Source organism: Streptomyces sp. NPDC048290 (assembly GCF_040652095.1).
In the GTDB taxonomy this organism is placed as follows: domain Bacteria; phylum Actinomycetota; class Actinomycetes; order Streptomycetales; family Streptomycetaceae; genus Streptomyces.
Genome location: NZ_JBEZLM010000042.1, coordinates 1 through 54,126 on the forward strand (window position 1 = coordinate 1; position 54,126 = coordinate 54,126).

A 54,126-nucleotide genomic window follows, 5' to 3' on the forward strand; every position below is an offset into this window, starting at 1 on the left:
CCGTAATCGGGACACACACACGAGAGCGGAACAGCCAGGCGGAATAAGCCCGACCGTTCACAGCGTCCTCGCTGTGTTATTTCAAAGGAACCTCGCCCCAGCATGATGCTGGAGACGGGGTATCAACATATCTGGCGTTGATTTTTGGCACGCTGTTGAGTTCTCAAGGAACGGACGCTTCCTTCGTACTCACCCTCTCGGGCTTTCCTCCGGGCGCTTCCCTTCGGTGTTCCAAACTCTATCAGTGTTTTTCCGTCCCCCTGACCACCCTCCTGCAGGCATGCAGAAGGCGACCCCGGGATAGGATCTGACAAGTTGGGTGCTGCTAGGCAGAGTCGCCTGGTGCGTTGCTCGACCTCAAGCAGGAGTACGACTGTACAGGTGGCTCCGGAGCGGGGGCAAACCGATTTGTGGTCGCTCCTGGAGTCGCGAACCCGGTCTCCTCATAGAGAACCGGGACTTCATATGACATACCCTGCTCAACAGTGTGCCGTCCGGGACAGGTAGTGACGGCTCAGATGAATCTCCACCCCTGGGAGGCTTCCCATGACCACCGTGTCGTCCCCAATCGCTGGACGCGCCATCGGACTGGCCTCGGTGCCCGATCCGGTTTTCTCCGGGGCCATGGTCGGCCCGGGTACCGCCATCGACCCCGTACGTGAACCCGGCGAGGCGGTTTCGCCTGTCGACGGCGTCATCGTCTCGCTGCATCCGCATGCCTTTGTCGTCGTGGACAGCGAGGGACATGGTGTGCTCACCCACCTCGGCATCGACACCGTGCAGCTGAATGGCGAGGGCTTCGAGCTGCTGGTGAACAAGGGGGACACCGTCACCCGTGGCCAGGTCGTCGTGCGCTGGAACCCTGCCGCGGTCGAGGCGGCCGGCAAGTCGCCGGTCTGCCCCATCGTGGCACTGGAGGCTTCGGCCGAGGCGCTGTCCGAGCTGCGTGAGGACGGCGACGTCAAGGCGGGCGACAGCCTCTTCGTCTGGCAGTGACGTCAGCGCCGTTCTCTTAACGGCCAGCAGGGCAACCACCACGGCGGCGGGACCCGCCGCACTATCGGAGACGGGTGAGATGGAGACAACGCTGCGAGGCGTCGGCGTGAGTCACGGCGTGGCGATCGGCGAGGTTCGGCACATGGGCACGGCGGTGCTGGAGCCGCCTGCCAAGCAGATCCCGGCGGAGGAGGCGGAGCGTGAGCAGGGGCGCGCCCGGCAGGCCGTCGATGCGGTGGCGGCCGATCTGATCGCGCGCGGCAATCTGGCGGGGGGCGAGGCCCAGGCCGTGCTTGAGGCGCAGGCTCTGATGGCTCAGGACCCCGAGCTGATGGCCGATGTGGATCGGCGGGTGGCGGTCGGCAGTACCGCGGAGCGTGCCGTGTACGACGCGTTCGCGGCGTACCGGGAGCTGTTGGCGGGTGCCGGTGAGTACCTGGCCGGGCGGGTGGCCGACCTGGACGATGTGCGGAACCGTATCGTCGCTCGGCTGCTCGGGGTGCCGATGCCTGGTGTACCGGACAGCGATGAGCCGTATGTGCTGGTCGCCCGGGATCTGGCGCCTGCGGACACGGCGCTGCTGGACCCGACGCTCGTGCTCGGTTTCGTCACCGAGGAGGGGGGTCCTACCAGCCACAGCGCGATTCTGGCGCGGGCGATGGGGGTGCCGGCCGTGGTGGCGTTGCCCGGTGCGGGTGAGCTTGCCGAGGGCACGATGATCGCGGTGGACGGTTCCAGCGGTGAGATCTTCGTGAACCCGACGAAGGAGAAGAAGGGGCAGCTGGAGGCTGCCGCGGCTGAGCGCAGGGCGGCGCTGGCGGCGTCGACCGGTCCCGGGGCCACCGCTGACGGGCACAAGGTGCCGTTGCTGGCGAATGTCGGCGGTCCTGGTGATGTGGCGGCGGCCGTCGAGGCGGGTGCCGAGGGTGTCGGGCTCTTCCGTACCGAGTTCCTGTTCCTGGACGACAGCAAGAACGCGCCGTCCGAGGAGAAGCAGGTCGAGGCGTACCGGAAGGTTCTGGAGGCGTTTCCGGAGAGCCGGGTCGTGGTGCGGGTGCTCGATGCCGGTGCCGACAAGCCGCTGGATTTCCTGACGCCTGCGGACGAGCCGAACCCGGCGCTGGGTGTGCGTGGTCTGCGCTCGTTGCTCGATCACCCGGATGTCCTGCGTACGCAGCTGACCGCGCTGGCCAAGGCCGCTGAGGGGCTGCCGGTCTACCTTGAGGTCATGGCGCCGATGGTCGCCGACCGGTCCGACGCCAAGGCGTTCGCCGACGCGTGCCGTGCGGCCGGGCTGCATGCCAAGTTCGGTGCCATGGTGGAGATTCCTTCGGCGGCGCTGCGGGCGCGGTCGGTGCTCCAGGAGGTGGAGTTCCTGTCGCTGGGGACCAATGACCTCGCGCAGTACACCTTCGCCGCGGACCGTCAGGTCGGGGCCGTGTCGCGGTTGCAGGACCCGTGGCAGCCGGCGCTGCTCGATCTGGTGGCGCTGTCCGCCGAGGCGGCGAAGGCCGAGGGCAAGAGCTGTGGCGTGTGCGGTGAGGCCGCCGCCGATCCGCTGCTGGCGTGTGTGCTGACCGGTCTGGGGGTCACCTCGCTCTCCATGGGTGCGGCGTCGATTCCGTATGTGCGGGCCGCGCTGGCGAAGTACACGCTGGCCCAGTGCGAGCGGGCGGCGGCTGCGGCGCGGGCTTCGGACAGTGCCGAGCAGGCGCGGGCGGCGGCGCAGGCGGTGCTGTCCGGCGAGTAGTCGCGTCGGGCGGCTGTGCGCTGTCGCGTGGTCGTCGGGTCTTCGAGGGGCTCCCCATCGTGTGGGGAGCCCCTCGTGGTGTCAGTGGTGGTGGCCGGGGGGCCGGTCGTCTCCGTTCATGCCCAGGTCGGGCGGTGCGCAGTAGTCGACGCCGGATTCGGGTGAGACGAGGTCTCCGGAGTCGACGTCGGTGCAGTAGGCGTCGAAGACCTCGCCTGCGGTGAGGGGTGCGAGGTCTTGGCCGCGCAGACGCCATCCGTAGACGCGGTCGGTGGTGTCGGGGGCGCTGGTGCGCATCACGAGTCCGCCTGGGTTGTGGGTCGCGAGGCCGACGGCGAGGACGGTGGTGAACTCCAGGGCTTCGTTCTCGTCGAGTTGTGTGGCGCCGGTGTCGTTCTGGTCGGCGTGGAGGACGGCCGAGAGCATTTCGGGTGTGCCGGAGACCGTGCACACGAGGTGGTGGTCGCCGGGTGGTGCCGTGTCGAGGACGCGGACGAGGAGGGCCGAGGCGCGGGCGAAGGCGGCTCGGCCGATGTCCTCGCCGCAGGTGGCACAGGTGCCGAGGCGGGCCAGGAGTGAGGAGGCGTAGTCCCAGGTGGCCTGGCGGACGGCTTCGTCGACGAGGGCCGGGACGAGGTCGGCCAGGGGTTGGCCTTCGTAGGGGAGGGTCGGCCCGGTGGTGGCGAGTTCCGCGGTGAAGCGGGCTCGGCTGGCCGGGATGTCCGGGTCGAGTCCGGCGTTCAGGCAGTACTCGGCGTACTCCTGTGGGTCGAAGAGCGCGAGGGTGGTGTGGCTGCCCTGGGAGGCTCGGGTTTTGAGCAGGCTCTCGACCTGCCGCAGGTAGGTGCGGTGGTCGTCGAAGACGAAGGTGGTGTAGCGGCGCATGCTGCGGAAGTCGTGTTCGTCGGTGAGCAGGCCGATGGTGCCGGCCACTTCGCGGCGCAGGACGCGTCGCATGGTCAGCTCGTCGGTGTGCGTCATGGTTTCCCCCTGAGTGCGGTCGATCAATGCTCACTCACAGTAACCGGCGGCACTGACAATCGGGGGTGGGAGTGATCGGGGGTGGGCTTTCAGGGGGTGTTTTGGCAGGTCAGGGGCGGGGGTGGGGTGGTGCGACTCCGGATCGTCCGTGGTCGCACCGTGCTGACCTTCCGTGGTTCAGCCGCGTGTGCGGGCCAGGTCTTCATAGAAGTGGAGGAGGTCGAGGTTGTCGATCGAGCCGGGGTTGACCGCCTTCTCCAGTGGGGTGCCCTGGAGGAGGCGTTTGACCGGGACCTCAATGCGTTTGCCGGTGAGGGTGTGGGGGATGCCGGGGACCTCGATGACTTCGTCGGGGACGTGGCGGGGTGAGAGCTGTTCGCGGATCGTCTGCTTGATGCGGGAGAGGAGGGTTTCGTCGAGCCGGGCTCCGGGGGCCAGGTGGACGAAGAGGGGCATCCAGTAGCCGCCGTCGGGCTGTTCGACGCCGATGACGAGGGATTCCTTGATCTCGGGGAGGCGTTCGACGGCTTCGTAGATGTCGGCCGAGCCCATGCGGACGCCTTGGCGGTTGAGGGTGGAGTCGGAGCGGCCGTGGATGATCACCGAGCCGTGCGAGGTGACGGTGATCCAGTCGCCGTGGCGCCAGACGCCGGGGTAGGTGTCGAAGTAGCTGTCGTGGTAGCGGCTGCCGTCGGGGTCGTTCCAGAAGCGGATCGGCATGGACGGCATGGGGTTGGTGACGACGAGTTCGCCGACCTCGTCGATCAAGGGGTTTCCGTCGGGGTCCCAGGACTGGAGGTCGGTGCCGAGGCAGGGTGCCTGGAGTTCGCCGATGTGGACGGGGAGCGTGGGGACGGCGCCCGCGAAACAGGAACACACGTCGGTGCCGCCGCTGACGGAGGCGATCCAGAGGTCGTCGTGGACCTCGTCGTGGAGCCAGCGGAAGCCGTCGGGCGGCAGCGGGGAGCCGGTGGTGGCCACACAGCGGACCGAGGAGAGGTCGTGGTCGCGGCCGGGCTGCACGCCCGCTTTGCGGCAGGCCATGACATAGGCGGCGGAGGTGCCGTAGAGCGTGGCGCGGGTGCGTTCGGCGACGCGCCACTGGGCGCCGGTGTCCGGGTAGCCGGGGCTGCCGTCGTGCAGGACGATCGTGGTGCCGGTGAGCAGGCCGGAGACGAGGAAGTTCCACATCATCCAGCCGGTCGACGTGTACCAGTAGAAGCGGTCTTCGGGGCCCAGGTCGCAGTGCAGGCCGAGTTGTTTGAGGTGTTCGACGAGGATGCCGCCCTGGGACTGGACGATGGCCTTGGGCAGGCCGGTGGTGCCGGAGGAGTAGAGCACCCACAGGGGGTGGTCGAAGGGGACCGGTTCATAGACGGGGTCCGTGTCCGCGCTGGTCAGGGTCGACCATTCCAGGGTGCCCTCGGGGGCCTCGGTGCCGAGCAGGGGGATGTGGACGACCGCGCGGAGGGTGGGCAGGTCGCGGCGGAGTTCGGCGACGGTGTCGCGGCGGTCGTGTTCCTTGCCGCCGTAGCGGTAGCCGTCGACGGTGAAGAGGATGACGGGCTCGACCTGCTGGAAGCGGTCCAGGACGCTGCGGGCGCCGAAGTCGGGGGCGCAGGAGGTCCAGACGCCGCCTACGGCTGCCGTGGCGAGCAGGGCGACCACGGCCTGCGGGATGTTCGGCAGGTAGGCGCAGACGCGGTCGCCGGGGCGTACGCCGAGGGCACGTAGTTCGGCGGCGAGGGAGCCGACCTGGCGGCGGAGGTGTGCCCAGGTGACCGGTTGTGGTTCATGGGTTTCGTCGACGCAGAGGAGGGCGGTTTCGTCGGGGCGGTCGTCGGCGGCGCGCAGGGCGTGCTCGGCGTAGTTGAGGGTCGCTCCGGGGAACCACCGGGCGCCGGGCATGTCGCGGCTGCCCAGAACCCGCGTATAGGGGCTGGAGAACCGTACGTCGAACCATGCGGTGACGGCCTTCCAGAAGCCCTCCATGTCGGTGACGGACCACTGGTGCAGGGCCGGGTAGCCGCCGTCGGCGGGGGCGCCGTGGTGCTGGGCCGCCCATGCCTGGAACGCGGTGATCCGCGCCTGGGCGATGCGCTGTGTATCGGGCTCCCAGAGGGGCGGAGGGGTGGCGGTCGACATGTGATGGCTCCCGGACTCTGCGCGTCATGGTGTCGTTCGCCGACGGCGGCGCGACACGGCTCATGGGGACGATGCCATGTGATCGACTAGTACACCAGGGTCTGCCCCACATAGTCCGCCTCGTGAAGATGTGCTCCCAGCACGGGTGAACGGCAGTTGAACGGTGCACCCGCGTGGGCGTGTCGATGGCAGGCTGAACAGCATGGATGGTCGTGACCTGGTGCGTTCGGTGAAGTCGGTCGGTGCTGCGGGGGCAGCCCACGGGTTGCGCACCGTACGCGCGGCGTGGCGCAGGAAGCGGGTGGACGCGGCCGGGCTGCCGGAGCGGGGCGCGGAGCGGGCTCGGGTGCCGGGGCCTGTCGTGGAGGTGGAACCGGGTCCTGGTGGGGGGCTGATCCGGTTCACGCGCTCGGAGCTGCGGATCATGGTCGCGGTGAACGGGACGGTGTTCTGGGGCTGGGACGGGGCCGCTCCGGAGCCGTCCTACGCCCTGGCCGGGGCGTGTCCGGAGCCGGACCCACGGGCCGTGCTGGAGCCGGACAAGGACGGTGGCTGGCGGGTGGTGGCCGAGCGGGTGACGCTGGTCGTCTCGCGGCACGGGGCGGTCGAGGTGCTCACGCCGGGTGGGGTCACTCTGCGCCGGGAGCATCCGCCGCGCTGGTGGGAACCGGTGCAGGGGGGTGTGGCGCGCTGGATGCAGCGTTCGGAGGTGGCGGCGGACGCCCGGTTCTTCGGGCTCGGCGGGCGCGCCGCGGGGCCGCGGCTGCGGGACGGGACGTACCGCCTGTGGAACAGCGATCCAGGGCGGGCGTTCGGGCCGGGCGACGATCCGCTGTATCTCACGATGCCGGTGCAGTTGGTGGTGGCCGACGCCTCGACGCATCTGATCTTCTACGACACGTCCTGGGACGGGTCGGTGACGCTGGCGGAGGGCGAGGAGGGGGCCGGGTCGGGACACGACCGGGCCGGGACGAGCGAGCTGCGTATGGACGGCGGTTCGCTGCGCTGTTGGGTGATGGTGGGGACGCCCGCGCGTGTCCTGCTGTGCTGGGCCTCGCTGACGGGAGCGCCCGCGCTGCCGCCGGTGTGGGCGCTGGGACATCATCACGCGCGCTGGGGGTTCGGCAGTGAGCGGGAGGTGCGCCGGATCGTGTCCGGCTACCGGGAGCGCGGGCTGCCGCTGGATGCCGTGCATCTGGACATCGACCATTTCGACGAGCGGCGGACGTTCACGGTCGATCCTGAGCGTTTTCCCAAGCTGCCGGAGCTGGCGGAGGAGCTGCGGCAGGAGGGAATCCGGCTGGTGTCGATCGTGGATCCGGCGGTCGAGGCGGAGCCGGGGAACGCGCTGTATGACAGCGGTACGGCCGGGGACGTCTTCGTGCGGGACGCGTCGGGGCAGGTGGTGCGGGGGGTGGTGTGGCCCGGGGAGTCGGTCTTTCCCGACTTCACGGACGCGCGGGTGCGTGCCTGGTGGGGCAGGCAGTACGAGGAGCGTCTGGCGCAGGGGTTCGCCGGTTTCTGGCACGACATGAACGAGCCGACGTCGTTCACGGCGTTCGGGGAGTCCACCTTGCCGAGGTCGGCGCGACACGCCCTGGAGGGCCGTGGGGGCGACCACAGGGAGGCGCACAACGTGTACGCCCTGGGCATGGCAAGGGCGGCCTACGAGGGGTTGCGCGAGTTGTGTCCGCAGGAGCGGCCGTTCGTGTTCTCGCGGGCGGGCTGGGCCGGGATGCAGCGCTACGGCGGTACATGGTCGGGGGATGTGGCGACCGGCTGGCCGGGGCTGCGGGCGTCGCTGGCGCTGGTCATGGGGCTGGGGCTGTGCGGGGTGCCGTACTCGGGGCCGGACGTGGGCGGCTTCGACGGTTCCCCGTCGCCGGAGCTGTATCTGCGGTGGTTCCAGTTGGGCGCCTATGTGCCGCTGTTCCGTACGCACGCGAGTCTGCGGGCCGGGCGGCGTGAGCCGTGGGAGTTCGGGTCGGATGTGCTGGCGTACGCGCGCGACGCGCTGATCGAGCGCAGGCGGCTGCTGCCCTACTTCGTGACGCTGGCGCATCTGGCGCGGCGGACGGGGGCGCCATATGTGCGGCCTCTGTGGTGGGGGGCGCCCGAGGACCGGGCGTTGCGGGACTGTGAGGACGCGTTCCTGCTGGGGGATGCGCTGCTGGTGGCGCCGGTGCTGGACCCGGGTGCGGACCGCAGGGCGGTGCAGTTGCCGCGCGGCCGGTGGTACGACACGGCGACGGAGCGGGTGTACGAGGGGCCTGGGCAGGTGGTCGTGGAGGCGCCCTTGGCGCGGATTCCGGTGCTGGCCCGCGCGGGCGCCGTCCTTCCGGTGCGGGGGAAGGACGGCGGACTGGAGCTGGAGGTGTGGGCTCCCGCGCGGGGGCGGACCGGCAGTGGGCTGGTGGTGGCGGACGGCGGCGACGGGTGGGACGAGCCGGAGATCGAGCGGTACTTCACCCGCTGGGAGGGCTCACGCGTGGTCGTGGAGCGGGAGCGGGAGGTCGGGCCGGTCGAGCCGCCCCATCCGGTACACATCCGGGGGCTGCCCCCGAAGCCCGCTCAGTAGCGGCCCTCGAACCAGGCCCTCGCGGCGAGTGTGTGCAGCGGGAAGGCCAGTTCCTCGGGCCTGCGCAGCAGGTGCCAGCCCTCGGTCTCGTCGGTGGCCGCCGACGGGGGCAGTCCGTCCGCCGGGCGTTCCGGGAGGAGGCCGAACAGCAGCAGGTGGCCGTCGGGCGCGCTCATGGCGTCGACGAGCCGGACGTCGCGGCTCGCCGCGTCGATGCCGGTCTCCTCCTTCAGCTCCCGGACGACGGCGTGGCGCCAGTCCTCACGGTCGTCGATGAAGCCGCCGGGGAGCGCGATGCCGCCCAGGGCGGGGGCGATGGTGCGCGTGATGACGACCAGGGCGGTGCCCTGGGTGTCGTACACGGGCTGGAGTGCCACCGCGACCGGCAGGGGGTTGCGGTAGGCCACGGTGCCGCACGAGGGGCAGGTGCGGGGCCAGCCGGTGATGCCCTTTCCATAGGGCGCCCCGCAGCTCGAACAGTGGCTGTCGACCGCGGAGTTGGAGGTGGGTTGTGGGTTCTCGGACACGTCGCGGACTGTATCCGATGGTGTGGTGTGCGTCTCTCCGCGCGGGGGCGTTCGTCCTTGTCATGCCCTTTTGGTGAGGGATTTCCATGCCACGGGGAAGTCGAAGTAGGTGTCGGGGTAGGGCTCGGGGCGGTAGGTGAAGTGCCACCACTCCTCGGGGAGGTTCACGAAACCGACGTCTTCGAGAGTGTTCTTCAGCAGGAGCCGGTTGGCGCGTGGGGCGCCCTGGACGCGCGGGTCGAGGGTGTGTGAGCGGGTGTCGAAGCAGTCGTAGCCGGTTCCCATGTCCACCGAGTTGTCGGGGAAACGCCGGTCCTTGGGGGCATGGCAGGGGACGAGGGGTTCGCCGGGGACGTAGGGCCTGGTGGGGCGTGCCGGGAGCGCGACGAGGGTGAGGTCGACGGTGGAGCCGCGGCTGTGGCCGGACTTCTCGGCGATGTAGCCGTCCGCGAAGAGGCGGGACTTGTCGACGTCCGGGTAGAACTCGCGCTTCATGGCGTCGTCGTCCAGGTCCTCGGCCCAGCGGACGAAGTGGTCGACGGCGCGCTGGGGGCGGTAGCAGTCGTACACCTTGAGCGCGTAGCCCTGGCGGAGCAGGGCCCTTTGGGCGGTGCGGAGGGCTTCCGCGGCGGGGCGGGTGAGGACGCACAAGGGCTGGCGGTAGCCGTCGATGGGCTCGCCCACGAAGTTGTGCGGGGTGGTGTAGCGGATCTCCTCGATGATCGTCCGGTCGACGGTGCGCAGGGCGACGAAGTCGGCGGGGGCGGTCAGGGCGCCTGCCGGGCGGGCGGAGGCCGGGGTGGCGGTGAGGGCCAGCAGCAGGGCTGTGAGGGCGCCGGTGAGGGCTCGCGGCACGGTGGGGAGTCGTGTCATGGGCTCTGCGTCTATCAGGCGGCTGGGGTGAGACGGAAGCGGTCGCGCGGAGCGGGGTGCCGGTGTGTCCGGATTCAGTCTGTGGGGCGGGGTGCGGGCGGTGGGTCGAGGACTGCTGCGGAGGGGGTGCGGCGGGCTTCTGTGGTGGTTCGGCCTGGGGTGAGGTGCGGTCGGTGGTGGCGTGGCGTGGGGGTGCTGCCCTCTGCCCCTTCGACGTGGCCCGTGGCAGACTTCTAGTTTCTGATGGATCGTCAGTTACTGGAGTTCGGGAGGGGTTATGGCACGGGTGCGCACTCCTGTGGTGGCCGGTTGGTTCACGGGGGACGGCGAAGACTTCCGTCTGCTCGGTACGCGGTGCTCCGCCTGCACCGCGCTCTTCTTCCCGCGCGAGGACGCGTGGTGCCGTAATCCGGCCTGTGGTGGTGGGGATCTGGTCGAGGTACCGCTGTCGCGGCGCGGGCGGATCTGGTCGTACACCGACAGTCGATATCGGCCACCGTCACCCTATGTGACGAATCCGGAACTTCCGTGGGAGCCGTGCGCGTTGATCGCTTCAGAACTGGCGGAGGACCGGATCGTGATTCTGGGGCAGGCACCGCCGGGGGTCACCGTCGCGGATCTGAAGGTGGGCATGGAGGTAGAGGCGGTGTCGGGCGTGCTCCACGAGGACGCGGAGACGACCTGGTTGACCTGGTACTGGCGGCCTACGGGGGTGGCGGCATGACAAGGGATGTGGCGGTGCTCGGCGCGGGGATGCATCCCTGGGGCAAATGGGGGCGCGGCTTCGTGGAGTACGGGGTGGTGGCCGCGCGGGCGGCGCTCGCGGATGCCGGAGTGGAATGGCGGGACGTCGATGCGATCGTGGGCGCGGACACGGTGCGTGGCGGGTATCCGGGCTATGTGGCCGGCGCCTCGTTCGCCAAGGCGCTCGGCTGGCAGGGGGCCCGGGTCACGAGCGTCTACGCGGCCTGCGCGTCGGGCGCCCAGGCCGTGGGAGCCGCGCGGGCCCAGATTCTGGCGGGGCTGGCCGATGTCGTGCTTGTGGTGGGGGCGGATGCCGCTCCCAAGGGCTTCTTCCGGCCGGCCGGCGGGGATCGCCCCGAGGACGCCGACTGGCTGAGGTTCCGGCTGATGGGGGCGACCAACCCGACGTACTTCGGGCTCTACGCCCGCAGACGGATGGCGGTGCATGGGGACACCGTGGCGGATTTCGCGCAGGTCAAGGTGAAGAACGCCGCCATGGGGGCGCTGAACCCGTACGCGCGCTACCGCTCGCGGGTCACGGCCGAGGAGGTGGCGGCCTCGCCGGTGGTCGCCGATCCGCTGCGGCTGCTGGACATCTGCGCCACGTCGGACGGCGGTGCGGCCCTGGTGCTGTCCAGTGTGGAGTTCGCGCGGCGGCACGGGGTGGCCGACCCGGTGCGCATCAGAGCGGTGTCGACGGTCACGCCCCGCTATCCGAGCACGGTGCTGGATCTGCCGGACATCGCGACGGACTCGGCGGTCGCGGTCGAGCCCGATCCGGTGACCTTCCGGGCGTCGATCGCTCGCGCGGCCTACGAGGAGGCGGGGATCGGGCCCGAGGACCTGTCGCTGGCGGAGGTGTACGACCTGTCCACCGCGCTGGAGTTGCAGTGGTACGAGGATCTCGGGCTGTGCGGTGCGGGCGAGGCGGCGAAGCTGCTGCGGGACGGGGCGACGACACGGGGCGGACGCATACCGGTGAACGTGAGCGGCGGGCTGGCCTCGTTCGGTGAGGCGGTGCCCGCGCAGGCCATCGCGCAGGTGTGTGAAGTGACGTGGCAACTGCGAGGGGAGGCGGGTGAGCGGCAGATCGAGGGGGCCCGGGTGGGGATCACGGCGAATCAGGGACTGTTCGGACATGGTTCGGCGGTGGTCGCGGTGCGGTGAGGGACCGTCGGGTGAGCGAGTGGGTGACTCGTGGCCCGCGCTTGTGGTCAGCGCCTAGGCGCTCGTCGTCGTTTCGCATGGCGGTGAGGGTCGTGGCGTGGAACGGGGCTCGTCCTCGTATCGCCTGGACGTGAGGGTCGTGAACCGGGGCTCGTCCTCGTGTCGCCGGGACGTGAGGTTCGTGGACCTGGGCGCGAGGGGCGTGCCACCGGGGCGGGAAGGGGGATCGCACGCTATGTGATCAGCTCGGAATCCTGCGTGAACGTCTTATGAACTGCGCCTGGGCGTGCGCCTTGGGAGTCATCATGCTCCCGTGCGCTCCTGGTCGGACTCTCTCCGCTTCGCGTTCCAGCCCGTGGTCAATCTGACCACCGGGGGGATCGCCGCACTGGAGATCCTGGCCCGCCCGGAGGCCGGTGACATCCTGGCCGAGGCCCGGCGGGATCCCGAACGGGACAGCGCGCTGGCCGTGTTGGCGCTGCGGGCGGCGGTGCGCAAGGAGGCGATGCTGCCGCTGCACGTCAATGTGTTCGCGGGCACGCTCGCCGATCTCGGTGGACTCACCCCGCTGCACGACGCGGTGCGGCAGGCCGGTCGTCTGCCGTGGGAGGTCACGGTGGACGTCGTGCCGCCCTACACGCATGTGCCGCAGCAGGCGCTGCTGGAGGCGGTGGGCGCGTTGCGGGAGCAGGGGCTCCGGATCAGCGCGGACGGGGTCGGGGACGGGGATGTGCCGCTGCGGCTGCTCACGGATCTGGCGCCGGACCTGGTGAAGCTCGACGCGTCGCTGCTGGCGCGCCGCGCGGCGGTGAAGTCGATGCGGACCCTGTGCGAGGAGATGGGCGCGCTGCTCGCCGTCGAGGGCGTGGAGACGGAAGGGCAGTGCGCGGCGGCGCAGTCGGCGGGGGCGCAGTTGGCGCAGGGGCAGCTGTTCGCGCCGCCGGCCCGGCTGCCGGTGGCGGACGTGTATGTGCCGCCCGTCTCCCCCGCTCCGGAGGCGGTACGGCGGTCGGGGCCGTCGGTGCGGGAGTTCGTGCGGCCCGCCGCGCTGCTGCCGGACACGGCGTCGGCCGGTCATGTGCGGGCGTTGCTGACCGGGTCGCCCGACGTCTCGGGGGTGCTGCTGGTGGACCGGGACGGGACGCCGGTGCGGTCGGTGCACCGGTCGCGGTTCCTGCTGTCGATGTCCGGGCGCTATGGACACGCCCTGTACGCGGACCGGCCCGCGGCCAAGCTGGGCGATCCGCCGCGCACGGTGGGGGTGCACGCCACGGCGTGGGAGGTGCTGGACGTGGTGGCCGACGGGGACCGCTCCCGTACGTCCGACGATGTCGCCGTGGTCGACGGGCACGGGCGGTGCGTGGGGGTCGTACGGCTGGCCGATCTCGTGCGGGCGCTGTCCGAGACACGGGTGGAGGAGGCGGCCGGGCTCAATCCGCTCACGCGGCTGCCGGGGTCCGACTCCATCACGGACGAGGTGGACCGGCGGATAGCGGACGGCTGGACGTTCACGCTGAGCTGGCTGGATGTCGATCACTTCAAGCAGGTGAACGACGGGGCGGGGTTCGCGGCCGGGGACGAGTTGATCCGGTCGGTGGCAGGGATGCTGCAAGGTGCGGCCACCGGGAGTATGCGGGTGGGGCATATCGGCGGGGACGACTTCCTGGTCCTGGCTGATCCGGAGGCGCTCGATCCGATGGTCACGTCGGTGCTGGACGTGCCGTTGTCCGCGGGTGGGCTGCCGGTGACGCTGTCGCTGGCGACGGTGGTGTGCGTTCCGGGGAGCGTGGCCGATCACCGGGAGGCGGCGGCGTGTCTGGCGCCGCTGAAGAAGGCGGCCAAGGCCCTCGACGGGGCGAGCTGGGTGCTGGGGCGGGCCGGGTCGCCGGGGCATGAGGTCCGTCGGGGCGCAGGGCCTTCGCCGGGGCGATGGGGGTACGCGGCGGCGGAGCCGGGGCGAGGTTGAGCGGGCGCGGGGTCGGTGGGGAGGGGGCGGTCAGCACCGGCTTGGGCCGAGTTCGGTTTGCAGGCACGGGGTAGCGGGGTGTGCGTGGGCGTCGTCCGTGGAGGCGCTCAGGCGGGCTCTGCGGGCTCGGGGCGTGCTTCCCGGCCCATCGGTCGGCGCGAGCCGCCCGGCGTGGCTCACGGATGCCGTGGGGGCGTCCTCGGACTCGTGTCACGGATGGTGTCGGCGACCTTGACGGTCCGTGGGGCTCGGTTGACACTTCCGGTGTCAGTTGACATCGCCGTACATCTCGGCTTATACCGGCGCGCGTCGCGGGTCCACTGACCGTCAGGGGGCCGTTCTCCATGGGTGATGTGGCCGTCGCCGCGCGCTCGACACCGGCGACAGGCGGGACGCGGGACGCGTTCTGGCGGCGGACGTCGCCGCACGGCTCAGGGGCGTCGCTGAAGGTCTGGGCCGGCTGGATCGCCCGATCCGGTCACAGCGAGTGGCAGGATCGTTTCCTCGGACGGGCCGGGACTGCGGTGGCGCACTGCTGCTTCGGGAGCACGGTGGCCTGGTGCCGGGGCGATGGCGGCGAAGGGGTTCCCTAGGAGCCCGGTTCGGTGGCCGCGACATGTGCGGCGCCTTGGAGCAGCGGCCCGTACCCCGGTCGGCGGGGGTACGGGCCGCGTCTCGTCGCGTGGGAGCGCCGCTCAGGTGGTCACCTTCTGGCGGCGGGTCGCCGCGGCGGCCATCGCGTGCTGGACGACGCCGATGAGGACCTCCTTCACGGACTCGCGGTCCCGCGCGTCGCAGAGTACGACCGGGACACCGTGGTCCAGGTCGAGTGCCTGGCGGACCGCCGTGGCCGGGTAACGGGCGGCTCCTTCGAAGCAGTTGACACCGACCACGAACGGGATGGAACGCCGTTCGAAGTAGTCCACGGCGGCGAAGCAGTCCTCCAGGCGCCGCGTGTCGGCGAGCACGACGGCGCCCAGGGCCCCTTCCGACAGTTCGTCCCACATGAACCAGAAGCGCTCCTGGCCGGGCGTACCGAAGAGGTACAGCACCAGGTCCTCGCGCAGGGTGATCCGGCCGAAGTCCATGGCGACGGTCGTGGTGTGCTTGCCCTCCACACCGCTGGTGTCGTCGACCGGGCGGCCCGCCTCGGTGAGCAGTTCCTCGGTGCGCAGTGGCCTGATCTCGCTGACCGCGCCGACCAGCGTGGTCTTGCCCACGCCGAAGCCGCCGGCCACCAGGATCTTGAGCGTGACGGGCTCGACCGGGGTTTTGACGCGCTCAGTTCGCCCGAGCTTCATCGGTCTCTTCTCCTGCTCGATGGGGTTCGGTCGGCGGGGGCCCGTAGCCTCCGCCGCCGGGGGTCTCGACGACGAGCACGTCGCCGGGTCCGACGTCCGTGGCGTCGCTGCCGCCCAGTGGGGTGACCGTACCGTCCGCACGCTCGATCCGGTTCGTGCCGAGCGCACCGGGTTCGCCGCCGTTCATGCCGTACGGGGGCATTCTGCGGTGCTGGGACAGCGTGGAGACCGTCATGGGCTCGCGGAAGCGGATCCGGCGTACGGCGCCGTCCCCGCCCCTCCAGCGGCCCGCTCCGCCGCTTCCCCGTCGTACGGCGAACTCGTCCAGGAGCACGGGCAGCCGCCACTCCAAGACTTCGGGGTCGGTGAGGCGTGAGTTGGTCATGTGGGTCTGTACGACATCGGCGCCGGGGAATCCGTCGCCCGCGCCGGAACCGGAGCCGACAGTCTCGTAGTACTGGTGGCGCGCGTTGCCGAAGGTGACGTTGTTCATGGTGCCCGATCCCTCCGCCTGGACGCCGAGAGCGGCGTACAGGGCGCCGGTGATCGCCTGGGAGGTCTCCACATTGCCCGCGACCACGGCGGCGGGCGGCTCGGGCGAGAGCATCGAACCCGGTGGTACGACGATCCGCAGGGGGCGCAGACAGCCGTCGTTCAGGGGGATGTCGTCGGCGACCAGGGTGCGGAAGACGTACAGGACGGCGGCGTTGACGACGGCGTAGGGGGCGTTGAAGTTGGTGGGCAGTTGTGCCGTGGTGCCGGTGAAGTCGATGGTCGCGGAGCGGTCCGCGCGGTCGACGCCGATCCGGACGCGGATGATCGCGCCGGAGTCGGTCTCGTAGGCGTAGGTGCCCTCTTCGAGGGCGTCGATCACTCGGCGCACCGCGTCCTCGGCGTTGTCCTGGACGTGCCGCATGTATGCCTGGACGACGTCGAGCCCGAAGTCGTCGATCATGCGGGTGACTTCGTCGACGCCCTTGCGGTTGGCGGCGATCTGGGCCCTGAGGTCGGCGAGGTTGGTCTGGGGGTTGCGGGACGGGTGGGGTCCCTCGGTGAGGAGTCGGAGGGTCTCCGCCTCGCGGAAGCGGCCGTTCTCGGCGAGCGGCCAGTTGTCGAAGAGGACGCCCTCCTCGTCGATGGTGCGGCTGTCGGCCGGCATGGAGCCCGGTGCGATGCCGCCGATCTCGGCGTGGTGGCCCCGGGAGGCGACATAGAACAGGATCTGGTCACGCTGCGTGGCATCTGTGGGGTCGGTGCCGAAGACCGGGGTGATCACGGTGACGTCGGGCAGGTGGGTGCCGCCGTGGTAGGGGTCGTTCACGGCGTAGGTGTCGCCGGGCCGCATGGCGGAGCCGCGGCGACGGATGACCTCCTTCACGCTGGTGCCCATCGAACCCAGGTGGACGGGGATGTGCGGGGCGTTGGCCACCAGGTTTCCATCGGGATCGAAGAGGGCGCAGGAGAAGTCCAGCCGCTCCTTGATGTTGACGGACTGGGCGGTCGACTCCAGCCGGGCGCCCATCTGTTCGGCGATCGACATGAAGAGGTTGTTGAAGACCTCCAGCAGAACCGGATCGACTTCCGTGTCGAGATCGGAACTCTGCGTGACGGCCGTGCGTTCCATGACCAGATGCCCGTGGTGGTTCGCGGCGGCCCGCCAGCCGTCGTCGACGACGGTCGTCGCACCGGCCTCGGTGATGATCGCCGGGCCGGTGACGCTCTCACCGGGCGGCAGTGTCTCGCGGCGGTACAGACGTACGTCGCGCCAGGCACCGCCGGTGTGCAGGCGCACGGTGTCGGGTGGGGCGGGGCGGCCTTCGTACGGGGCGAGGGCCGAGAGATCGGGGGGTTGGGTGATTCCGGTGGCTTCGACCGAGAGGGCTTCCACGACGATCGGGCGGTCTAGCGTGAAGGAGTACGTGGCGCGATGACGTTCCTCGAAGGCGGCCCGCATGGTGTCCGGTCCGGTGAGCCGGACGGTGAGGGTGGTGTCGGTTCCGTCGTAGCGGAGCTGTGCGGTGCGGACGGTCTGGATGCGGTCCTCGGGGACGTCCTCCGCGCGGAGTTCGGCGCGGGCCGCCTCTTCCAGGCGGTCGGCGGTGGCGCGGATGCCGGTCATGGCGGCGGGTTCCAGAAGGGCCTCGACGGACTGTTCGCGCATGGCGGTGGTGTCGGCGAGGCCGATACCCAGCGCGGACAGGACTCCTGCCATGGGCGGGACCAGCACGGTGCGGATGCCCAGCGACTCGGCGACCATGCAGGCGTGCTGGCCGCCCGCGCCGCCGAAGGTGGTGAGCGCGTAGCGGGTGACGTCGTGGCCCTGCTGGACGGAGATCCGCTTCACGGCGTTGGCGATGTTGGCCACCGCGATCCGGAGGTAGCCCTCGGCGACCTGTTCCGGGGTGCGGTCGTCGCCGGTGCTCCCGCGGATCTCCGCGGCGAGGGCGGTGAAGCGCTCACGGACGGTGGCGGCGTCGAGGGGCTGATCTCCGTCGGGGCCGAACACCGCGGGGAAGTGGGCGGGTTGAATCCGGCCGAGCATGACGTTGGCGTCGGTGACGGTGAGCGGGCCGCCGCCCCGGTAGGAGGCGGGGCCCGGGTCCGCGCCCGCCGAGTCCGGCCCTACCCGGTAGCGGGAGCCGTCGAAGTGCAGGATCGAGCCGCCCCCCGCGGCCACGGTGTGGATGTCGAGCATGGGCGAGCGCAGCCGGACACCGGCGATGCGGGTGGTGAAGACGCGCTCGTACGCGCCCGCGAAGTGGGAGACGTCGGTGGAGGTGCCGCCCATGTCGAAGCCGATCACCCGGTCGTGTCCGGCGAGCCGCGACATGCGCGCCATGCCGACGATCCCTCCGGCGGGCCCGGACAGCACGGCGTCCTTGCCGCGGAACTGACCGGCCTCGGCGAGCCCGCCGTTGGACTGCATGAACATCAGCCGTACGCCGTGCAGTTGGTCGGCGACGCGGTGGACGTAGCGGCGCAGGACGGGCGAGAGGTAGGCGTCGACAACGGCGGTGTCCCCGCGCGGGACGAGTTTCATCAGAGGGCTGACCTCGCTGGACAGCGAGATCTGCGGGAAGCCGATACGGGCCGCCAGCGCGCCGACGGCCTGTTCGTGGGCGGGATGCAGGTGGCTGTGCAGACAGACCACGGCGACCGCGCGGAAGCCGTCCTCGTACGCCTGGCGGAGGGGCCCGTCCAGGGCGTGCAGATCGGGCGGGCGCAGGACCGTGCCGTCGGCCGTCATCCGCTCGTCGACCTCGACGACCCGTTCGTACAGTGGTTCGGGCAGGTCGATGCGGCGGGCGAAGATGCGGGGGCGGTTCTGGTAGGCGATGCGCAGGGCGTCGCGGAAGCCGCGGGTGATGATCAGCAGGGTCCGTTCGCCCTTGCGTTCGAGCAGGGCGTTGGTGGCGACGGTGGTGCCCATCCGGACTGCGTCCACGGGGTCGTGGGAGCCGTCCAGCAGGGCCTGTACGCCGGCCACGGCGGCGTCGGGGTAGCGCGCGGGGTTCTCGGAGAGCAGCTTGTGGGTGAGGAGCGTTCCGTCGGGGCGGCGGGCGACGATGTCCGTGAAGGTCCCGCCCCGGTCGACCCAGAACTGCCAGCCCGTCGTCACCTTGGCCTCCTGGATCGCGCTGCTCGCCACCGTCCCGGTGGGCCGTCGTTCGCGGGGCCGCGCGGGGGTGTCGACGATCGGTCGGATCATATCGGCAGGGGTGGGGCGGCGCCTGTCGTGCCGGGGGCGGCGGGAGCCGGGATCGCGCCCGGTGAGGGAGGCGCTGAGCAGGTCGGCGGAGGCGCGGCCGGTGGCCGGTCCGCGCCTCCGGGTGCCCGGTCAGAGCGCCCGGAGGCCGTTGATCACATCGCGCAGCACACTCTCGTCCGGCAGTTCGGCGGGCGGCACCGGGCGGTTCACATGGACGAGGCCGCTGTCCACAAGGTCGCCGACGAGGACCCGTACCACGCCGATCGGCAGATTGAGTTCGGCGGCGAGTTCCGCGACCGACTGGGGGGCCCGGCGGCACAGGTCGACGATGTCCACGTGCTCCGGGGACAGCGAAGCGTCGGTGTCGGGGTCGTCCGTGTGCGGTTCCGCGACGACCACCGCGATCAGGTCGAGCCGATGCTGGGCCGCGTGCCGGGTACGGCCACGGGTCATCGCGTACGGGCGGACCACCGGTCCGGCGTCGTCGTCGAACCAGTGGCTTCTTGCCTCACCGTCTGCGCTCATGTCATCCCACTACCCGCCCGCGGACAGATCGGTGCGCGGAGCGGCGCCCAGATGTACACCGACCCGCTTGACGAGCAGCGTCATCTCGTAGGCGACCTGGCCCACATCGGAGTCGGCGTCGGAGAGCACGGCGAGACAGCTGCCGTCGCCGGCCGCGGTGACGAACAGGAAGGCGTCGTCCAGCTCGACCACCGTCTGCCGGACGCTCCCGGCGTCGAAGTGGCGGCCCACGCCTTTGGCGAGGCTGTGGAAGCCGGAGGCGACGGCGGCGAGGTGCTCGCCGTCCTCCCGGGTGAGGTCCTTGGACACTCCGGTGGCCAGGCCGTCGCCGGAGAGCACGACGGCCTTGTGGATGCTGGCGACGCGGTCCACCAGGTCGTCGAGGAGCCAGTTCAGCTCCCCCGACCGGTTGCTGGTGGAGTGGCCGGTCGGCTTCGGTGCGGTCATCGACCGTCCCCCTTTGTCGTTCCTTGTGGTGCTGTGCCGCTCTGGGGCTCGTCGCCCGCGGCGTTCTCCTCACGGCCGCGCTGCCAGCCTCGCTGGAGCGAGGCCATGCGGCTGCGGACCTCGTCGGCGTCCCGCTCGTCAGGTGCGGCGGGGGTCTCGGTACGCCGTTCGGGGATGTTGCGCAGTTGGGGGGCCAGGTTGGCCTGTCGGACCCGGCGGGGAAGGGCGCCCAGGTCGGTGGGGGTGCCTTCGGTGGCGTCACCCGGTGCGCCGGTGGGGGCGGGCTGTGCGGAACCCGGCGCCGCCAGGCTCGGCGGGGTGGGCCCCGTACGCCGCGGGCCGCTCGGGGCGGCGGGGTGGCGGTGGGTGCCGGTGAAGGGGAGCGGGTTCGCCGGGCGGGCGTCGCCGATGCCCCGGAGGCCGTCCGCGCGAGGGCTGCTGCCGGTGGTGCGGAAGGTGTCGTCGCCGCGCGGGTTCCGGCTCTCGGGTCGGCCCGCGCCGCCGTCGGGGCTGTCTCCGGCGTGCGGGGCTGTGCCGTCGCGGGCGTCGCCGGTGCCTCGGAAGCGGTGCGCGCCGAGCAGTTCGGCGGGGTCGCCGTCGCCGCCGTCCGGGGTTCCGGTGCCGATGGGGCCGGTGGTCGTCCGGTCCGGGTCGGTGGTGTCTCGGGCCCGGCGGGGCAGGGCGGGGGGTCCCGCGGGCGGATCGGCGGACGGGCCGCCCGCGAGGTCGGGGCGCTCGGGGCCGTGTCCGGCGCCGATGGCTCCCGTCGGCCCGGCCGTCGTGCGGCGTACGGGTCCGGTGTCGCGGCGGCGGGCCGGGAGCGGTGTCGCGGGGTCGTCGGGGCCGGGGCGTGCGGGGGCCGACGCGGTGCTCTCCGGGGTGCTCGGGCGGCGGGTGCGCTGGTCGTTGACGGGGCGGCCGTGGGAGCTGACCAGCTTCGGGGTGTGGCGGCGGGGCAGCGGAAGCGGGGCGCCGGTGTCGTCGGCGTCGTCCGGGTCCGTGGCGCCGCGGGGTCCCGGGACCCCGCCCGGTGTGCGGGTGAGGTCGTCGTCGCGGAGGAAGGAGCGGGGGCGGAAGATGCCGCCGCGTTCGGTGTCGTCGTCACCGAGCGCGCCGGGGAAGTCCTGGATCGCGTCGAGGCCGACGGGGGCCTCCAGTTCGACGGGGCCGTCGAGGAGGGAGGCGGGCAGGCCCGGGAGCTGGACCGGCCGCTGGGACGGATCGGCGTGGAGAGCGTCCTTGGCCGGGCGGGGCCGGTCGAGCCGGAAGCCCGTGCCGTTGGTGTCGGGCACCTCGTCGGTGAGCAGCGCGTCGGGGATGAAGACGACGGCGGTGGTGCCGCCGTACGGGGAGGTCTGGAGGGAGACCCGGACGTTCTGGCGCTGGGCCAGGCGGCTGACGACGAAGAGGCCGAGGCGGTCGGTGTCGGAGAGTTCGAACTCGGGGGTCTCGGCGAGCCGCAGATTGGCGTCCAGCAGCGCTTCGGCCGCCATGCCCAGTCCACGGTCGTGGATCTCCAGGGTGAAGCCGTTGGCCACCCGGTCGCCGACCACCTGGACGGCGGTGTGGGGCGGGGAGAACACGGTGGCGTTCTCCAGGAGTTCGGCGACGAGATGGGTGAGGTCGGCGACGGCCGGTCCGGTGACGGCGGTCCGGGGCAGTCGGCGGACCTCGATGCGCTCGTAGTCCTCGACCTCGGCGACGGCGGCGCGGACCACGTCCATGAGCTGGATCGGCTTGCGCCACTGCCGGGAGGGGGCGGCGCCGGAGAGGATCACGAGGCCCTCGGCGTGGCGGCGCATACGGGTGGTGAGGTGGTCGAGGCGGAAGAGGTCGGCGAGTTCCTCGGTGTCCTCGGTGCGGCGTTCCATCGTGTCGAGGAGCGTGAGCTGCTTGTGCAGCAGGACCTGGCTGCGGCGGGCGAGATTGACGAAGACCTCGGAGACCCCGGAGCGGAGTTCGGCCTGCTTGACGGCGGCTTCCACGGCGGCGCGCTGGAGCGTGTTGAGGGCCTGGCCGACCTCGCCGATCTCGTTCCTGTCGTACTCCAGGCGCGGGACCTCGGTCTCCACGTCGACCTGTTCGCCCGCGGAGAGGCGGCGCATCACGCTGGGGAGCCGCACGCCGGACGCTTCGTGCGCGTCCAGACGCAGCTGGCGCAGATCGCGGATGAGGGCGCGGCCGATCCGTACGGACACGACGAGGGAGAGGAGCAGTGCGGCCACTCCGAGGGCGGCGGAGAAGGCGACGCGGACGATGACACCGGTGGCGATGGGGCGGACGCGGTCCTGATAGCGGTCGGACGCCTCGTCGTTGAGGGTGCCGAGCTGGTCGAGGACCTTGCCGGCGGCCTCGTCCCAGTCACCGGCGTCGACACTGCGCGGGGTGCCGGTGCCGGAGGCGAGGGCGGACTCCTCGGCGACGCGGAGCGGGGCGGTGTCGGCGTTCTTCCAGAAGCGGTCGTAGCGGTCGCGTTCGGCGGAGGGCAGCAAGGGGAGGTTGACGTCGTAGGTCAGGCTGCGCTGGGCGACGAGGTCGGTGATGTCGCGGAGCTCGGCGGCGGAGAGGCTGCCGACGACGAGTGCGGAGCCGAGCAGGGCGTCCTCGCGGGCGAGGAGTTCCCGGGCGCGGGAGAGTCCGACGAGTGCGCGGTACTGCTTGTCGAGTTCGACGTCCTCGACCGCGTGGAGGTTGGTGAGCAGGGTGTAGCACGGGTCGATCAGCCGGTTGTAGAGGTCGAGGGCCTGGCTGCGATTGACCGTGCCGTCCTCGACGCTGCGGCGCAGCGACCAGATCCCGTCGAAGGCTTCGAGGACCGTGGTCAGCCGGTCGCCGGTGGCGGTGCCCATGGCGTCGCGGATACCGGGGTCGTCCGCGTTCTTGCGCAGTTCGCCCACGGCCGCGTCGGTGGCGGCGCGGGTGCGGCGGAGCGCGGCGAGACCGTCGGAGTCACGGGGATCGGCCAGGTGCACAAGCGTCTGGCGGCGCTCCTGCTGGAGTACCCGCACGGTGTCCTCGGTCGGATAGCCGACGTCCTCGACTACGGCCGAGGCGGTGAACAGTCCGCTGGCCTCCCGGCCCGTGAGCACCATGCCGAAGGCCCACAGCGCGGTCATGGAGATCAAGGGCACGAGCAGCAGCGCCACGATCTTCCTGCGGATGGACTTCCCGCGAAAGCGCATGGCCTCCCCCAGCGACAACCCCCACCGGAAGGGGGTCATAAGTGCGTCAACAAACGGCGCGAGCCTACTACCGACACACAGGTAACTCGAAGAGCCATCCGGAGGCCGAACGTCCACCGCTGCGACAAGCCGGGACAAGACAGGGGGAGTTGTCCGGTCATTGCGGGAGATTGTGTGCGCCACCACGGTTGTCACCGGACGGATCGGGACGACTCTGTGACATCCGGTGTTGGCCGGAAGTTTTCGATGCGAGGGAATCTTCGAGGCGCCTCGTTCGTCCTTCTCTATGGGAAATGGGGACGGAATCGGCCACACGAGCCGTATCCCGCCCCCTGGCGGCGTAAATCAGCGCAAGCCGGGCAGCCACTGTGGGCTGGTCCTTCGGGCCGGGGCAGGCGGTCGGCGAGGCGGTGGGGAGTGACACGATGATGGGCACGGCGCAGCGGCAGGAGGCGCCCGAGGACGGCTCGGGGGCCGGGATCGAGCAGTCGCGCGGTGGGCTGCGGGCGCCGGATCACGGTGACCCGGTGAGGACGGGGGCGGGCGTGATCTCGGGCGGGCGGGCGGAGATGGTCTCGACAGTCGGTACCGACGACGCGGGGGCGGGCGTGGGCACGAGTGCGAGTGCGTATACGGGTGCGGGTGCAAACACGGGTGCGGTTGGGCAGCGTGCCGCCGCTTCGGTCAGGGCCGAGACACAGGTCGGGTACCGGCCGCTGTGGGTGGAGGAGACCGCCAAACGGCGACGGCTGCCCGATCCGGTGCGGACCTCGGCCGTCCGGGCGGTACTGATCATCTCGGTGACGCTCATACAGGCGATGGTCACGGTGCTGAGCACACTGGCCGGGTCCTGGCTGGCGTTCCCGATGCTCATCAGCAGCGTGGTCAGCACGGTCGTGGCGACCTGGAGTGTGCTGGACGTATGGGTGACCCGACAGGTCTGGTACCAGCGCAACGGAGTGGTCTCCGTGCCCAGCAGCACCGCGCGCAGTCTGCGCCGAGAGCGGCGGCGGGCCCGCCGCCAGGCACGGGCGGCGGCGCGTTCACAGGAACGGATACGCAGGCCCGGGAACGCCGGGCGACTCTCACATTCCTGAGCGGGCACATTCCTGAGCGGGCACATTCCTGAGCGGGCGGGACGGACAGGGCAGACAGACTGGGCGGACAGGAGGTCGCTGGGCTGCGCGAGGGGGTCGATTCCGTGGCGCGAAGACCGATTAGGGTTCAATTCCGGCCGATCATGTCGACTCTCTGCCGGATTCTGGGCGCTTCAGCGTTCCGCCACTCACGCCCATCGGGATGGACATCGGCATCGGCATCGGCATCGGCATCAATGAGTCATGCCCGGTTGGGAACGGGCGGGCACGTACAGCGAAGTGAGGAGACACCTTGGCCTCCGCGGACGCCTACGACGTCATCGTCGTCGGACTCGGTGGGATGGGCAGTGCCGCCGCGCACCACCTCTCCGCACGAGGAGCGCGGGTACTCGGGCTGGAGAAGTTCGGGCCGGTGCACCGGCAGGGGTCCAGTCACGGCGGTTCGCGGATCACCCGGCAGTCGTACTTCGAGGACCCGGCGTATGTGCCGCTGCTGCTGCGGGCGTACGAGTTGTACGACGATCTGGAGCGGACCGCCGGACGGGAGATCGCGATCCTCGGCGGGGGTGTGATGGTGGGGCGCCCGGAGTGCCGTACCGTCGCGGGCTCGCTGCGGTCGGCCCAGGAGTGGGGGCTGCCGCACGAGATGCTGGACGCCAAGGAGATCCGCCGCCGGTTCCCGACGCTGGCGCCGCGCGATGACGAAGTGGCGTTGTACGAGCGCAGGGCCGGGCTGCTGAAGCCCGAGGACACGGTCGCCGCCCATCTCCAGCTGGCCGCCCGGCAGAGCGCCGATCTGCGTTTCGAGGAACCGGTGGAGAGATGGGAGCCGTACCGGGACGGGGTGCGGGTGCGGACCGCCCGGGGCACGTACACCGCGGGTCAGCTGGTGATCTGTCCGGGGGCCTGGGCACCGGGGCTGCTCGCCGATCTCGGGGTGCCGATCAGGGTCGAGCGGCAGGTCATGTACTGGTTCCAGCCGCGGCACGGGATCGAGCCCTTCCGCCCGGAGCGGCAGCCCATCTATGTGTGGGAGGACCCGGACGGCGTTCAGGTCTATGGTTTTCCGGCCATCGACGGGCCCGAGGAAGGCGTCAAAGTGGCGTTCTTCCGGAAGGGAGCGACCAACACAGCGGAGAAGACGGGGGGTTCGAGGGTGGCGGACGACGGCGGAACGGGCGACGCGCCGATGCCGCCCCTGACGCCGGAGACTCTCGACCGGGTGGTTCACGGGGACGAGATCCAGGCCATGGCCGCGTACATGGCTGATCGCATCCCGGATCTGGCGGGCCGGTTCGTGCGGGCCGCGACCTGTATGTACTCCACGACTCCCGACGAGCACTTCGTGATCGCGCGGCATCCCCTGCATCCCGAGTCGGTCACCGTGGCCTGCGGGTTCTCGGGGCACGGGTTCAAGTTCGTGCCGGTGGTCGGTGAGATTCTGGCCGATCTCGCGCTCGGCGGGGCCACTCGGCATCCCATCGGGCTCTTCGATCCGGCGCGGTTCGGGGGTTCGTCGGGGTCGTAGCCGTCGTCATCGTCGTCGTGGGTGGCAACGTCTTCGTCGGCTCGGCTGTGTGGATTCCAGGGCAGCGGTTCGGCGGCGTGGGTGGGTGGCGGCGGCTGTCGCCGGGGGCGGGGGTCGTCGGTTCGGAGTCGTCCGTTCAGTCGGGCCGAAACGGGGAAGCAGCCCCACAACCGCGATCCTCACGTACGAGCCAGGAGACAGCCATGCCTGATCTGTTCATCGACGGCGACTGGCGGGCCGCGGTCGGCGGTGGTACGCGGGAGATCCGGTGTCCGGCCGATGGTTCGCTGGTGGCCGTGGTCGACGAGGCCGACGGCAAGGACACCGTGTCGGCCATCGACGCGGCCCGGCGGGCGTTCGACTCCGGGCGCTGGTCCGGTACGTCCGCCGCCGAGCGCGGGGAACTGCTGCTGAGGGTCGCCGGTCTGCTGGTCCGCGACAAGGACGCGCTGGCCCGCGCCGAGTCGCTGGACACCGGGAAGCGGCTGGTGGAGAGCGGTTACGACATCGATGACGTGGCGAACTGCTTCCGCTACTTCGGCCGGCTGGCCACCGCCGACCCCGGGCGGGTGGTGGACACCGGGCGGCCGGACGTGGACAGCCGGGTGGTCTACGAACCGGTCGGGGTGTGCGCGCTGATCACGCCATGGAACTATCCCCTGCTCCAGACCGCCTGGAAGGTCGCCCCGGCGCTGGCGGCGGGCAACGCGTTCGTGCTGAAACCGAGTGAGCTGACACCGCACACCGCGATCCATCTGATGCGGCTGCTCCAGGAGGCGGGGCTACCGCCGGGCACCGGGAATCTGGTGCTCGGGGCCGGTCCTCAGGCGGGTGCCCCGCTCGCCGAGCACCCCGATGTCGACCTGCTCTCCTTCACCGGCGGACTGCGCACCGGGCGTCTGCTGATGGCCGCAGCGGCGGGCACGGTGAAGAAGGTCGCCCTGGAACTCGGTGGCAAGAACCCCAACATCGTGTTCGGCGACGCCGACTTCGAGGCGGCCGTCGACATGGCGCTTACCGCGGTCTTCCTGCACTCCGGGCAGGTCTGTTCGGCGGGCGCCCGGCTGCTGGTGGCGGATTCGCTGCATGAGCGGTTCGTGGCGGAGGTGGTGCGGCGGGCGCGGGACATCCGGCTGGGCGGGCCGTTCGACGAGCTGGCGCAGACCGGGCCGCTGATCTCGGCGGCCCACCGGGCGAAGGTGGAGGCGTATGTGGCGCGGGGTGTGTCGGAGGGCGCGGTGCTGCGCTGCGGCGGTGCCCGGCCCGACGACCCTGCCCTTGACCAGGGCTTCTACTATCTGCCGACGGTGCTGGACCAGTGCGCGGCCGGGATGTCGGTGGTCCAGGAGGAGTCCTTCGGGCCGGTGCTGACCGTGGAGCGGTTCGGCGGCGAGGCCGAGGCGGTGCGGCTCGCCAACAGCACGGTCTACGGACTCGCCGGGGCGGTGTGGACCCGTGACGAGGCACGGGCGGCCCGGGTCGCGGGGGCGTTGCGGCTGGGCACGGTGTGGATCAACGACTATCACCCGTATGTGCCGCAGGCGGAGTGGGGCGGCTTCAAACAGTCGGGGGTCGGGCGGGAACTCGGGCCCACGGGGCTCGCTGAGTACCGGGAATCGAAACACATCTGGCGCAACATGGCTCCTTCGGCGCAGGGTTGGTTCGCTTGACCCTCGTCTGAATCCCGCCCGAATCTTGTCTGGATGCCGCCCGATCTCGCTCGGATCTGGCCCCGATCTCGCTCGGATCTCGCTCGGATCTCGCTCGGATCTGGCCCGGATCTCGCTGGGATCTCGGCCGAATCCCGGCTGACTTCGGTGCGACCCTGTCGCGCCGCGTACATGAGGCCGGTCCCGGCCGGTCCCGCCCACTCCGGGTGACCAGTCCCGCCCGGCTATCCGGAAACCCGGCCCACGACGGATGACCGCTCCACACCACACCACACCCCTCCTCCCCCACCCGACGCTCCAACCCAGGAGACCCCCATGACCTCCACCGCCCAGCCACCCGAGCAGGACGACATCGAACTCGCCGAGTTCGGCTACAAGCCCGAACTGAAGCGCACCCTGGGCAACTTCCACACCTTCGCCGCCGGAATCAGCTACATCTCCATCCTCACCGGCACCTTCCAGCTGTTCTACTTCGGCTACGCCAGCGGTGGCCCCGCCTACTGGTGGTCATGGCCGATGGTCTTCGTCGGCCAGTTCCTGGTCGCCCTGTGCTTCGCGGAGCTGGCGGCTCGCCATCCCATCGCGGGCTCCGTCTACAACTGGTCGAAACGGGTGGGCAACCCGCACCTCGGCTGGCTGGCCGGATGGCTGATGCTGGTGGCGTCGATCGTCTCCATCGCGGCGGTGGCGCTGGCGTACCAGCTGACGCTGCCGCAGATATCCGACGCGTTCCAGATCATTGGGGACGGCACCGGAAAGTACGACGTGGCGACCAACGCGGTCGTCCTGGCGGCGGTGTTGATCCTGTTCACCACACTGGTGAACGCGTTCGGCGTCAGACTCATGGCGCGGATCAACACCGCGGGCGTGTTCATCGAGCTGGTCGCCACCGTCGTACTGATCGTGCTGCTCGCGGTGCATATCACGCGTGGTCCGCAGGTCGTGCTGGATACCCAGGGCACGGGGGCGGGGCAGCCGGGTGGCTATCTCGGCGCGTTCCTGGTGGCGTCGCTGGCCTCGGCGTATGTCATGTACGGCTTCGACACGGCGTCGTCGCTCGGTGAGGAGTGCCTCGATCCGTCGCGCAACGCGCCACGCGCGATCATCCGCGCGATCGTCGCCTCGTTCCTCCTCGGCGGGCTGGTGCTGCTGCTGGCGCTGATGAGCGTGTCCTCGCTGAACGGGGAGCAGTTGTCGGTCGGCGGGCTCCAGTACATCGTGCTCGATGTGCTCGGCTCGACGGCGGGCAAGGGCATGCTGTGGTGTGTGCTGATCGCGGTGACGGTGTGCGCCCTGGCCGTGCACACGGCGGCGATCCGGCTGGCGTTCGCCATGGCCCGGGACAACAACCTGCCCGCGTCCCGGCTGCTCGCCCGGGTCAGCCCGCGCTTCCAGACGCCGGTGCTGCCCGCGGTGGTGATCGGGGTGCTGGCGCTGGCGATCCTGGTGGTCAACATCCGTCAGCCGCAGATCATCACCGTCGTGACCAGCATCGGCATCATCATGGTCTACCTCGCCTATCTGGGCGTGACCGTGCCGATGCTGGTGGCGCGGCTGCGAGGGCGCTGGCAGCCAGCCGGCGGCGGGCGGTTCTCGCTGGGGCGCTGGGGGCTGCCGGTCAATGTGGTCGCGGTGCTGTGGGGGGTGGCGATGACGGTCAATCTGATGTGGCCGCGGGCCGCGATCTACAACGCCAGTGCGCCCTTCCACTGGTATCTGCGCTGGGGCGCGGTGCTGTTCGTCGCGATCATCGCGGGTGGGGGCTTCGCCTACTACTGGTTCGTGCAGCGGCATCGGACGGGGGTGCTGGTGGAGCACCGGCTCGATCAGGGGCGGGCGGAGGAGGCCGACGGGACGGGAGCAGGGACGGGGGTGAGGTGACGGGTCAGTCCGCAGGCGCCGCTCCGGGGACGGGGCGGAGTTGAAGTGACGGGCCGGGCCACAAGCGCCGGCTCGGGGACGGGGCGGAGTTGAGGTGACGGCTTGTCCGGTCGGGCCCGGCGCACCCCGGGACCAGGCATGTACCGCTCCGGGCAGGGCAGACGCCGCCTGAACGATCGTTCAAGGAGGTCATCCCCCATGTCCGAAGACGAGTTCGACCAGCCGTCCGACGCCGAGTTCGACTATGTCGTCGTGGGTGGCGGCACCGCCGGGAATGTCGTCGCCGCGCGGCTCTCCGAGAATCCGTCCGTCACGGTCTGTGTGCTGGAGGCCGGTCCGAGCGACGTGGGAGACGACGACGTACTGAAGCTCGAACGGTGGATGGGGCTGCTGGAGTCCGGTTATGACTGGGACTATCCGGTCGAGCCCCAGCCCGAGGGCAACAGTCATCTGCGGCACGCGCGGGCGAGGGTGCTGGGCGGGTGTTCCTCGCACAACTCCTGCATCGCGTTCTGGGCCCCGGCCGAGGATCTCGACGCCTGGGCGGCGGCCGGGTGTACGGGCTGGGGCGCGGCGGACGTCTTCCCGCTCTACCGGCGGCTGGAGTCCAGCGACGCCCCCGGCGACCACCATGGCCGTACCGGTCCGGTCAAGCTCCGTACCCTCAAGGGCGCCGACCCCTGCGGGACCGCGCTGCTGGCGGCGTGCGCGCAGGCCGGGATACCGACCGTCGGCTTCAACACCGGGGCGACGGTGGTGCGGGGCGCGGGCTGGTTCCAGATCAACGCCGACGAACGCAACGTCCGGCAGTCGTCGTCGGTGGCGTACCTCCACCCGGTGTTGGGGCGGCGGCCCAACCTCACGGTCCGTACCGGCGTGCGCGCCAAGCGGTTGGTCCTGGAGGGGCGGCGCTGTGTCGGCGCCGCGTATCTCGACCCCGATCTGATCCACACCCGGACGGTCCGGGCCCGGCGCGAGGTGATCGTGTCGTGCGGGGCGATCGACTCCCCGAAACTGCTGATGCTGTCCGGCATCGGACCGGCCGCGCATCTGCGGGAGGTCGGTGTCGAGGTGGCCGTGGACGCGCCCGGTGTCGGCGCGAACCTCCAGGACCATCCCGAGGGCGTCATCATGTGGGAGGCCCGGCAGCCGATGCCCACCACTTCCAGCCAGTGGTGGGAGGCGGGCATCTTCTACGACACCGAACCGGGGCTTGACCGGCCGGATCTGATGTTCCACTACGGCAGCGTGCCGTTCGACATGAACACCGTGCGCTGGGGATATCCGACCGCCGAGAACGCGTTCTGTCTCACCCCGAACGTCACGCGGGCCCGCTCGCGCGGCACGGTACGGCTGCGGACCCGCGACTTCCGGGACAAGCCCCGGGTCGATCCCCGGTACTTCACGCATGAGCACGACGTCCGGGTGATGACGTACGGGCTGCGGCTGGCGCGGAGGATCGCCGGGCAGCCCGCGCTGAGCGGCTGGGCGGGGGCGGAGCTGGCGCCAGGACCGGACGTGCGGTCGGACGACGAGTTGGTCGACTATCTCCGCAAGACGCACAACACCGTGTACCACCCGTCGTGCACGGTGCGGATGGGGTCCGGTACGGACGCCCTGGCCCCGCTGGACGCGCGGTTGCGGGTCAAGGGGGTGGCGGGGCTGCGGGTGGCGGACGGGTCCGTGATGCCGGAGTTGGTGAGTGTGAACCCGTGCATCACGACGATGGCGATCGGGGAGAAGTGCGCGGATCTGGTGCGGGAGGACGCGTGAGGTGGTGGGGGTAGGGGGTGCGGCCTGCGGAAGGGTGACCCTGGGGAGGGGTGGCTCTGGGGTACAGGTGCGGTCTGGGGAGGGGTGACCCTGGGGAATAGGCGTGGCCTACGGAGGGGTGACCCTGGGGAGCAAGTGCCGTCTGCGGAGGGGCGACCCCAGGGAGAAGGCGCGGCCTGCGGGCCTCCCCTCCCCCGTGAGGCGTCCTCGGCCTCCCCAGGCCCGCCTACGGGTTCGCCGGTGCCGGGCGTCTGAACATTCTCGTCGCCGTGATCTCGCTGTGCACCGACTCCCCCGCCGTCGGCTGCTGCGGCAGCCCCGGCCTCAGGTGCTCCTCCACGCTGATGTACTTCAGGCCCGCTCTGAGGTCGGCGTCGTTGCGCAACCGGATGACCAGCGGGAACTCCGCGAGGGCGGTGGTGTCGAAGAGGCCCGTGGTGTAGAGGAGCTGGACGCCGAGCGCGTCGGACACCGCCCGCTGGAGCTCCAGCAGATAGGTCGCGTTGGCGCGGCCGATGGGGTTGTCCAGGAAGAGCGTCCCGGCGTGCCGCTGCTTGTCGCGGCCCCGGTCGTTGGAGCGGAGCGCGGCCATCGTGCAGTAGAGGGCGATGGCCGCGGTGAGGAGCTGGCCGCCGGAGAAGACATCGCCCATCTGTCCGACGGGCACCCGCTCCGCGCGCAGCACGGCGTCCGGTTTGAGGATCTCGACGGCGATGCCCTTGGGCTGGAGGGCGGCGGCCACCCCGCGCAGCAGCAGGGACATGCCGTCGCGCCGCAGATCGGAGTTCTTCTTCACGGCCGCGCGGGTCGCCTCGTCGATGACCTCGCCGAGGCGCTCGGTCAGCGTCGCCTGGTCCGGCTCCTCGAAGCGGATGCGCAGGAACTCCTGGCCGGACCACTCCCCCAGCCCTTCCGGCAGCCGGGACAGCCGCTGGGCGGAGCGGAGCGTGGCCAGCGCGGATTCGACCAGTCCGCGCAGCCGGTCCACGATCGAGTCACGGTTGCGTTCGAGCTGCGCCAGCTCGTCCGTCAGCACCCGGAGGCGGGGCGCGAACGCGTCGGCCCACTTCTGTGCGTGCTCCGGCAGGGCGGCGGCCGGGAGTTCGCGGATCTGCTGCCGTGCCGGGGTCCGCACCTGTTCGTAGCGGGTGGAGTTGGCGTGCCGGACCAGGATGTCGCTCGCCTCGCGGACGCCGGTCTCGGCGGCGGACAGGTCGGCGGCGCAGCCGCGCAGTGAGCGGCGGGCGTCGGCGGCGGAGCGGCGGGCCTCCTCCAGACCGCCGGGGTAGGGGTCGGGGTCCTCGCGGTCCTCGTCCCCGGCGGCGGGTTCCCTCAGCAGGTCGCGCAGCAGGGCGGCGGTCTCGTCGAAGCCGCCCGCCCCGTCCTCGGCGGCGCGGTGGGCGTCGAGGAGTTCGGCGTGGGCCTCGCGGGACTCGGCGAGGGCCTCGGTGCGCGCGGTGAGTTCGGCCGTGGCGGTCCGTAGCAGCGCCTGAGCGTGTTCGGTGTCGCGCGGGAGGAGTTCCTCGGGGAGGTCGGTGTGTGCCTCGCCGTCCTGCGGGGCGTGGCGTTCGGCCTCGCCGCGCAGTCGGCCGAGTTGCTCGCTGGCGCTGGACATACGGGTCTCCAGGAGCTGCACCAGTTCCTCCGCGCGGGCGGCGGCGGCCTGCCGGGAGGGGCCGTCGGAGCCGTCCGGCGACTGGAGGAGCTGCTCCGCGCGGGTGCGGACCTTGTTGCTGAGCCGGTCCAGCTCCGCGCGGGCGGCGCTCTCGTCGCTCTCCGCCCGCGCCTGCTCGGCCCGCAGATCGGCGCCCACGCCGACCTTCTCGTACACCTGGGACGCGGCCCTGTACGCCTCACGCAGCGCGGGCAGCGCACCCTCGGGCGTGTCGCCGTCCGCCTCGGGTACGTCGTCGGGGGCGCCCGCGATCTCGGCGCGCTCGGCGCGCAGGGCCCGCGCGGTGCGGCGGGCGTCGTCGGCGGCGCGCTGGGCGGCGCGGCGGTCCTCGTCGGCGGCCCGCGCGCGGTCCAGGCAGCTCTGGGCGCGGGCCTCGGACTCGGTGGCCTCGTCGGCGAGTTCACGCAGCTTGACCTGCCAGCCGGCGCGTTCGCGGAGCCGGAAGGCGAGTCCGGCGAGGGCGTCGGCGGCCCTGCGGGCCTTCTGGGCGGCCTCCTGCCGTTCGTCACGGACCTGGGCGGCCTCGGCGGCGGCCTCCTCGGCCTCCGCCCGCGCGGTGCGGGCCTCGGCCAGCTCGGTCTCGGCCTCCTCGGCGAAGGCGCGCGCCTCGACGGCGGCCCGCGCCAGCTCGGTGAGCCGCCCGGTGGGGCAGCCGGTGCGCCAGGACGCCAGCCGGGCGGCCAGTTCGCGGTCCTTGCCGAGCCGGGCGGCGAGGGTGCGGATGTCCTCGTCACGGGCGGTGGCCCGCGCGCGCAGTGCCTGCCGCTCCTCGTCGGCGGCGTGTTCGTCGTGCATGGCGGGGTTGGGCGGGACGAGGAACACGCCCGGTTCGCCGCCGTCGTCCCCGTGCGGGTCCGGGGGCGTCGGGGCGAGCAGCGCGGCGGCGGTGCCGACGGCCACGGTGGAGCGGGGCAGCAGCGCGGCCTCGGCGAGGGTCTCGCGGGCGCGGGCGTGGGACGCCGGGTCGGTGATGATCACGCCGTCGACCAGCTCGGGCCGGGCGGACAGGACGCGGGCGTGGTCGGCGGGGTCGACGGCCTGGGCGAGATAGCGCCAGCCGGGCAGCGCGGGGATGCCGTGCTCGCCAAGGTACTCGACGGTGGCCAGGACGTCGGGGCCGGGCGGCAGCAGTCCGCCGTCGCCCAGGGCGCCGAGGATGCGGGAGTCGTCGGCGGCGGCGGTGCGCAGGTCGAACAGCTGCCGTTCGGCGCCGGACACGGCGTCGTCGAGCAGGGTGCGCAACTCGTCGGCGAAGCGGTCGAGTTCCTCGGCGGTGAGGGGGGCGCCTTGGCGGGACGGGGTCCCTAGGGAGGCGCTCGGGCGGGTGCCCGGGGTGGTCGCATCCGTTTCGTCGTCCGTCTGCGCGTGGGGAGCGGACCGGTTGGTTCCGATCGGGGCGGCGGTGCCCGCGCGGGGGCCCGGTACCACTCCCGTCCCGCCGGTCACCGCCCCGGGCAGTCCCAGCAGCTCTGTCAGCCGCTCCTCCGCCGCCAGCGACTCGGCGAGCCGCCGCTCGGCCTCGTAGGACCGCTCCGCCGCCGAGGCGGCGTCCGCCGCGCGGGCGGCGGTCAGCTCGGCGCGGGACTCGGCGGACGCCGTCTCGCGCGCCTGCTCGGCCGCCCGGCGGGACGCCTCGCGTGTGCCGTCCCAGGCGGCGACGGCCGACTTCTCGGCGTCGCTGGCGGCGAGCGCCGCGCGGGCCGGGTCGGCGTCGGGGGCGCTGTCATCGAGCCAGCCCGCGCGGACCGCCTCCGCGGTCTCCTGCTCGACCTCGGTGAGCCGCTGGCGCAGATGCCCGGCCTCGCTGCGGGCGCGCTGCGCGTCGGTCGCCGCGGCGGTGGCGTCCCGGTGCGCGGCCTCCCCCGCCTCCTGGAGGGCCGCGGAGCGCTCCTCCCCCTCGTTGGCGACGCCCTCGGCGCCTTCCACCGCCGCGTGCAGGGCCCGTACGAGGTCCACGGCGGCCCTGGTCCGGGCGGCGAGGGCGGGGGCCGCGTCGCGTTCGGCCTCCTGGATGGCGGCGGTGACCCGCGCGACACGGTCGGCGGCGGCGCGGTGCCTGAGGACGGCTTCGGCGGCCTGCCAGGCGGCGTGCAGGGTGCGCGCGTCGGCGAGTTCGCGCTTCTGGGCGGCGGCGGACTTCTCGGCGCCGGCCAGCGCCAGGGAGGCGTGCCGGTAGGCGAGTTCGGCGGTGATCAGGGCGCTGCGCTCGCGTGCGCTCTCGGCGTGGGTGACGGCGTGGGCGGCGGCCGTGACCCGCTGGGCGAGGTCGGCGGCCCGGACCCGCTCCTGGGCGCCCCGCGCGGACAGCCGCCGGGCCAGGGTGCGCGTACGGCGCTCGGCGGCGGTGTGGATCTCCCGGGTGCGGGAGCGGACCTGGGCGGCCTCCACGATCCGGCCGAGGAGGTCGACGGACCCGGCGGTGAAGTCGCGTTCGGCGATCAGCTCGGCGCGGCGGCCCAGCTTGTTGCCGAAACCGCCGACCAGGTCGGCGAGTCCGTCGGTGTCCCGGGTGTCGGTGACCGCGCGGAGCAGCAGATCGGTGAAGTCGGAGTCCTTCTTGACGGCGAAGAGTCCGGCGGCCTCGCCCTCGTCGGCGTTCATCTCCCGCTGGTAGCGGAAGAGTTCCGGGTCGAGCCCGAGGTCGCCGAGGTGCTCGATCCAGCGGTCGTGGATCTCCTCCCAGTGCACCTCCAGATGCGGGTACGCCTTCCCGGCCTCGGTGAGGGCGTCCCGGAAGCCCTTCATGGTGCGGCGGCGGCCCTGGGCGCCCGAGGCGCCCTCCACGGGCGGGCGTACGGCGGTGGCCTCGGCGACCGGCAGGTTGTCCAGCGTGAGCCCGGGGCCGGGGCGCAGCGAGTACCACGCCTCGGCGAACTTGCGCGGGTCGTTGGAGACCTGGCGACCGCGCCACTCGCTGACCTTGCCGACGACCACGCACTCACCGGTCTGCACATGCTGCCACTCCAGCGCCACATGGCCGCAGTCGTCGGCGAGCAGGAACTTGCGCAGCACGCCGGAGCTGGCGCCGCCGAGCGTGTTGCGGTGGCCCGGGAGCATCACGGAGAAGATCAGCTTCAGCAGGACGGACTTGCCGCCGCCGTTCTCCAGGAAGAGCACCCCGGCGGGCGCGGGGCGGCGCGGCGGGCCGGACGGCTCGTCCTGGAAGAACTCCGCCTGGGTGGGCGCGGGATCGGGCACCACGGCACCCACTCCGCGCAGGTCCAGCACGGTGTCGGCGTAACGCGCACCGGCCGGCCCGATGGAGTAGAGGCGGACCCGGGACAGCTCGTACATGGCGGACTCTCGTGAATCGTCGTCAGTGTCAGTTCGAGGAAGCTGACGGGTGGATCAGGTGGGGGGCGGTACGGGGTTCAGGGGGCGGAGTGGAAGGGCAGTCCGGCGTCGGCCACCAGCTCCAGGTCGTCGCCGGGCTGGGCGGGCAGCAGGGTGGGCGTGCCGTCCGCGACCGGGACCACGCCCAGGTCGAGGAGTTCGGCCATGGCCGCGCCGCCCGCCATGTCACGGACCTGCAACTGGTAGCGGGCGGTGGTGCGGTACGTGCCGCCGTGGTCGTCGCCGGTGCGCTGGAGGAAGCCGGAGTCGGTGAGGAAGGCGACGGCCTTGCCGATGATGCCGGTGGTCGAACCGGCGAGGCGGCGGGCGTCCTTGGTGGCCCCGGTGGCGCTGCGTCTGGCCCAGATCCGCCAGGCCGCCTCCAGGCCGGGCGCGTCCGTGGCCGGGTCGGTGTTCTCGCCGGTCTCCTCCGCGCGCTCCTCCAGACGGCGGCACGCCTGCCGTACGAAGGCGTCGACGCCGTTGACGGAGACCCGGCCGATGTAGGCGTCGTCGGCGAGGTCCTCGGGGCGGGGGAACGCCAGGGCGGCGACGGCGAGATGGGCCAGGCCGTGCAGGAAGCGGTCGCCCGAGTCGGCGGACGCGCGGCGCGCGTAGTCGCCCATGCGGACCGCGAAGAGCGAGTCCTCGGCTGCCGTCACGGCCATGCCCGCGCGCGGGGACACCTCCAGCACGACCAGTCCGAGGCCGGTGGCGACGGCGTCCGCGAGCCGGGCGAAGGGCGGGTCGTCGCGGTAGCGGCGCAGCAGTTCCGCGTACTCCTGGTCGCGGGCGGGCTGGACCTTGGGCTGGAGTCCGAACGCCACGAGCCGGGCGGCGTCGGCGGCGTCGGCGGGGGTGACGGGGGTGGGGGTCGCGGGGGTGGCGGCGGTGGGGTGGGCGGCGGTGTGGGGTGCCGTGGCGTGGGTCGCCACGGTGTGGGGCGCCGTGGGGTGGGGCGCGGTGGCGCCGGTCCAGGGGCCGTCGTCGCTGTCCGGCTCGCTCCGGTCGACGTACTCGCTCACGGTCGGGGCTCCTCTCGGTGCTGGTCGGCGGACGGTGGGGCAGCGGTGGCGGGGGCGTCGACGGTGGTGGCGCGGGCGTGGGCGGCGGGCCCGACCGTCAGCGGGGCGCGGGCGTGGGCGGCCGACCCGGGCGTCAGGTGGGCGCGGGCAGCGGGGTGCCCGGCCGTCAAGGAGGCGTGGGCAGCGGCGGGCCCGGCCGTCAGCGGGGCGCGGGCGCCCGGCGGTGGCTTCGTCACGCGGCCTCCGTCCGGTCGGCGGCCATCCCGGCGGCGTCCAGCAGGGCCGTGCCAACGATCAGATCGGCGCCGCCGAACTCGATGTCGTCCAGCTCGGTGCCGTCGTCCACCGCGAAGAGGAGCTTCTCCTCGCCCTGCCGATACGCCGTGCCGACGGCCGGGCTGGCCGCGTGGACGGCCATCAGCGCCACCAGGTAGGGCAGTTCGGGGTCGGTGCGCCGGGCCTCGGCGAGCAGCCCGGACAGGCGGCGCGGGGCGTCGGCCGGCAGGTCCAGCAGTTCGGTCGCCGCCGCGAGCTGTTCGTCGCTGAACCGGCTGTCGTCCGGGGTGGCGATCAGGTCGGGCTCGGGCATCTCGGCGCCCAGGTGCTCGCGCTCCACGGGCGGGGTGAACAGGAGGTCGACCAGGTCGGCGACGCGCACGGAGACCGGCGTGCGCAGCCCCGTGCCGCGCCGGAAGAACGCGTCCGTGACCCGTACGGCGCTGTCCAGGGGCAGGGGGAGGACCGGGGCGACGAGCTGGCCGTAGAGGTCGATCCCGGCGCTGGGCGCGGGGGCGGCGAACGCCTGGCGGTCCTGCTCGGCGCGGAACAGAGGTCCGGCCTCCAGCAGACGGGACTGGAGTTGGGTGTGGCGGCGGATGCAGTCCTTGACGATGTCGACCAGCTCGGCCGCGCGGCGCTTCTGCTCGGGGTCCTCGGACTCGTCGCGGGCGCGGCGGATGTTGGTCAGGATCGCGTTCTCGTGGCGGTAGCGGTCGGCCACGTGGTCGAGGGCCTCGGCGATCATGTCGGGGACGGCGGTGAGCCAGTCCACCGCGCGGACATTGCGCCGGGTGGCCTCCAGGGCGCGGCGCAGCGACTCGGAGTACTGCACGGTGCGGTAGCGGGCCTGCTCGGCGGCGAGCTGGGCGTCGGCGAGCCGCCCGCGGTTGATCAGCACCTCCAGCTTGACCTCGGCGGCGATCTGGGCGCTGGTGACGTCGGTGTCGAGGGCGCCGACCAGGACGTTGACCGCCTCGTCCGTCGTCCTGAGGTAGACGCTGCCGCCGGGTCCGGGGACCTCCTCGATCAGCTTGAAGTCGTAGTCGCGGCGGACATAGGTGCCGTCCGGGGCGAACGTGCCGTAGACGGCGCGGAAACCGCGGTCCACGCTGCCGACGTTGATCAGGTTCTCCAGCACCCAGCGCGCCACGCGCTCGTGCTCGGTGACCGGGCGACGGGGGGCCTGGGCGGCGATACGGGGGATCAGCCGGGCGACCACCTGGTCGTGGTCGGCACCGGTGTCGAAGTCCATCGTGAGCGTGACGAGGTCGATGGCCGCGAGGGCGACCTCCGCCATGCCGTACACCGTGTACTCACCGGCGAGGTTGGCCTTGCGCGCGTCCAGGTCGTGCAGCGGGGCGGTGCAGGCGAGGGCGCGCAGCCGACGGGCCAGGCCCTCGTCGGCCGCGGGGCCGACGGCGGGCCGCGGCCCGGGGCTGAGCTGCGGCGGAGCGGTGTCCGGTGTCGCGGGTGAAGTCACGATGCACAGATTAGGCGCTGGGTCTGACAACGACCGAAATGACGGCGCCGCGGGGGTTCCGGAGGTGGCGGGGTCGTGAGGCGGGCCGGGCGGAGGCGGCGCCAACCGGGCAACGGGGGCCCGGTGACAGGCCATACAAATGGCAATATTCCGGCTATCCAAGGGCGAACCGGATGAATTACGGCGTTCCGTCCACTTTGACGCAGGCCGGGTGCACCACGGCGTTCGGCCACCCTGGAGCAGACCAGGCGGACAATGACATTCCACTTACTTGAGATCAAGCCAGACCAACTATCGCGTTCCAGCCACTTGAAGGCAGGTCGGGCAGACTACGGCGTTCCCGCCACCCGTCGCCGATAGACCTCCACCACCCGCTCCAAGGAGTCCTCCAGATACCCGGCGAGCAGCCGCTCGGCCGCGTCGCGGTCGCCCGCCTCCAGGGTCTCCAGGATCTGCCGGTTCCGGGCGAGGTACGGCTCGTGCAGGGCGCGCGGGTCGTCCACCACGTGGAAGGCGAGCCGCAGTTCGGCGAAGACGCTGCGCATGAGCTCGTCGGTGCGTTCACTGCCCGCGAGGGAGACCAGTTCGCGGTGGAAGTGGATGTTGGCGGTGCCCAGACCCTTCCAGTCGCCGTCCCGCGCGGACCGGCGCCCCTCGGTGACGGCGTCGGCGAGCCCGGTGACGTCGTACGGCGGGTCGCCGAGGCCACGGACCACGGCGCACTCCACGAGGCGGCGGGTGCGGTAGATGTCCTCGACGTCCTCGACGGTCAGGACCCGGACGAAGACGCCCCGGTTCAGCTCGTGGACCAGGAGGCGCTCATGGGTGAGCAGGCGGAACGCCTCGCGCAGGGTGTTGCGGGAGACCCCCAGCGCGCCACCGATGCCGTCCTCGGAGAGCCGGGTGCCGGGCGGGAAGAAGCCTTCGGCGATCCGGCTTCTGAGGATGTCCGAGACCCGTTCCGCGGTGCTGGTGCGCCCGAGGAGCGCGCGGTCGTCGGCCAGTCCCGTCAGCTGCTCTGCCATGCCCGGAATTCAATCGCAGATGACAGAACGAAACAACGTGGGTATTGAAGGATCGTTCAACGATCCTCTACCTTGCTGCGAAGGGCACCGCCCCGCCCCGGGCGCGGCGCCCCGCTCCCGCACGGCACTGCTCATCACCCGGCACCCTCCCGTCCTCCCTCTGCGAGGTGCACATGAGCACGACCCCTCCGCCCTCACCGGCCCTGACCCCCGGCACCGCCGCCACGCCCGGCGGGCGACCCGGCGACGACGGCCCGTTCGGCTGGCTGCGCGCCCTCGGTCCCCGGGGCCGCCGCGCCTTCGCGGGCGCCTTCGGCGGCTACGCGCTGGACTCGTACGACTACTTCACACTGCCGCTGAGCATGGTGGCGCTGGCCGCCTACTTCGGTCTGGACAGCGGGCAGACCGGGCTGTTCACCACGGTCACCCTGGTGGTGTCGGCGATCGGCGGCGCCCTCGCGGGCGTCCTGGCGGACCGGATCGGCCGGGTCAAGGCCCTGATGATCACCGTCATCACCTACGCCGTCTTCACCGTGGCCTGCGGCTTCGCGCCCAACTACGAGACGCTGCTGGTGTTCCGCGCCCTCCAGGGGCTGGGCTTCGGCGGCGAGTGGGCGGTCGGCGCGATCCTGGTCGCCGAGTACGCGAGCGCCAAGCACCGGGGGCGGACCCTGGGGTGGATCCAGAGTTCCTGGGCGGTCGGCTGGGCCCTGGCCGTGATCGTCTACACGGTGATCTTCTCCGTCATGGACGACGATCTGGCCTGGCGGGTGATGTTCTGGACCGGCGCCCTGCCCGCCTTGCTGGTCGTCTGGATGCGGCGCAGTGTCCAGGACGCGCCCGAGGCCGCCGCCGTACGGGAGAAGAGCGCCCGCGCGGGCTCCTTCACGGGGTCCTTCTCAGCCATCTTCCAGCCCGGTCTGCGGCGCACCACACTCTTCGCCGTGCTGCTGTCGACGGGCGTCCAGGGCGGCTACTACACGCTGGCGACCTGGGTCCCGACCTATCTCAAGACCGAGCGCGACCTGTCGGTCGTGGGCACCGGCGGCTATCTGACGTTCCTGATCTCCGGGGCCTTCCTCGGCTATCTGACCGGCGGTTATCTCACCGACCGGCTGGGCCGGCGGCGCAACATCTGGCTGTTCGCGCTGCTGTCGGCGGTCTGCGTCCTGGCGTACACGAACATCCCGAGCGGCGCCAACACCCTGGTCCTGGTGCTCGGTTTCCCCCTCGGGTTCTGCATGTCGGCCATCTTCAGCGGCTTCGGGTCCTTCCTGAGCGAGCTGTACCCGACGGCCGTACGCGGCACCGGGCAGGGCTTCACCTACAACACGGGCCGCGCGGTGGGGGCCGTGTTCCCGACGGCGGTCGGCTTCCTGGCGGAGAGCTGGGGCGTGGGCGGTGCGCTGGTCTTCGGCGCGATCGGATACGGTCTCGCGGCACTCGCCCTGCTGGGGCTGCCGGAGACCCGGGGGAAGGAACTGGTGTGAACGGAACGCATGAACGCCGCGACGGCCGCCCCCACTTCGCGGGGCGCGGGCGGGCTCCTCTGGGGAACGGCCCCGGCGACGACCATGACGGCGGCTCCCAGGAGGAGCGCCGGATGGACAGGCCGCGCCAGATCGACCGCCCCGTGGACCGTCCCCTGACCCTCGTCCATCCGCGTGCGCACACATGGAGCCCGAAGACGGCGCGCGCCCGGTTCCGTTCGGGCGTGTCGGGGCCCACGGCCGGGGTCGCGGCCGGGCACACCCAGGTCAACATGATCGCGGTGCCGGCGGACTGGGCCTACGACATGCTGCTGTTCTGCCAGCGCAACCCGAAGCCGTGTCCCGTCCTGGACGTGACGGACGCGGGGTCCTACGCCACGGTGCTGGCTCCGGGCGCGGATCTGCGCACCGATCTGCCGCGCTACCGGATCTGGCAGGACGGCGAGTTGGTGGCCGAGCCGACGGATGTCGTCGGGCACTGGCGGGACGATCTGGTGACGTTCCTGATCGGATGCAGCTTCACCTTCGAGTGGGCGCTGTCCGCCGCCGGGGTACCGATCCGCCATGTCGAACAGGGGCGCAATGTGCCGATGTACGTGACCGCGCGGGAGTGCCGTCCGGCGGGTCGGCTGCGCGGGCCCCTGGTGGTGTCGATGCGTCCGGTGCCGCCGGAGCGGCTGTCGGCGGCGATCCGGGAGAGCAGTCTGCTCCCGGCGGTGCACGGCGGCCCCGTGCACTGCGGCGACCCCTCCGTACTGGGCATCGAGGACCTCGCCCGGCCCGACTTCGGCGAGCCGGTCGCCGCCGAGCCCGACGACATCCCCGTGTTCTGGGCGTGCGGGGTCACACCGCAGGCGGCGGTGATGGCCTCGTGCCCGCCCTTCGCCCTCACCCACGCGCCGGGACAGATGTTCCTGACCGACGCGCGGGACGAGCAGTATCGAGTGGCATGAGAGGGGAGGGCTCGGCGTGTCGGCCACCGGGCGGATCGGCCAGCACGCGATGCGGGACCCGGTGGATCGACCGTCCGGCGGTTGGGGGCCGGTGCTGTGGGACCCGGCGGTTCGAAGCCGGTGCTGTGGGACCCGGCGGTTCAGGGCCGGTGCTTGTGGGACCCGGCGCCTGGGGCCCTCCCCGCCAGGCCGCGTTCCCCAGGCCCTCCCCGCCAGGCCCGCCCTATCGGGACCGTCCGGACCGACCCGGCGGCCCCTACCCGATCCGAAGGGAGCGACGAGCACAGCATGACCGTGACAGCCATCGATCTGAACGCCGACCTGGGCGAGGGCTTCGGCCGCTGGCGGCTGACCGATGACGAGCAGTTGCTGTCGGTCGTCACCAGCGCCAACGTGGCATGTGGCTTCCACGCCGGGGACGCGGCGACCATGCGCCGGGTCTGCGAACAGGCCACCGCGCGCGGGGTGACGATCGGCGCCCAGGTCTCCTACCGGGACCTGGCCGGTTTCGGGCGGCGCGCCATGGACGTGCCGCCCGCCGAACTCGCCGCCGAAGTGGCGTACCAGATAGGCGCCCTGGAGGTGTTCGCGCGTGCCGCCGGTTCCCGTGTGGCCTACGTCAAACCGCACGGGGCGCTCTACAACCGGGTCGTGCACGACGAGGAGCAGGCCGCCGCGGTGATCGACGGTGTGCTCCTCGCGAGCGGCCCCGCGCTGCCCGCCGACGGTCCGTCGGCGCCGCGCCTCCCGCTGCTCGGCCTCCCGGGCTCCCGGCTCCTCGCCCTGGCCGCCGAAGCCGGGCTCCCGACCGTCACCGAGGCGTTCGCGGACCGCGCCTACACCGCGCGGGGCACGCTCGTGCCGCGCGGTCAGGACGGCGCCCTGGTCACCGACCCGGAGACCGTGGTGGAGCGTTCGGTGGGTCTGGCGCGGACCGGGACGGTCGTCGCACACGACGGGGCCACCGTCGAGGTGCGGGCACGCTCCCTGTGCCTGCACGGCGACACGCCCGGCGCCGTCGAACTGGCCCGCCGGGTGCGGCAGCGCCTGGAGGAGTCCGGGATACGGGTCGAGGCGTTCGGATGAGGAGGCGGGTCACCGCGTCGACAGCCGGGCGCAGGGGAAAGGCGTCCGGAACCGGGCGCATGGGAAGCGTGTACGCGGAGGCGTACACATGAAGGCGCGAGGGGAGGCGGGCACATGAGGGCGCTGCCGGTCGGCGCGGACGCGCTGCTCGTCGAGGTCGGCAGCGGCGAGGAGGCGCAGGCCCTGCACGCGGAGCTGGTCCGGCGCCGCGCGGCGGGCTCCCTGACGGTGCGGGAGATCGTGCCCGCCGCGCGGACGGTCCTCCTGGACGGGCTCACCGACCCGGCGCGGCTGGCCGCCGAACTGGCCGGGACGGTCCTGCCGCCCACTCCCCCGCGCACCGGGGAGACCGTCGAGGTGCCGGTGCGCTACGACGGCCCCGACCTCGCAGATGTCGCCGCGCACTGGGGCGTCGCACCTGACGACGTGGCCCGTATCCACGCGGGGACCGAGTTCCGCGTCGCCTTCTGCGGCTTCGCCCCCGGCTTCGGCTACCTGACCGGTCTCCCCGCCCGCTACGACACACCGCGCCGGACCACTCCGCGCACGGCCGTCCCGGCGGGGTCGGTCGCCCTGGCGGGGCCCTACACGGGCGTCTACCCGCGTTCCTCGCCGGGCGGCTGGCAGCTCATCGGTACGACGGACGCCGTGCTGTGGGACCCGGCGCGGGAACCGGCGGCGCTGCTCTCGCCAGGCACGCGGGTGCGGTTCGTGGTCCGGGGGGAGGGGGACGGGGACGGGGGCGTAGGGGTTGCTGGGGCCGCCGGGGCCGCTGAGGTTGCTGGTGCCGTTGAGGCCGCTGGCGCCGCTGGTACTGCCCGAGGCGCCACACCCGACGAGCCCCACATGCCCCTCAGACCCTTCGGAGCCACCGGAGCCACCGGAGCCACCGGAGCCACCGGAGCCACCGGAGCCACCCTATGACGGACCGCGCACTCGCCGTCGTCCGCGCGGGCGCGCTCACCACGGTCCAAGACCTGGGCCGCCCCGGACACGCACACCTGGGCGTCCCGCACTCAGGCGCGCTCGACGCCCCCGCGGCGGCCCTGGTCAACCGTCTCGTGGGCAACCCCGTCGACGCGGCCGTCCTGGAGACGACCCTCACCGGCTGTGCGCTGCGCCCGCGTTCGCCGCTCGTCGCGGCGGTCGGCGGCGCCCCCGGCCCCGTCACCGTGGACGGCCGTCCGGTGCCCTGGGGAGCCCCCGTACGTGTTCCCGCCGGGGCGCTGCTGGATGTCGGCCCGGCCGTCGCGGGCGTCCGCGGCTATGTCGCCGTCTCCGGTGGCATCGCCGTGGAGCCGGTCCTCGGCAGCCGCTCCACCGATCTGCTCTCCGGCCTCGGGCCGCCGCCCCTGACGGACGGCACGGTCCTGCCCCTGGGACCGGTGACCGGTCCGCCCGCCCGCGTGGACACGGCTCCCCAGCCGGGGCCACCGGCCGAGCTGATCCTGCGGGTCGCCCTCGGCCCGCGCGACGACTGGTTCACGCGACACGCCGTGCGCACCCTCACCACGCGCGCGTACCGCGTGGCCGCCGCGAGCAACCGCATCGGACTGCGTACGGAGGGGCCCGCCCTGGAGCGGGCCGTCCCCGGTGAACTGCCCAGCGAAGGGCTGGTCCTGGGCGCAGTCCAGGTCCCTCCGGACGGCCGCCCCGTCGTCTTCCTGGCCGACCACCCGACCACCGGCGGCTACCCCGTGATCGCGGTGGTCACGGTGGCGGACCTCCCGGCGACGGCCCAGGCCCGGCCGGGAACACCGGTCCGGTTCGTACGGGCGGGGCACAAGAGCCGCTAGTGACCTCCAGCCGAGGCCGACGCCACGCCGTCACCCTCAGCGCCCTTCACGCCGCCTCCGGCTCCGCCGCGTCCCCCACCAACGGCAGCGAGGCCAGCGCGGCGGCGCACGCCTGTGAGGCCCGCAGGTCCAGCCGCGCGCTGGTCCCCCGGGCCCGGTGCCGCACTTCGTCCACGGCGAGCCGCAGGAGCTGCGGCAGCAGATCCCCGCAGCGCCGCACCACCCACGCCGTCCCGGCCGTGGCGAGCCACCACAGGCCGGCCGCGCGGGTGGGCGCCGGGAACTCCGGTGCGGCGGTCGGAGGCGGCCCGCCCATCCGTACGCCCGCCGCCGTCAGCAGGGCGTGCGAGCGCAGCGCGAGCTGCCGGTGCCCGCGCTCGCTGGGATGCATCCGGTCGGCGCTCCACATCGCGCGGTCCGTCGTCCAGTCGTCCTCGGCGGCGTGCAGATGGACCGCCCCATAGCGCTCCGACAGGGCGTGGACGACGGTGTTCACGGCCCGCTGGCGGCGGGCCAGCGGGTCGGCCAACACGCCCGGGAGTCCCATCATCGTGCCGGGGTCGGGCAGACACACCGTGAGCACCGTGGTGCCGCGCTCGGTGAACGCCGCGTACACGGTGTCCAGCCGGGCGGCCACCGCCCGTATGTCGAACGTGGCGCGCAGGGTGTCGTTGACGCCGACGACGACGGACGCCACGTCCGGCCGCAGTGCCAGCGCGGCGGGCAGCTGGGTCTCCAGGACATCCCTGGTCTGTGCCCCGCTGGCGGCGAGGTTGGTGAAGTCGGCGGGGCGTTCGACGAGTCCGCCCGCGAGCAGCGCGGCCCAGCCGCGCCAGCCCTTCCCCGTGGGGTCGCCCACCCCCTCGGTGAGCGAGTCGCCGAGCGCCACGAAACGCGCGGGTCTCATGCCACGCCTCCCGGCAGCCAGGACCCGCGCGGCGCGCGTACGGCGGCGTCGTGCGCGGCGAGGAAGGACTCCACCGCGGTGCCCCAGCCGAAGCACTCGGCCCGTGCGCGCGCCGCTTCCCGCCGCCCCGGCTCGGAGCGCTCCAGGAGCAGGGTGACGGCGTCGGCGAACGCCTCCCCGGTGTCGGCGGCGACGGCCCCGGCGGAGCCGACGACCTCCGGCAGCGCGGAGGACGCGCTGACCGCGACCGGCGTGCCGCAGGCCATGGCCTCCAGCGCGGCCAGTCCGAAGGTCTCGGCCGGTCCGGGGGCCAGGCACACATCGGCGGTGGCCTGGAGGGCGCCCAGCAGCGGACGGTCGGAGAGGTGGCCGAGGAAGGTCACCGGCAGCGAGCGCTCGGCGGCCCGCTGTTCGAGCCGGGCCCGCAGCGGGCCGTCCCCGGCGACCACGAGCACCGCCCGCACTCCGCGCCGCCGCAGCGCCTCCAGGGCGTCCAGCGCCGTGCCGGGCCGCTTCTCGACCGACAGACGGGAGCACAGGGCGAGCAGCACCTCGTCCTGGCGCGCGTAACGCGCTCGCAGGGCGGGCGCCCGAAGCGCGGGGTGGCGCTCCATGAGGTCGACGCCCAGGGGGGCGCGTACGACGTTGCGGGCGCCGATCCGGACGAACTCGCGCTCGGCGAACTCGGTGGTGCACACGACCCGCGCGTAGGTGTGGGCCGTGCGGACGTTCAGCGCGTCGGCGGCGCGCCGGGACAGGCCCTCGGGCAACCCCCAGGTGCGCAGGACACCGTCGGCGGTCTCATGGGAGACCATCACGGCGGGCACCCGCGCGCGCCGGGCCCATGTGCCGGTCCAGCGCAGGGTCGTACGGTCGGACACCTCCAGCCGGTCCGGGCCGAGGTCCTCCAGGAGCCGGGCGACCCGGCGCTTGTCGAGCAGGACCCGGTAGCCGCCGGTGCCGGGCAGCACCGGGCCGGGCAGGGTGATGACCCGGCCCTGCTCGGTCTCCCGGTCGGTGTGCCGCTCGCCGGGCACGATGAGCACCGGCTCGTGCCCGGCGGCCTTGAAGCCCCGGCCGAGTTCCCGCAGCGCGGTGCGCAGTCCGCCGGAGGCGGGGGCGACGAAGTTCGCCAGCCGGACGATCCGCAGCGGCCGACCCGACTCGCCGACCCCGTCCGCAGACGCATCGGCCGAACAGAGGGCTCCGGACACCCCAAAGGCCCCGGGCACCCCAAAGGCACCAGTCACCCCGGAGACACCGGACATCCCAAAAGCACCGGAAGCACCGGAAGCACCGGAAGCACCGAAGGCATCGGAGACACCAAGAACCTCATCCCCCTCAGACGGACCAGAACCCCCGGCAGCACTCCCCGACGAGCCGGAAACATCAAACCCTCCAGCTCCTCCAGCACCACTCAGAAGCCCACCGGTACCCCCCGCCCCGGAAGCCTCCTCACCCCCACGCACCCCACCGCTCATGCCGCCAGCACCGCCTTCCGCGCGGCGAGGACGTCCTCGTAGTGCCCGATGAGCTGGTCCCCGATCGCGGCCCAGGTCCGGCCCTCGACCGTGACCCGCGCGGTGGCGCCGAAGGACGCCCGTAGCGCCGGATCGACGGCCAGCGCCCGGACGGCGTCCCGGACGGCGTCGGCGTCGCGGGGCGGCACCAGGAACCCGGTCCGGCCGTGGTCCACCAGGTCGAGCGGGCCACCGGCGGCGGGCGCGACCACGGGAACCCCGCTGGCCATGGCCTCCTGCACGGTCTGGCAGAACGTCTCGAAGGGCCCGGTGTGGGCGAAGACGTCGAACGAGGCGAAGATCCGCGCGAGGTCGTCGCCGGTACGGCGGCCGAGGAACACGGCGCCCGGAAGCGCCTGTTCGAGCTGCGGCAGGCTGGGCCCGTCCCCGACCACGACCACCCGGACGCCGGGCAGGGCGCAGACCCCGGAGAGCAGTTCGACCTGCTTCTCGGGGGCGAGCCGACCGACGTAGCCGACGATCAGTTCGCCGTTCGGGGCGAGTTCGCGGCGCAGCCCCTCGTCGCGCAGTTCGGGGCGGAAGCGGACGGTGTCGACTCCGCGGGCCCAGAGCCGGACGCGGGGCACGCCGTGCGACTCCAGATCGTGCTGGGCGGCGCTGGAGGGCGCCAGCGTGCGGTCGGCGGCGGTGTGCACGGAGCGGATGCGGCGCCAGGCGGCGCCTTCGCCGGCGTGCACATAGGTGCGGGCGTACCCGGCCAGGTCCGTCTGGTAGACGGCGACGGCGGGCAGGCCGAGGCGGGCGGCGGCGGACATGCCGCGCACACCGAGGACGAAGGGGCTGGCCAGGTGGACGATGTCCGCGCGGTGCTCGGTGATCGCGGCGGTGACGCGTCGGCTGGGGAGGGCGACGCGGACCTGGGGGTAGCCCGGGAGCGGAAGGGACGGGATGCGGACCACGGGGCACGGCGCCTGGGCGTCGGCTCCCGGTCCGGCGGCGGTGGCCGGTGCGACGACGAGCGGAGTGTGACCGCGGTCGACGAGGTGTCGGGCGGTCTGGAGCGCGCAATGGGCCACGCCGTTCACATCGGGGGGAAAGGATTCGGTCACGATGACGACACGCATACGGGTGTTGTCGCCGGGTCGGACGTGGCCGCGTCAACGTGGATCTTTCCGGACGAGGAACGTCCCATGAGCGTTGCGCTGCGCACCCGCGCGGGCCAGACGCCGGTCATAGGCGCCTGGCCCGCGGGTCATCCCTTGTTCACCCGGCGGGCGCGAGTCGGCGCGGAACCGTACGTAAGCCGCTCATGGTGCCGTGTCCGCGCAAGCCGTGCAGGGGGTGGCGGCGGGGCCGTTCACGCGGGGCCCTCGGGGCCGATCCTGCTGCGTACGGCGGTCTGGACCTCGGTTTCCTCGGCGGGATCGGCGGCGAGTCGGCGCAGTCGGTCCACGACACGGTTGTCCCCGGTCTCGGCGTGCCGGGCGGCGACCTCGCGGGTGGTCTCCTCGCAGTCCCACAGGCACTCGACGGCGAACCCGGCGGCGAAGGACGGGTCGGTGGCGGCGAGCGCGCGGGCGGCGCGGCCCCGTAGGTGGGACGAGGCGGTCTCCCGGTAGACATGGCGCAAAACCGGCGCCGCGCAGACGATTCCCAGCCGTCCGGTGCCGTCGACCAGCGTCCACAGGGTGGCGGCGTCGGGGCCCTCGCCCCGGACGGCCTCGCGCAGGGCGCCGAGGACCAGGTCGCGGTCGCGGGTGCCGCCCCGGCAGGCGAGCATCCGTCCGGCGGCGGCGCCGAGCGGATCGGGCCGCCGGGCCCAGCCTCGGGCGCGGTCGACGGCGGCCACGCTGCGCATACGTTCGAAGGCGTCGACGGCGGCCTCCACGACCGGCGTCGGACCGGTGGCCACGGCGGCCTCGATCAGGGCGAGCGCGTCGGGGTCGTTGCCGTCGGCGAGATAGCGCAGGGCCGTGCAGCGGGCGCCCTCGGCGCCGTCCCGGGCGGCGGCCAGGATCTCGGGCCGGTCCTCGGGTCCGGCGACGGCGGTCAGGCAGCGGGCGGCGGGCACATGGAGGGCCGCGCCGCGCTCCACGCCCTGCTGGGCCCATTCGAGGACGGCGGCCACGCTCCAGCCGGGGCGGGGTCCTGTGGGCCGCATCTGCCGTTGCCAGCGGTCGAAGCAGCCGGTCTCCTGGGCGGCCCGCACGCGCGTGGCGACGGCCTCCCTGGGGTCCTCCGCCCACAACCGCCAGGGCCGGGGTTCGAAGGCGTCGCGTACGGCGGCGGCGAGCGCGGCGTCGCCCTCCGGGTCGGCGGGGAAGCGGGCGAGGACGGGTTCGGCCAGGGCGCGCAGCCCGGTGTCGTCGTCGCGCAGCGCGAGTTCGTCCAGGGCCCAGGCCCAGTTGCTGCCCGTGGCGGCGTAGCGGCGCAGCAGCAGCAGCGCGTCACGGCGGCCGTAGGAGGCGAGGTGGCCGAGGACGGCGAGGGCGAGCCCGGTACGGCACTCCTCGGTGTCCAGGACGTCCTCGGGGTCGAAGAGATGGGCCTCGACGGCGTCGAGGTCTCCGCCCAGGTCGAGATAGAGCCGGGCGTAGTAGAGGGAGCGGTTCTCCACCTGCCAGTCGTGGCGGGGGTCGTGCAGCACGCAGTGGTTCAGTGCCGCGAGCGCCTCGGGGCGCGGGGCGGTGAGCGCGTGCAGCGTTCCGTCGCCGCGGCCCCGCTGGAGCAGGCCGAGCAGCGTTCCACTGGGCGCTATGACCGGATCGAACATGGGAAACAGCCTCACATCAAGCGTCGACGCAACCGGAGATCTGGCACTACCTGGCCGCGTGACAACACGTCGGGGCGCCCGCCGTTTCCTGCTTGCTGTAAGCCATCTTCCTCTGCCTCTCGTTGGTGGCCCGTACGGACCGCATCACGGTCCGCGCGGTGCGGCAACACCTGCCCAGCCATCGCGTCCGTGAATCACGACGTCATGATGACCCGGCGCTTTGCGCTGCCGCGACCGATATTTCCGGCGGCCAGGTACCGCCTCCCCCGTTTTCTCGTGACTACCCGACCAAGAAGCCTGTTCTGCCTGGTCAGGGGGTTGGGATCAGGTGGCGCCGAACAGTTCCAGCAGCTCGGCGCGGCCGAACATGCGGGCCGTGTCGACGGCCGACGGTGTACCGGCGGAAGGGTCCGCTCCGGCTTCCAGCAGGACCCGGATGACGTCCTGCTCGCCCTTGAAGACGGCCCCGGCGAGCGGGGTCTGTCCCCGGTCGTTCACCCGGTCGGCCTCGCCGCCGCGGGCGAGCAGGGCACGGACCGTCGCGGCGTGGCCGTGGTAGGCAGCGAGCATCACCAGGGAGTCGCCGCGGTCGTTGGTGAGGTTCACCGGAACACCGGCGTCCACATAGGCCACCAGCGCGTCGGTCCCGCCCTGCCGGGCCAGATCGAAGATCTTGGTGGCCAGCTCCACGACCTCGGGGTCGGGGGCTTCACTCATCGGCGGGACCGCCTCTCACTGCGAGCGTGGGGACAAGCTGGACGAACAAGGGACATGCAAGGGACATGCAAGGGACGTTCAAAGGTCGAGCAAGGGTCGGGCAAGGGACGAACAGGGGACGCGCCGAGACGCGCCGGAGACAAGCGTGGAACGACGGAACCTAGGGACGCCCTTGGTGGCCGCTGGGTGGGCGGCCGGGGCGTCCCGCATCAAGCGTACGGCGGCGAGCGGTGCCGCCGTACGGGTGAATCGCCAGCGTACTGGCTGTGCCGGTACGCGGCCCCCATAGCCGCGACCAATGATCACCTATGCCCCGGGAAGAGCGAAAGCGCAGCTCAGAGGGGTGACCGCAGCCCCGCCAGCCGAGTGAAAACAGGGGAATTTCACTCACTTGCACCTTTTGTCGTATGGATACATCCTGTGAGCCTGGAAGTACTCATGGTGACTGTCCCCTCCACACCAGGAGACCTCATGATCTTCTCCATCTCCGGCGTCGTCCTGCTCGGCATCGTCGTCTTCATCTTCTTCCGCAAGGACGGACTGAAGGCGTCGCACGCGCTGATCTCCGCCCTGTTCGGCTTCTATCTGGCCAGCACGGCCATCGCGCCGAGCATCAAGGCGGGCGGCGAGAGCCTCGCGAGCCTGCTGGGCGGCATCAAGTTCTGACCGCCCCCGCGCGGGACCCGCCCCCAGGGACCGACCCCACGCGGGACCCGCTTCCACGCGACCGGCGGCACCCCGCCGCCACCCCGACTTCCGTACCCGACTTCCGTTCGCACCGTCAGGAGACAAGAGTGGCGCGGCGCCCCCTCCCCACGATTCTGAGCAACGGCGGCGCGCAGCTCGCCCGGGGCCGGGAACTGGCCCGGACGGCCGCCGACGGCGCCACCGACGTCCTCCATCCACTGATCACCCTCACCCGCGGAATGCGCCGGCTGGCGGCAGCCGGGCGGCGCAGATGGGCCGACACCCCCAAGGACAAACGCGGACCGCTGCTCTTCCTGGTGGCCTCGCTCGTCCTGGTGGTGGCGCTCGTCCCCTACGGCCCGCTGCTCGCCGTCATCACCCTGATGGCGGCGGCGGCCTGGCAGGGACGGGAACGGAAGGAACCGGCGCCCGACGGCCCGGACGCCGCCCAGATCCAGCGCCTCCAGTCCCTCTACGAGGCCCTGGTCCCGTACTTCTCGGCCGCCGAGGACCCGGCGCCGATGTACGCCCACGGCGGCGACTGGGAGAAGGCGCTGACCACGCACGACTTCGACGACACGGGCCGGATCACCCGCCTGGTGATCCACTATCCGGCCTACTTCACGGACGGCGAGCCCACCGCGCGGGCCCGCGTCGAACACCTCGTCACGGCCAAGTCCGGCCGGGGCCGTGAGTATCACTTCGGGTGGGACGAGGAGGGCAACCGGCTCACGGTCACCGTCCTCGCCCCGCTGCCCACCGACATCACCGCCCAGCGGTTCGTCACCGCGCCGGGCGAGACGGTCCTCGGCTTCACCGACCCCGCCGAGGTCCAGCGCACGCTCCCGCTCACCCACGGGGCGGAGCAGCGCGACGTACCGCCCGTCGTCTGGCGTACGGGCGTCCGCTCCACGGAGCCGCATCTGCTGGCCGTCGGCCAGCCCGGCAGCGGCACCTCGACCCTGCTGCGCTCGATCGCCCTCCAGGCGCTCCAGTACGGCGACATCCTCATCGTCGAGGGCGGCAGCACCGGCGAGTACGCCTGTCTGACCGGGCGGGACGGCGTCCTCGCGGTCGAGTGCGCGCTCGCCGGGGCACTGGCCGGGCTGGAGTGGGCCGCGCAGGAGACGGAACGGCGGCTGATCGCCGTCAACCAGGCGCGGCAGGCGGGGCATCCGCCGCCGGACGACACCCGGCGCCCGCTGTGGATCCTGCTGGACCGCCCCTCCCTGCTCGGTCATCTGGCGGCGGTCACGGATGGCGACCGCGATCCGCTCTCCCTCCTCCAGATCCCGCTGCGGCACGGCCGCGCGGCGAACGTCACGGTCGTCGTCGCCGAACACGCCGACAGCGTCGACGCCCTCGGGGACGCCGTACGGCAGCATCTGCGCGCCCGTGTGGTGCTGGGTCCGGCGGCGCCGGACCTGCTGGAGTGGGTGCTCGGCGCCCCGCCGCACACGACACCGGTGTCCGTGACACCGGCGGGGCGGGGCTACGCGCGGCTGGGGACGGGCCCGGTGCTGCGGCTCCAGGTCCCGGCCACACCGGACCCGTACGACGCGGCCACGACGGACGCGCAGCGGATCGCGGTCCAGTCCCTGCTGCCCCCGCGCACGGCCCCGCCGGAGGAATCGGAAGTGACGGCGACCCTGGACACGGCGGTGGCGGCGGAATCGGCCCCGTAGGAAGCGCCTCCGGCGGAGACGTGCCCTAGGAGGCTCCTCCGCTGGACACCCGCCCTAGGTGTATTGCCTTGTGAGGTTGGGGACGCGGCTGGCGGGTGGTTTGCCTGCGAGTGGGGTGTGTCCGCGGTGGTGATTGTAGGTGTGGAGCCATTGCGGGAACGCGTCGCGTCGTTCGGTCTCTGAGCGGTAGGGGCGGGCGTAGGCCCATTCGTCGAGCAGGGTGCGGTTGAGGCGTTCGACTTTGCCGTTGGTCTGGGGGCGGTAGGGCCGGGTTCGCTTGTGGGTGATCCCGGCCGCCGCCAGCGTGTTCCGCCAGGTGTGGGACTTGTAGCAGGCCCCGTTGTCGGTCAGGACGCGTTCGACGGTGATCCCGATGCCGGTGTAGTAGGCGTGGGCCCGGGTCCAGAAGGCGGTTGCGGTCTCCTTCTTCTCGTCGGGCAGGATCTCGCTGTAGGCGAGGCGGGAGTGGTCGTCGACGGCGGTGTGGATGTAGCCGTAGCCGGCCCCGGAGCGGTTTCTGCGGCCCGCCGGGCGGCCCAGGACCTTGTGGCCGCCGCCGTCGGGGATGTTGCCGAGCTTCTTGATGTCGACGTGGACGAGTTCGCCCGGCCGGTCGCGTTCGTAGCGGCGGATGACCCGTCCCGTCGCGCGGTCGAGATGCGAGAGGCGGGCCAGGCTGAAGCGGGTCAGCACGCGGTGGACGGTCGAGGGCACGAGGCCGAGGAGGTGGGCGATACGGGCGGGGCCCCAGCGGCGCAGGACCCTGACCTTGATGATCCGGCGTTCGGTCCGGGTGGGCGTCCGGCGGGGGCTGTGGTGCGGGCGGGACGAGTGGTCGCTCATGCCCGCCTCGCCCAGGGCCCGGTAGCGGGCGGCCCACCGCTGGGCGGTGGT

37 protein-coding genes and 1 pseudogene are annotated in these 54,126 nt (G+C 72.3%); 18 read left to right on the forward strand and 20 right to left on the reverse strand.

Features of this window, described 5'->3' with window-relative positions; translation table 11 throughout:
* Nucleotides 1–546 precede the first annotated feature (546 nt).
* Together AB0D49_RS39925 and ptsP are read left to right on the forward strand one after the other, a co-directional pair.
* Nucleotides 547–996 (forward strand): PTS glucose transporter subunit IIA, encoded by a 450-nt coding sequence (locus AB0D49_RS39925; RefSeq protein WP_362768550.1) that lies wholly within the window; start codon nucleotides 547–549, stop codon nucleotides 994–996.
* Between the two features lie 79 nt (nucleotides 997–1,075).
* Nucleotides 1,076–2,746: a phosphoenolpyruvate--protein phosphotransferase gene (gene ptsP / locus AB0D49_RS39930; RefSeq protein ID WP_362768553.1), complete on the forward strand. Its 1,671-nt coding sequence runs from the start codon at nucleotides 1,076–1,078 to the stop codon at nucleotides 2,744–2,746.
* 81 nt (nucleotides 2,747–2,827) lie between these two features.
* Here the strand turns inward: ptsP and AB0D49_RS39935 are convergent, their stop codons facing one another.
* Nucleotides 2,828–3,727, reverse strand: a complete 900-nt coding sequence (locus AB0D49_RS39935; protein WP_362768556.1) for a hypothetical protein — start codon at nucleotides 3,725–3,727, stop codon at nucleotides 2,828–2,830.
* 177 nt (nucleotides 3,728–3,904) lie between these two features.
* The gene (locus AB0D49_RS39940; RefSeq protein WP_362768558.1) at nucleotides 3,905–5,872 is read right to left on the reverse strand and encodes an acetoacetate--CoA ligase; all 1,968 of its coding nucleotides are present in this window, start codon (nucleotides 5,870–5,872) and stop codon (nucleotides 3,905–3,907) included.
* A gap of 202 nt (nucleotides 5,873–6,074) precedes the next feature.
* On the opposite strand from AB0D49_RS39940, the gene AB0D49_RS39945 reads away from it, so the two are divergent.
* Nucleotides 6,075–8,450 (forward strand): glycoside hydrolase family 31 protein, encoded by a 2,376-nt coding sequence (locus tag AB0D49_RS39945; protein WP_362768561.1) that lies wholly within the window; start codon nucleotides 6,075–6,077, stop codon nucleotides 8,448–8,450.
* Here AB0D49_RS39945 and AB0D49_RS39950 read toward each other — a convergent pair.
* Together AB0D49_RS39950 and AB0D49_RS39955 are read right to left on the reverse strand one after the other, a co-directional pair.
* Complete coding sequence (locus AB0D49_RS39950; protein WP_362768564.1) at nucleotides 8,444–8,977, reverse strand: NUDIX domain-containing protein; 534 nt, start codon at nucleotides 8,975–8,977, stop codon at nucleotides 8,444–8,446. The two genes, AB0D49_RS39945 and AB0D49_RS39950, sit on opposite strands and share 7 nt — an antisense overlap.
* 60 nt (nucleotides 8,978–9,037) lie before the next feature.
* The gene (locus AB0D49_RS39955) at nucleotides 9,038–9,850 is read right to left on the reverse strand and encodes a M15 family metallopeptidase (protein ID WP_362768567.1); all 813 of its coding nucleotides are present in this window, start codon (nucleotides 9,848–9,850) and stop codon (nucleotides 9,038–9,040) included.
* Nucleotides 9,851–10,148: 298 nt separating this feature from the next.
* Here AB0D49_RS39955 and AB0D49_RS39960 point away from each other — a divergent pair, with 298 nt between their 5' ends.
* The 3 genes from AB0D49_RS39960 (at nucleotide 10,149) to AB0D49_RS39970 (ending at nucleotide 13,727) form a co-directional block, all read left to right on the forward strand.
* Complete coding sequence (locus AB0D49_RS39960; RefSeq protein ID WP_362768639.1) at nucleotides 10,149–10,574, forward strand: zinc ribbon domain-containing protein; 426 nt, start codon at nucleotides 10,149–10,151, stop codon at nucleotides 10,572–10,574.
* Nucleotides 10,571–11,761 carry a lipid-transfer protein gene (locus AB0D49_RS39965; protein ID WP_362768570.1) on the forward strand — a complete coding sequence of 397 codons (1,191 nt, stop codon included), beginning with the start codon at nucleotides 10,571–10,573 and terminating at the stop codon, nucleotides 11,759–11,761. The genes AB0D49_RS39960 and AB0D49_RS39965 overlap by 4 nt, the downstream gene beginning before the upstream one ends.
* A gap of 313 nt (nucleotides 11,762–12,074) precedes the next feature.
* On the forward strand, nucleotides 12,075–13,727 hold the full coding sequence (locus tag AB0D49_RS39970) for a GGDEF domain-containing protein (protein ID WP_362768573.1): 1,653 nt from the start codon (nucleotides 12,075–12,077) through the stop codon (nucleotides 13,725–13,727).
* 695 nt (nucleotides 13,728–14,422) lie between these two features.
* Here the strand turns inward: AB0D49_RS39970 and AB0D49_RS39975 are convergent.
* The 5 genes from AB0D49_RS39975 to AB0D49_RS39995 form a co-directional block, all read right to left on the reverse strand.
* On the reverse strand, nucleotides 14,423–15,028 hold the full coding sequence (locus AB0D49_RS39975) for an ATP/GTP-binding protein (RefSeq protein WP_362768576.1): 606 nt from the start codon (nucleotides 15,026–15,028) through the stop codon (nucleotides 14,423–14,425).
* Nucleotides 15,009–18,737: a hydantoinase B/oxoprolinase family protein gene (locus AB0D49_RS39980; RefSeq protein ID WP_362768579.1), complete on the reverse strand. Its 3,729-nt coding sequence runs from the start codon at nucleotides 18,735–18,737 to the stop codon at nucleotides 15,009–15,011. Before AB0D49_RS39980 ends, AB0D49_RS39975 begins: the two co-directional genes overlap by 20 nt.
* A gap of 129 nt (nucleotides 18,738–18,866) precedes the next feature.
* Nucleotides 18,867–19,262, reverse strand: coding sequence for a DUF742 domain-containing protein (locus tag AB0D49_RS39985; RefSeq protein WP_362768582.1), 396 nt, complete (start codon nucleotides 19,260–19,262; stop codon nucleotides 18,867–18,869).
* Nucleotides 19,263–19,271: 9 nt separating this feature from the next.
* Complete coding sequence (locus AB0D49_RS39990; RefSeq protein ID WP_362768585.1) at nucleotides 19,272–19,709, reverse strand: roadblock/LC7 domain-containing protein; 438 nt, start codon at nucleotides 19,707–19,709, stop codon at nucleotides 19,272–19,274.
* Nucleotides 19,706–22,891: a nitrate- and nitrite sensing domain-containing protein gene (locus tag AB0D49_RS39995; protein ID WP_362768588.1), complete on the reverse strand. Its 3,186-nt coding sequence runs from the start codon at nucleotides 22,889–22,891 to the stop codon at nucleotides 19,706–19,708. Before AB0D49_RS39995 ends, AB0D49_RS39990 begins: the two co-directional genes overlap by 4 nt.
* A gap of 428 nt (nucleotides 22,892–23,319) precedes the next feature.
* Here AB0D49_RS39995 and AB0D49_RS40000 point away from each other — a divergent pair, with 428 nt between their 5' ends.
* The 5 genes from AB0D49_RS40000 (at nucleotide 23,320) to AB0D49_RS40020 (ending at nucleotide 30,840) form a co-directional block, all read left to right on the forward strand.
* Nucleotides 23,320–23,988, forward strand: a complete 669-nt coding sequence (locus tag AB0D49_RS40000; protein ID WP_362768642.1) for a hypothetical protein — start codon at nucleotides 23,320–23,322, stop codon at nucleotides 23,986–23,988.
* A 292-nt stretch (nucleotides 23,989–24,280) separates the two neighbouring features.
* Nucleotides 24,281–25,516, forward strand: coding sequence for an N-methyl-L-tryptophan oxidase (gene solA, locus AB0D49_RS40005; RefSeq protein WP_362768590.1), 1,236 nt, complete (start codon nucleotides 24,281–24,283; stop codon nucleotides 25,514–25,516).
* 203 nt (nucleotides 25,517–25,719) lie between these two features.
* Complete coding sequence (locus AB0D49_RS40010) at nucleotides 25,720–27,186, forward strand: aldehyde dehydrogenase family protein (RefSeq protein ID WP_362768593.1); 1,467 nt, start codon at nucleotides 25,720–25,722, stop codon at nucleotides 27,184–27,186.
* A 315-nt stretch (nucleotides 27,187–27,501) separates the two neighbouring features.
* Nucleotides 27,502–29,067 (forward strand): amino acid permease, encoded by a 1,566-nt coding sequence (locus AB0D49_RS40015; protein WP_362768596.1) that lies wholly within the window; start codon nucleotides 27,502–27,504, stop codon nucleotides 29,065–29,067.
* Between the two features lie 198 nt (nucleotides 29,068–29,265).
* Nucleotides 29,266–30,840 carry a GMC family oxidoreductase N-terminal domain-containing protein gene (locus AB0D49_RS40020; RefSeq protein WP_362768599.1) on the forward strand — a complete coding sequence of 525 codons (1,575 nt, stop codon included), beginning with the start codon at nucleotides 29,266–29,268 and terminating at the stop codon, nucleotides 30,838–30,840.
* Between the two features lie 226 nt (nucleotides 30,841–31,066).
* Here the strand turns inward: AB0D49_RS40020 and AB0D49_RS40025 are convergent, their stop codons facing one another.
* From AB0D49_RS40025 to AB0D49_RS40045, 5 genes are all read right to left on the reverse strand, one after another.
* The gene (locus tag AB0D49_RS40025) at nucleotides 31,067–35,809 is read right to left on the reverse strand and encodes a hypothetical protein (protein ID WP_362768602.1); all 4,743 of its coding nucleotides are present in this window, start codon (nucleotides 35,807–35,809) and stop codon (nucleotides 31,067–31,069) included.
* A 77-nt stretch (nucleotides 35,810–35,886) separates the two neighbouring features.
* Entirely contained in the window at nucleotides 35,887–36,783 is an 897-nt protein-coding gene (locus AB0D49_RS40030) for a hypothetical protein (protein ID WP_362768644.1), read from the reverse strand.
* A gap of 86 nt (nucleotides 36,784–36,869) precedes the next feature.
* Complete coding sequence (locus AB0D49_RS40035; RefSeq protein ID WP_362768605.1) at nucleotides 36,870–37,109, reverse strand: hypothetical protein; 240 nt, start codon at nucleotides 37,107–37,109, stop codon at nucleotides 36,870–36,872.
* The gene (locus AB0D49_RS40040; protein WP_362768608.1) at nucleotides 37,106–38,632 is read right to left on the reverse strand and encodes a hypothetical protein; all 1,527 of its coding nucleotides are present in this window, start codon (nucleotides 38,630–38,632) and stop codon (nucleotides 37,106–37,108) included. Before AB0D49_RS40040 ends, AB0D49_RS40035 begins: the two co-directional genes overlap by 4 nt.
* A gap of 329 nt (nucleotides 38,633–38,961) precedes the next feature.
* Nucleotides 38,962–39,657, reverse strand: coding sequence for a GntR family transcriptional regulator (locus AB0D49_RS40045; RefSeq protein WP_362768611.1), 696 nt, complete (start codon nucleotides 39,655–39,657; stop codon nucleotides 38,962–38,964).
* Nucleotides 39,658–39,830: 173 nt separating this feature from the next.
* Here AB0D49_RS40045 and AB0D49_RS40050 point away from each other — a divergent pair, with 173 nt between their 5' ends.
* The 5 genes and pseudogenes from AB0D49_RS40050 to AB0D49_RS40070 all read left to right on the forward strand — a co-directional run bounded on the left by AB0D49_RS40050 (nucleotide 39,831) and on the right by AB0D49_RS40070 (nucleotide 44,982).
* On the forward strand, nucleotides 39,831–41,147 hold the full coding sequence (locus AB0D49_RS40050) for an MFS transporter (protein WP_362768613.1): 1,317 nt from the start codon (nucleotides 39,831–39,833) through the stop codon (nucleotides 41,145–41,147).
* Between the two features lie 113 nt (nucleotides 41,148–41,260).
* Complete coding sequence (locus tag AB0D49_RS40055; protein WP_362768647.1) at nucleotides 41,261–42,100, forward strand: putative hydro-lyase; 840 nt, start codon at nucleotides 41,261–41,263, stop codon at nucleotides 42,098–42,100.
* A gap of 294 nt (nucleotides 42,101–42,394) precedes the next feature.
* Nucleotides 42,395–43,186, forward strand: coding sequence for a 5-oxoprolinase subunit PxpA (locus AB0D49_RS40060; protein WP_362768650.1), 792 nt, complete (start codon nucleotides 42,395–42,397; stop codon nucleotides 43,184–43,186).
* A gap of 114 nt (nucleotides 43,187–43,300) precedes the next feature.
* Nucleotides 43,301–43,900, forward strand: a pseudogene (gene pxpB / locus AB0D49_RS40065) (5-oxoprolinase subunit PxpB); the annotation flags it as partial.
* Between the two features lie 206 nt (nucleotides 43,901–44,106).
* Nucleotides 44,107–44,982: a biotin-dependent carboxyltransferase family protein gene (locus tag AB0D49_RS40070; RefSeq protein WP_362768616.1), complete on the forward strand. Its 876-nt coding sequence runs from the start codon at nucleotides 44,107–44,109 to the stop codon at nucleotides 44,980–44,982.
* Nucleotides 44,983–45,028: 46 nt separating this feature from the next.
* Here AB0D49_RS40070 and AB0D49_RS40075 read toward each other — a convergent pair whose 3' ends face one another.
* The 5 genes from AB0D49_RS40075 to AB0D49_RS40095 form a co-directional block, all read right to left on the reverse strand.
* Nucleotides 45,029–45,889 (reverse strand): SGNH/GDSL hydrolase family protein, encoded by an 861-nt coding sequence (locus tag AB0D49_RS40075; protein WP_362768619.1) that lies wholly within the window; start codon nucleotides 45,887–45,889, stop codon nucleotides 45,029–45,031.
* Nucleotides 45,886–47,040, reverse strand: coding sequence for a glycosyltransferase (locus AB0D49_RS40080; RefSeq protein ID WP_362768652.1), 1,155 nt, complete (start codon nucleotides 47,038–47,040; stop codon nucleotides 45,886–45,888). Before AB0D49_RS40080 ends, AB0D49_RS40075 begins: the two co-directional genes overlap by 4 nt.
* Before the next feature lie 326 nt (nucleotides 47,041–47,366).
* Nucleotides 47,367–48,494, reverse strand: a complete 1,128-nt coding sequence (locus AB0D49_RS40085; RefSeq protein ID WP_362768622.1) for a glycosyltransferase family 1 protein — start codon at nucleotides 48,492–48,494, stop codon at nucleotides 47,367–47,369.
* A gap of 233 nt (nucleotides 48,495–48,727) precedes the next feature.
* On the reverse strand, nucleotides 48,728–50,143 hold the full coding sequence (locus tag AB0D49_RS40090; RefSeq protein WP_362768625.1) for a HEAT repeat domain-containing protein: 1,416 nt from the start codon (nucleotides 50,141–50,143) through the stop codon (nucleotides 48,728–48,730).
* Nucleotides 50,144–50,467: 324 nt separating this feature from the next.
* Nucleotides 50,468–50,860, reverse strand: coding sequence for an ankyrin repeat domain-containing protein (locus AB0D49_RS40095; RefSeq protein ID WP_362768628.1), 393 nt, complete (start codon nucleotides 50,858–50,860; stop codon nucleotides 50,468–50,470).
* Nucleotides 50,861–51,331: 471 nt separating this feature from the next.
* Here AB0D49_RS40095 and AB0D49_RS40100 point away from each other — a divergent pair, with 471 nt between their 5' ends.
* The gene (locus tag AB0D49_RS40100) at nucleotides 51,332–51,526 is read left to right on the forward strand and encodes a hypothetical protein (protein ID WP_362768631.1); all 195 of its coding nucleotides are present in this window, start codon (nucleotides 51,332–51,334) and stop codon (nucleotides 51,524–51,526) included.
* A 128-nt stretch (nucleotides 51,527–51,654) separates the two neighbouring features.
* Nucleotides 51,655–53,232 carry a hypothetical protein gene (locus AB0D49_RS40105; RefSeq protein ID WP_362768634.1) on the forward strand — a complete coding sequence of 526 codons (1,578 nt, stop codon included), beginning with the start codon at nucleotides 51,655–51,657 and terminating at the stop codon, nucleotides 53,230–53,232.
* Between the two features lie 54 nt (nucleotides 53,233–53,286).
* Here AB0D49_RS40105 and AB0D49_RS40110 read toward each other — a convergent pair.
* Nucleotides 53,287–54,126: IS481 family transposase (locus tag AB0D49_RS40110; RefSeq protein WP_362768637.1), on the reverse strand; the 840-nt coding region annotated here is incomplete at its 5' end.

Coding starts and splice junctions, on each gene's coding strand:
- AB0D49_RS39925 (WP_362768550.1), top strand. CDS start 547: ATGACCACCGTGTCGTCCCCAATCGCTGGACGCGCCATCGGACTGGCC.
- ptsP (WP_362768553.1), top strand. CDS start 1,076: ATGGAGACAACGCTGCGAGGCGTCGGCGTGAGTCACGGCGTGGCGATC.
- AB0D49_RS39935 (WP_362768556.1), bottom strand. CDS start 3,727: ATGACGCACACCGACGAGCTGACCATGCGACGCGTCCTGCGCCGCGAA.
- AB0D49_RS39940 (WP_362768558.1), bottom strand. CDS start 5,872: ATGTCGACCGCCACCCCTCCGCCCCTCTGGGAGCCCGATACACAGCGC.
- AB0D49_RS39945 (WP_362768561.1), top strand. CDS start 6,075: ATGGATGGTCGTGACCTGGTGCGTTCGGTGAAGTCGGTCGGTGCTGCG.
- AB0D49_RS39955 (WP_362768567.1), bottom strand. CDS start 9,850: ATGACACGACTCCCCACCGTGCCGCGAGCCCTCACCGGCGCCCTCACA.
- AB0D49_RS39965 (WP_362768570.1), top strand. CDS start 10,571: ATGACAAGGGATGTGGCGGTGCTCGGCGCGGGGATGCATCCCTGGGGC.
- AB0D49_RS39975 (WP_362768576.1), bottom strand. CDS start 15,028: ATGAAGCTCGGGCGAACTGAGCGCGTCAAAACCCCGGTCGAGCCCGTC.
- AB0D49_RS39980 (WP_362768579.1), bottom strand. CDS start 18,737: ATGATCCGACCGATCGTCGACACCCCCGCGCGGCCCCGCGAACGACGG.
- AB0D49_RS39985 (WP_362768582.1), bottom strand. CDS start 19,262: ATGAGCGCAGACGGTGAGGCAAGAAGCCACTGGTTCGACGACGACGCC.
- AB0D49_RS39990 (WP_362768585.1), bottom strand. CDS start 19,709: ATGACCGCACCGAAGCCGACCGGCCACTCCACCAGCAACCGGTCGGGG.
- AB0D49_RS39995 (WP_362768588.1), bottom strand. CDS start 22,891: ATGCGCTTTCGCGGGAAGTCCATCCGCAGGAAGATCGTGGCGCTGCTG.
- AB0D49_RS40000 (WP_362768642.1), top strand. CDS start 23,320: ATGGGCACGGCGCAGCGGCAGGAGGCGCCCGAGGACGGCTCGGGGGCC.
- AB0D49_RS40010 (WP_362768593.1), top strand. CDS start 25,720: ATGCCTGATCTGTTCATCGACGGCGACTGGCGGGCCGCGGTCGGCGGT.
- AB0D49_RS40015 (WP_362768596.1), top strand. CDS start 27,502: ATGACCTCCACCGCCCAGCCACCCGAGCAGGACGACATCGAACTCGCC.
- AB0D49_RS40020 (WP_362768599.1), top strand. CDS start 29,266: ATGTCCGAAGACGAGTTCGACCAGCCGTCCGACGCCGAGTTCGACTAT.
- AB0D49_RS40025 (WP_362768602.1), bottom strand. CDS start 35,809: ATGTACGAGCTGTCCCGGGTCCGCCTCTACTCCATCGGGCCGGCCGGT.
- AB0D49_RS40045 (WP_362768611.1), bottom strand. CDS start 39,657: ATGGCAGAGCAGCTGACGGGACTGGCCGACGACCGCGCGCTCCTCGGG.
- AB0D49_RS40050 (WP_362768613.1), top strand. CDS start 39,831: ATGAGCACGACCCCTCCGCCCTCACCGGCCCTGACCCCCGGCACCGCC.
- AB0D49_RS40055 (WP_362768647.1), top strand. CDS start 41,261: ATGGACAGGCCGCGCCAGATCGACCGCCCCGTGGACCGTCCCCTGACC.
- AB0D49_RS40070 (WP_362768616.1), top strand. CDS start 44,107: ATGACGGACCGCGCACTCGCCGTCGTCCGCGCGGGCGCGCTCACCACG.
- AB0D49_RS40075 (WP_362768619.1), bottom strand. CDS start 45,889: ATGAGACCCGCGCGTTTCGTGGCGCTCGGCGACTCGCTCACCGAGGGG.
- AB0D49_RS40085 (WP_362768622.1), bottom strand. CDS start 48,494: ATGCGTGTCGTCATCGTGACCGAATCCTTTCCCCCCGATGTGAACGGC.
- AB0D49_RS40090 (WP_362768625.1), bottom strand. CDS start 50,143: ATGTTCGATCCGGTCATAGCGCCCAGTGGAACGCTGCTCGGCCTGCTC.
- AB0D49_RS40095 (WP_362768628.1), bottom strand. CDS start 50,860: ATGAGTGAAGCCCCCGACCCCGAGGTCGTGGAGCTGGCCACCAAGATC.
- AB0D49_RS40100 (WP_362768631.1), top strand. CDS start 51,332: ATGATCTTCTCCATCTCCGGCGTCGTCCTGCTCGGCATCGTCGTCTTC.